Origin of the sequence: Terrabacter sp. Root85 (genome assembly GCF_001429185.1) — a bacterium.
GTDB lineage: Bacteria > Actinomycetota > Actinomycetes > Actinomycetales > Dermatophilaceae > Terrabacter.
The window spans coordinates 945,043-1,002,713 of the sequence record NZ_LMIW01000001.1; the positions used below are offsets into that span (position 1 = coordinate 945,043).

The following is a 57,671-nucleotide window of genomic DNA, read 5'->3' on the forward strand; positions in this document are numbered from 1 at the left end:
ATGTTGTTGGTGATCGTTTCGGCCACTGCCTCGGGGCTCTGCTTAATGCCCTCAGGGAGCTTGTCGATCGCACCCGAGCCGAGTTTGACGATGAGATCGATGAGGCCGGTGTCTTCGAAGTTCGAGACGGTCTCCGATGCGCTGGCTTGGATATAGGTGTCGAGCAGGAATCGCATGCCGGCTTCGTATTGCTTGAAGTCGACGTCCTCCCCGGCACCCAACTTCACCTCTGCCCGCACATCTACGTAGTGGGCGATCTCTTTCTTGATCGCTTCCGACTCTGCCTCGCTGTATCCCGCTTCGGTCATCTCGTTGGCGAGGTTCGCGAACGAGCGCGTCACGGCGGCGACCGCCTTGTAGAGCTCGACGCGCTTGGGCTCGTTGGCCCTCAGTTGTTCGGCATTGCCTTGCTCCATTGCACAAAAGTACTGCTGATACTGCAGTGTGTTCTTGGGCGGGGCGACGGCCTCAACCAGAGCGCGGACACGTTCCAAGGCGTCGTCGAGATCCTCCCGTGCCTTCTCGATGCGATCGCTTAGCAGCCCTTCGATGTCCTTTTTCTCATAACCGTCCAGGGCGCCCGAGGTGTAGTCGGTGATGGCGTCCTCGAGTGAGTTGAAGAGGTCCTGGTAGTCGATGATGTAGCCGTAGTCCTTGTCGTCACCGTCGAGACGGTTGACTCGACAGATGGCTTGGAAGAGGCCGTGATCGCGCATCTTCTTGTCGATGTAGAGGTACGTCGCGCTTGGAGCGTCGAATCCGGTGAGCAGTTTGTCGACCACGATCAGGAGACGCATCTGGCCTGGGTTCTCGACGAACTGCTTCTTGACGGCCTTCTCGAACTCCTCGACCTTGCCAACGGCGGTGTCCTCGGGTTCATCGAAGTAGTCGGCAAGCATCTTGCGGTAGATGTCGTACTGGCGGATTTTCTCGGTCTTGCCTTCGCCGGAGTCTTCCTTGGAGATGTCGCTGGCGTTTGGGACGTAGCTGGTGACGATGGCGCACTTGCCCTTGAAGCCGGCGTTGCAGAACAGCTCGTAGAACTTGCAGGCCTGGTAGATGCTGGAGCCGACCAGCATGGCGTTGCCGTGCCCATCCATCAGGCGGGGCTTGGTCTCCATGTCGAGCAAGACGTCGTTGACGATCTGCTTGGCGCGGGGCTCACTTGAGACGACCTTCTGCATAGTGCCCCAGCGCTTCTTCAGCTCCGCCCTTGAGAGGTCGGTCATGCCCTTGGTCTTGACCTCGAACCATTTGTCCACCTGTGCCGGTGACGTCAAGTTCTGGTCGATGTTGCGGGCCTCGTAGCGCAGGTCCAGGACGACGCCATCGTCGACAGCCTCGTCGAACTTGTAGGTGTGAATGAAGGAACCGAAGGTCTCGATGCTGGTGGCCTTGTCGGCCTTCAGGAGCGGGGTGCCAGTGAAGCCAAAGAACATGGCCTCCGGCAGGAGCTGCTTCATGGCCGTGTGCATCTTCCCGGACTGGGTGCGGTGGGCCTCGTCGACGAAGACGAAGATGTTGCCCTTGGCATTGAAGTCCTTGGGGATCTTGGCGTTCAGCTCGGCGATAAAATCCTCGCCAGCTGTGTCGAGCGCCTGGTCGTCGTCGCCTCCTCGGAACTTGTGTACCAGGGAGCAGATGAGCCACTCCTGGGTCTGGTTCAGGGTGCCCAGGAGGTCGGCCCCACTCGACGTTCGGTAGATCTGCTCGTTAACGCCGTTGAAGACCTTCTCAATCTGATCGTCAAGCTCGGTGCGGTCGGTGATCAGCAGAACCCTCGCATCGTCCTGGTGTTCACGAATCCACTTGGCAAGCCAGACCATCGTCAGGCTCTTGCCCGATCCCTGGGTGTGCCAGATGATGCCGCCTTCGCGTTTGGCGATGCGGTCCTGTGTGGCCTTGATGCCGAAGTATTGATTGTGCCGCGGACCCTTCTTGACGCCCGCGTCGAAGACGATGAAGTCGTGAATAAGTTCGAGAAAGCGGTCCTTGTTGCACAGCTGCAGCAGCGCACGGTCGAGCGGATCGGCAACCTCTGACGGCTCCTTCCACTCCAGCCAGTACTTCTCAGGCGTGTCGATGACGCCGTAGCGCAGACCCTCGACGTCGTTGCCCGCGAAGACAAACTGCACGGTGGAGAAGAACGGGCGGATGAACTCGGCCTTCTGGTTGCCGATGGTCTGCCGGATGCCCTCCGCGACATACACCTTTGATCGCTTGAGTTCGATGGTCGCCAGGGCGATGCCATTGACGTAGAGCACGACGTCAGGGCGCTTGGTGTGCTGGCCGAGCACGGTGACTTCTTCGACCACCACGTAGTGGTTAGCATCGGTGTTCGCCCAGTCAATCAGCCAGACGGTCTCGGTCTGCTCGCCGACACCGGGCTTCACATGCACGCCGTATCGGAGCAGTTGGTACACGTCCCGGTTCGCCTCATACAGATCGTGGCCAGCGCCCACCGAAGCAGCCTTGCCAACCTGATCAAGCGTGCGCGTGATCAGGTTGGAGTCGTAGCCGCGAGCCTCAAGGTTTTGGACGAGTAGCGCCGCCTCAATGTTCGAGTTGCACTCTCGGTACTCCCAATTGCCCAGGTACTCGTAACCGAGGTGATCGCGGAACAGCTTTACGACGCGTTCCTGCGCCTTGCGCTCGATTTGTCCGACGTCGCTCATGATGCGGCCTCCACGGGCAGGGGAGAGCGACCAGCCAGAAGCTGCTGCATCATGCCGGTCTTTATGGCGCGAGCCTTCATCACCCGTTTCTCCAGACCAGCGACCTCTGATTCAGCAGCCACCAAAACGGCAGCGATCTCATCCTGCTCGTCCTGCTCTGGGACTCTTACCTCGATCTTGCTGAACTCCGCGATCCATCGGCGCTTGTGGTCGACTGCCGCGAAATCGATCAGTTGCATCCGCTCGAAGATGTAGCGCAGGTTGACTCCGGGGCGAGCGGACAACATCTTCATCGCAGACGACTTTGCTTTGAAAGGGAAGTCGACAAATTTGGACGCGGTTGTGAAATCATCGAAGATGATGACGGGCAAGTTCCGAAAGATGCCGTGCCTCTCGGCGGTGTGGCCAAGCAAGAACGTTTTGCCTGCAGTGAGAACTGGCGTTCCGGTTCCGTTGTAGTCAGTACTCGAAACCAGGTAGCGCCCGGGTTGTTCATAGGCGAGAAGCTCCCCTAGTCTGCGCGACTGCCATTCAGCGGTATGTCCCGGCAACCGGGTGCGGCCGGTCAAGAGCTGCTGCATCATGCCCTGCCTGATCGCCTGCTTCTTATCGATGAGAGCGTCGAGTGTGTCGATCAGATCATCGGCGTCCGTAAGGGCTGCTGCGATACGCCTCTGATCAGAGAGCTCCGTCGGCACGAGCATCGGAATCGATCGCAGTTGTCCACCGTTCAAGGACGGCAGGGCGCCGACCGCGACTAGGTCGGACATGGTGAATGCGGTCAGGAGATGGTGCGCGAACCGGACGTCGAGCTGCCGCTCATCGACAATGAAGGCTGCCATGTTGTTGTCGATGCAACTGTCCTGTGCGAGGATTCGCTTCCGCTCTTTGAACACCGCTGCACCCACTTTGGCGAACACAATTGCGCGTGCGGGAATACGAACAGCCCCGAGGGCCTTCCGTTGCGACTCAGTGATGTAGTTGTTTGCGCGGGTCATGAACAGTTCATTGCCACTGCTGTTCATGTCGGAAACCTTGAAAAAGGGAAGGTCTCCAGACTTGCCACCCTGATGTCGTAGAGGGAATCCGCTACCTCCCCGGAAGGTTCCCAAGTCGCCCGCCGAGTGGACTTCACTCGCCGACGTCATGACTTAATCCCCATCGCGGCCAGATGGCGTTCGACTTTTTCTTCGAGCCTCCCCAACTCATCGTCGAGGTCGCCGACCGTGGCGGCGTACCGTTCGCCAAGCTGATGAACGCGCGCGACAAGTGTCAGCGTCAGTGCTTCGACTTCAGCGCGCACGCGACTGACGATTGTCGCCTGCCACTTGTCATCAAGAACGAGGCTCTTCACGTCGTCCTCGGTTAGGTCGGCGTACTTCATGAGTGTGGCCCTGTCGACTTCGGCCTGTAGTTCCTTGGCCGCCTTCTTCGCGGCCGCTTCGGCGTCGTAAAGCTTGATCAGGTGCTCCAGCGCCTTGACCTCTTCCGGGTCTGCCTTCTCGCGCTTGGCGACGCGGAGGCGCACGATCGCCAGCGCCTTCGAGATCTTGTCGTCGTCCATCGCTTCAGCGAGGAGGCCCTCTTCGTCCGCGTGCTCTTCGATGTACTCCTCGACAGCACGGTTGGCTTCCTCGGCGGCTGCCGTGAGCTCGTCGATCTTGGCCTGCTCGTCAGCGAAGTAGCGCGCCACGACGAGGGCGGAAGGGATCAGGTCCATCTTGTACTTGGCGGCACTGCGGCCTGAGCCGATAACCAGGTCGGGCGCCTCGGAGAGCTTGCGTTCCTTGTCCTCGATGGTCTTTCGAGGCTTCGCCGCTTCGATCCATCCCTCATTCATGATGAGGAAGACATCGTCATGCATCGTGTCGTGCCAGTAGGTCAGGAGTTGCTCATAGATGTCGTACTCGTCGAGGAGCGGCACGGGCTTGAATCGTGCGAGCAGGTCGTCGCCGACGGTAGCGATAAGATCGTTCGGCCGGGTCTCGGCATTGATCGACGCCAAAGTGTCGCGGTATGTAGCGAACCAGTCGGTCGTGAGCACCTTTGCCTCGTTGGCAAACTTCTGGAACTCGGTCGAGTCAAGGATGGCCTGCTGGACCTCGCTGACGTCGATAGTGAGGTCGCTGTAGCTTGGACGGTTCGGCTTGAAGAGCTGGCCGCGGAGCTGCGGGAAGGCGTCCCAGTAGGGGGCAAGTGCGTCGAGGTCAGCGTTCGGGATGCCACCCTGCAGGTGGGCGCGCAGATCCTGGAGGTCTTCGGGCTCTGAGGAGTCGATGTAGCGCGGGATGTTGAGATTATAGGCGTTCTTGCTGTCGGCGATCTCCGTCATCGGGACCATGCGCGAATAGCGCTTGATCTCAACCTGCTTCTTGAAGGTGTCGACGATCTTGTGGATGTCCTGGGTGCGGAGACGGTTCTTGTTGCCGTCCTTCGTGAAACCTGTGGACGCATCGATCATGAAGACGCCCGTGCGTGCCTGGGCGTTCTCCTTATCGAGGATGACGATGCAGGCGGGGATTCCGGTGCCGTAAAACAGGTTCGCCGGCAGACCGATGACACCCTTGATGAAACCGTACTTGAGCAGCCGGGTGCGGATGGTCCCTTCGGCGCCACCACGGAACAGTACGCCGTGCGGCAGGATGATCGCGGCCTTGCCGGTACTTTTGAGCGAGGTCAGCGCGTGTAGCAGGAAGGCGTAGTCGCCGTTCTTCTCTGGGGGGCGGCCGTACTCGAACCGGTTGTAGTCGTTCTCGAGTCCGTTATTCCATGACTTCACCGAGAACGGCGGGTTCATGACAACGTAGTCGAAGGTCCGCAGGTGGTCACCCTTAATGAACTGCGGGTTCGTTATCGTGTCACCCTTCTCTATCTCCGCGATTTCGTTACCGTGCAGGATCATGTTCATCTTCGATAGAGCCCAGGTGGCGTTGTCCTTCTCCTGACCGTAGATCGTCATCCCGCGAGGAGCTTCGGCGGCAGCCTTGAGAAGCAGTGAGCCAGAGCCACATGCAGGGTCGTAGACAGTCTGGTCCTGACGCGTGGTCGGACCAATGCCGACGACCTTGGCAAGGATTCGTGAGACCTCAGCTGGGGTGTAGAACTGGCCCTTGCTCTTGCCGGACTCGGTCGCGAAGTGCCGCATCAGGTACTCGTAGGCGTCACCGAGCAGGTCGTCGCCTTCGGCACGTGAGCCACGGAAGTCGAGGTCATTGAAGATGGTGACGAGCCTGGAGAGGCGGTCCTGCATCTCCTTGCCCTTCCCGAGCTTTTCCTCGTCGTTGAAGTCGGCCTGGTCAATGACGTTGCGCAACCCGTTGGCTTCGGCGAGCTTTGCGATGATCTTGTTGAAGCGATCGCCGATCTCCTTGTCGCCCTTGGCGGCCAGCATGTCCTCGAAGGAACCGCCATCGGGCACATCGATGAGGCTGTTTGGATCCGTCTTGGCCTTATCGGAGACGTACTTCACGAACAGCAGCGTCAGGATGTAGTCCTTGTACTGGCTGGCGTCCATGCCGCCGCGGAGCTGATCACAGCTCGCCCAAAGCGACGCGTAGAGATCCGACTTCTTCAGAGGCACGGCTGGCCTTTCCATGTTTCGACTGGCCGCCAGAACATCGAACGGCGCTCAAGACTGACGCGATTTCGCCCTTCGACGCGCTCGCGTTGCAGAGATGCGCCCAATGCTGCGTTGCCTGTCGACGATGCTTCATCGGACCCAGTCCTCCTGACGCACATCCTAGGTCCACGCGTGAGGGCTGGCCCTTTCCCACGCATGGGTCGAGCGTCAAGCGCCTAATACGGCTTGTGACCCGACGCCGGACTGACATCGGCCTTGCTTCAGCACACGGCCTGCCGCCACCCTTGACGAACCGTTCACCCACGGCTTGGAGGGCCTGCCCGTGGCACGTGCGGGAGGAGCCGAGCTCGCGACGAGGCGAGGGCTACCCGTGTTCGCCAGCGCCTAGAGACTTCGACGCGCTCGACGGCGTGAGGGCAACGCGGTCGCCGTCCCACGTGACGAGATACGGGTGGGTGATTTCGCCGATGAAATGGCCGCCGGTCTCGTTGCGGAAGGCGAGGAACTTGGTCTCGCCCGTCTCGCGGTCGTCGATGAACTTGCCGACGTAGAGGGTCGGGTCGTCGATCTCCTGAGCACCGGCGAGGTCATACGGCCCCAGCACCGACTCGGCCGACGCGATCCACACGCCGCCCGTGATGCCGGCCGCCCGCGCCGCCTCGGGCATGTCGCCGACCGAGCAGTTGAAGAGGAGCACTTGCTTCCCGTCCACGACATGCGTCTGGAAGACCTCGAGCTGCCCGAAGCCGGCCCCAGGCTCAGACAACGGCGACCGCAGCTCCCACGTCTCCAGGTCAGCAGACCACGCGTGCCCCACGACCCCGCGGTCCACCCGGTCAGAGGGATCGTGGGCAGGCCCCGCAGCAGACCGAGCCGTGATCAGCATGTGCCAGCCATCACCGTCCGGATCCGCCACCACCCACGGATCGCGGAACGCCTCGTCGTGCCAGTTCCCCTCGGGCGGCGGCGCGTACTTCTCGTACCAGTGACCGTCCGCCTCGAGCACCGGCCCCGGCGCCTTGTCCCACGTGTAGAGGTCAGGCGACACGGCATACCCGATGGACTGCACGTTGGCGCCGTGCTCGTTGAGCCGAGCCCCGGTGTAGAACATGAACCACCGCCCGTCCGGGTGCCGCACGACCGACCCGGTCCACGTCGCGAGCTCGTCGAAGGCCGGCGCGTCCGAGCGCACGAGCGCGTCGACGACGCGCTCCCACGAGACCAGATCAGACGACACCGCGTGCCCGATCGAGGCCCGGTAGTGCCGGGCGTGCGGGTCGCGCAGCGCCCGCGACGCGTAGAGGAAGAAGAGGTGGTACTGCTCCCCGTCGTCGACGAGCCAGAAGTCCCACACCCACGCCTCGGGGAGACGAAACACGATTCAGCCTTTCACGCCGGATGAGGCGATGGAGTTGATGAACGATCGCTGGAAAGCCACGAACAACACGAGCACCGGCGCAGTGATCATCGTGGCGTACGCCATGATCTGACCCCACGAGGTGTTGAGCTGCTTGAAGTAGTCGATGCCGACCATGACCGGCCGCAGCTCCTCGGTCTGCACCGCCATGAGCGGCCAGAGGTACTGGTTCCACATCGGCAGGAAGGTGAGGATCGCGACCGTCGCGATCGCCGGCCCCGACAGCGGCATGACGATGCTCCGGTAGATGCGGAACCACCCCGCGCCGTCGACCTTCGCCGCCTCGTCGAGCTCCTTCGGGATGCTGTCGAAGTACTGGTAGAAGAGGAAGATCGAGAAGGCGTTGGCGATGAACGGGATGATCTGCACCTGGTAGGTGTCGAGCCAGCCCTGCGAGATGCCGTCGGGCCCGAGGAAGGGCAGCTGGTTCGACCACCACAGCAGCGGCAGCGCGAGCGTCTCGAAGGGCACGATGAGCGTCGCGAGGATGATCCCGAGCACCGCTCCCGCTCCACGGAAGCCGATGCGCGACAGGGCGAAGGCCGCCATCGAGTTGACGACGATCCCGAGCACCACGGTGACGACCGTGATGACGACCGAGTTCATCATGAACTGCGCGAAGGGCACTCGCCCGAAGACGCCGGTGTAGTTCGCCGTCGAGATGTCCCCGGTCGGCATGAAGGCCTTGAAGCTGCCGAGGTCGTCGAAGATCTGCAGGTCGGGCTTGAAGCTCGACACGACCATGAAGACCAACGGCAGACCGAAGACGAGGCACAGCACGATCCGCAGCAGGAGGCCGAGGGCGTGCCGGGCCGGGTGCGGCCGGTCGCCACCGCGGTGCTGCTCGGGGACGGCGGTCTCGGCGACGTGGGCCAGGCCCTCGGTGCCGGTGGTGACGGTGGCGCTCATCGGACGACGTCCTTGTCTCGGGTGACGTAGCGGTTGAGCAGCGTGACGGCGAGAACGAGCACGAAGAAGGCGAGCGAGATCGCCGAGGCGTAGCCGGTCTGCTGCTGCTGGAAGCCGGTGCGCACCGCCATGAGCACCAGCGTCGACGTCGAGTCGAGCGGTCCGCCCTGGGTCATGATGTTGACCTGGGTGAAGAGCGCGAACGCCGAGATCGTGATCGTGATGAGGATGAACGTGCGGGTCGCGCGCAGCCCCGGCCACGTGACGTAGCGGAACTTCTGCCACCTGTCGGCCCCGTCGAGGTCGGCCGCCTCGTAGAGGTCGGCGGGGATGGTCTGCAGCCCGGAGAGCCAGATGACCATGTGGAAGCCCATCGCCTGCCACGCCGACATGAGGATGATCGCGAGCAGCGCCGTCTTCGGGTCGCCGAGCCAGTCCGGCCCGACGATCCCGAACTTGAGCAGCACCTCGTTGATGAGCCCGTTCTTCTGGTACATGAACAGCCACAGCATCGACACGACGACCATCGAGGTGACGACCGGCAGGAAGTAGACGGTCCGGAAGAAGTTGACCCCGCGCATCTTGACGTTGACGAGCAGCGCCAGCCCGAGCGCGCACGCCGACTGCAGCGGCACGATGACCACGGCGAAGACGATCGTGTTGCGCAGCGACTTCCAGAACGTCTCGTCCTGGAAGAGGCGGACGAAGTTGTCGGTGCCGATGAACTCGGCCGGCCGTGGCGAGATGAGCCGGGCGTTGGTGAACGCCAGCCCGAACGTCAGCCCGATCGGGATGAGCAGGAAGGTGATGAGCAGGACCGCCGCCGGCAGCAGCATGAGCAGTGCCGTCGTGGTCGATGAGCGAGAGCCCTTGGCCGGCTTGCGCTCCCGAAGCGTGGTCGCCGACGCGTTCTCGGCAGCGGTGATGGTGGACATGTCAGTCACTCACTGGAAGTAGCCGTTGGACTTCTGGTTGGCGTCGATGTTCTTGACCGCCTGGTCGAGCGCCTGCTTGGGGTCGGCGCCGTTGAGGATGTCCTGCGCGGTCTTCGTGAACTCCGTCGCGATGAAGGGGTAGCCGGGCGTCACGGGACGCAGCACGGCGAACTTCTTCGCATAGTCGAGGAAGACCTCGTTCTCCCCGCCCTTCTCGTAGCCCTTGACCTGCGCGGCGGCCGCGTCCGTCGCCGGGATGTTGTTCGTGTCCCTGGCCACGCTCGCGACGTACTTGTCCTGCGCCGCGAACTTCATGTAGTCGAGCGCGCCGGCCTGGTCGGAGCAGTTCTGCGAGATGCCCCATTGCCAAGAGCCGCCACCGATCTTCGGGCCGGTGCCGAGGTCCGGCGGCGGGAGGAAGAGGGTGTCCTTGCCGAAGGCCTTGCGGGTGTCGACCGCCGTCCACGTGCCGTTGTAGAGCATCGCGGACTTGCCGTTGATGAAGTCCTTCGCCGGGTCGGCGCCGGACTTGAGCGGCACGAGACCGTCGGTGACGAGGCTGCGGAACCACGTCGCCCACTCGACGGCCTTGGGCCCGTTGAGCGACCCCTCGGCGGTCTTGTAGCCGTCGCGGTTGATGAGGTCGCCGCCGAAGCTCTGGAGCATCGGGGAGTATGCGTAGGGCCACCACTCGCCGGTGAAGCTCGTCGCGATGTCGAGCGGGTTCTGGAAGTCGCCGGACGCCTTGATCTTCTTGAGCGCCGCGTTGAACTCGTCCTTCGTCCACGGGGAGTCCGTGGTCGGGACGCGGATGCCGTACTTGTCGAGGATCGTCTTGCGCGTCACCATGACGAGCGCGACGTCGTAGTAGCCGTAGGAGTACGTCTTGTTGTCCCACTTGCCGAGCACGGTCGGCAGGTACTTCGAGAGGGTGGCGTCGAGCCCGTCGAGCGGCGCGAGGTAGCCGGCCCACGCCCAGTTCGGCACGTTGGGGCCGTCGATGTCGAGGATGCACGGGAGCTTCTTGCTGGCCGCCGCCGCGACGACGGACTGGTTGTAGCTGTCCTGCGGGAAGGCCTGGATCTTGACCTTGTACTTGCTCTGGCTCTTGTTGTAGTCGTTGACGATCGCCGTGATGGCCGCGAGCTCGGCCTTGTTGCCGGCGTTGTGCGTCCACATCGTCAGCTCGCCCCCGGCGCCGCCGGAGCTGGAGCTGCCGCCCTTGGTGCAGGCGGCCATAGAGAGGGGCAGCGCCGCGGCGAGCAGGCCGACGGCGACGCGCTTGGTGGTGGGGGTGAGCTTCATCGGTTCCTCCGTGGTGGGAAGGTCAGCGTCAGTGCTAAAACCTTTCAGCCCCGAAGGTAGCGGCTCTGTCCAACCTTCCACAAGAGGTTGCTAAAACCTTTTCACCAGCAGGTATGCCGTGTCGGCGTCCTTACCGTGGGGTACGCTGTCCGCGGGTGCCCCGGGAGGGGGCACCCGGCATACGCGATCTGGCGGTGCCGCGCCGATGCGACGAACCGACGGGGGTGGCAGGTGACCAAGCGACCGACGCTTGCCGACGTCGCCGCCCTGGCCGGGATGTCCAAGACGGCGGTCAGCCTCGTGCTCAACGACCGCCCCGGCTCACGCCTGTCCGCCGACGCCGTGGCCCGCATCCACGAGGCGGCACGAGAGCTGAACTACCGGCCCAACCCCGCCGCCCGATCCCTGCGCCTCGGCACGACCGGCACCATCGGCTTCATCTCCGACGAGGTGACGATCACCCGCTTCGCCTCCGCGATGATCCGAGGCCTGCTCGACGTCGCCGACGAGCGTGACCACGGCGTCCTCATTGCCGAGACCGGTAACCACCCCAAGCAGCTCGCCAAGGCCCTCGAGTTCATGATCGACCGCCAGGTCGACGGCATCGTGTTCGGGTCGATGGCCGCTCGCCTCCTCGACCTGCCGCCGCTGCCCGAGTCGATGCGCGTCGTCACCGCCAACAGCGCAAGCAACGCCGGCGACGGCACCTACGCGTCCGTGCTGCCCGCCGAGCACGAGGCCGGTCGGGCCATGATGCGCCTGCTCCTCGAGCACGGCCACCGCGAAGGCATCGGCATCATCGGCAGCGCCCCGAGCGCCCCTGCCAACAAACGCTCGTCGGTGACGATCGGCGCGCGCTTCGCCGGCATCGACGAGGCCCTGACCGAGGCCGGCGCGACGCCGGTCGCCGTCGTCGACGTCGGCTCCTGGGAGCCGTGGAACGGCTACGCCGGGACCAAGCAGGTGCTCGAGTCGGGCGCCCCGGTCACCGCGCTGCTCTGCCTCAACGACCGCGTGGCGTTCGGCGCCTACCAGTCGCTGGGCGAGCGCGGGCTCCGCGTGCCCGACGACGTGTCCATCGCCTCCTTCGACGACGACGAGATCGCGTCGTACCTGCGGCCCGCGCTGACGACCGCGAAGCTGCCCTACGAGGAGATGGGCCGCAAGGCGATGGAGCTCGTCCTCGGCCCCGACGAGCCGGGTGGGGAGCACCTCGTCGAGATGCCCGTTCAGGTGCGCGGCTCGATCCGCCCGCTCGACCGCTCGTCATCCTGAGCGCACGCGAACCGGGCGCGGGTCGCCTCGTGACTGGCGCGCGCTGGGCAGAGACTGGATGTTGACGGGCCGTGGGCAGGACGGCGACTGGGTGAGGACTGTGGTTGGGCCGGCGCATCAGGGGGCTTGGGGCGCCCTTGGGGCGCCGGTTCCTGGCCGGCTCCGGGCCGCTTCCGGGCCGGCTCCGCGGGCCAGAGCACTGTCAGTGGTCGCGTCTAGAGTCTTTACATGGCAGGGGAACCCACGATGCTCGAGCTCCTGAGGAGCCGGCTCACCGACCTCGAGGTGCGACAGCGCGCCACGGGTGGCGCAGCCGAGGGCGGGTTCTGGGGGCGCTTCGCTGGGCGTGTGCCGTCGCCCCCGTCCGAGCCCGCCGCGCTGACCGCCCGGGCAGTTCGTCGAGCGCGCCGAGTGGCGCCCTCGGCCCGTCCGGCTCCTTGGGTTGCAGGGCCCTGGTCAGGGCTGGCGCCTGCCCAAGCGGATTCGCTGGAGCAGCTGGACCTGCGGCACCCGACGTGGCTCGACGCCGCCGGCTACGAGCAGATGGTCGACGACCCGGCGTGGGTCGAGTCGACCTCCGCTCGCGCCGAAGCCTCGGCGAGCATCGACGAGGCCATCGTCGCCGAGGCGAGCGCCGGGCTGGGCCTGACCCGCCATGCCGAGGCTGAGCTGACCGCGGCCGCCGAGCGCGTGGCCCGGCAGCGGCGCACCCACGAAGTCACGCTCGTCACCATCGTCTCCGAGCTCGTGTCACGCGGCATAGAGGCACCGGACGGCCTGTCGCGTACCGACTGGCTGCGCAGCCACGACCCGTCACTGACCGCCGGTCAGGCCAAGGCGTTCGTCACCGTCGGCACCGCTCTGGCCGACGCCCGGTGGGCGAGGTTGCGGCTGCTCGTCGCCACCCAGCAGGTCACGGTCGGCAACGCCGCACAGATCGTCGACTTCGAGGCGCGCACGACCCCGGTCGCCGACCCCGACGACCTCGTGACTGCGCTGGCCGACCTCACCGAGCAGGCGCCGCGGCTCCGACCCGAGGAGCTCGCCCGTCTGGTCCGGCACCACTCCGAGCAGGTCCGGCCGCCCCGCGACGAGGACCGGCTCGACCGCGGCCGCCGCGAGGCCCGCGGCTTGTGGTTCACGCAGCCCAACGCCACCGGCATGGTGGGTCTGCGCGGCGTGCTCGACCCCGAGGGCGCAGCCGTGCTCAAGGCCGCGATCGACCCGCTCTCGATCCCCTGCCCCGAGAAGGACGAGCACGGCCGCACGGTCACGCCCGACGACCGCACTCCCGCGCGACGCCGGATGGACGCCCTGCTGACGATGGTGCAGCGCGGGGTCGCCTCGGCCGACGGCGTCCCGACCACCGACAAGGCCAAGGTCGTCGTCCTCATCGACCTCGAGACCCTCGTCGATGACGTCCGCGGCACGGGCACGACGCTCACCGGCGACGTTCTCTCGCCCGGAGTCGTGCGCCGGATTGCCTGCGACGCCGAGATCATCCCCATGGTGCTCGGCCGCGACAGCGAGCCGCTCGACGTGGGGCGCAGCCAGCGCCTCTTCACCCGCGGCCAGCGCCTCGCGCTCATCGCCCGCGACCAGGGCTGCAGCTTCGACGGGTGCACGGTGCCCGCCACCTGGTGCGACGCCCACCACGTCGTGCACTGGCGACACGGAGGCTGCACCTCCGTCGACAACGGGGCCCTGCTCTGCCCGAAGCACCACACGGAGGTCCACGACCGCGACCTCACCGCGACGGTGGCCGCCACCGGCGTCACCTGGCACACCTGAGGACCACGCCCCACACCCCGCCGAGCCGGCGGGGTCACCGGCACGTCCGCCACGAGCCTCGTCGCTCCCGCGACCCGCCCGCCGGGGCGGAGTTACCGGCGCGTGCCCCACGAGCCTTGTCGCTCAGGCGCTGCCGATGAACCAGGAGGTGCCCGTGCTCACGTACTCCTTGCCGCACCGGGCGCAGGCGCGGTACAGCTGGCCGTCGGTGGTGTGGGTGGTCCTCCACACGTGGTGCGTGTTGGTGCGACACCCGAGCACGCGGTGGGGCGCCGGCTCAGGCTGCGGGCCGCCGTCGGTCAGGGCCGCGTGCATCGACGATGCCGAGGCGGCGACCCCGACTGCGTAACGCCAGGCGGCGACGCGTCCGAGCTCGTGCATCTCGGCGACCAGCTCGTCGTGGTAGCGGTTGCGCTCCTCGGAGGGCAGGCCATTGGTCGCCCGCTCCATGGCCGCCACGGCAAACCGGATCGATCCCCGCTGCTGCTTCCTTCTCATGACAACCCCTCCTTGGGCATCACGGCAAAACCGGACTGCGGTCGACGCGCAGATGTCAGGGCCTGCTGCGCCTGCCTGCCACCGGACTCCGTCAGGCGGTAGTACCTGCGTGCCGGCCGTCCCTCCCTGCTGGGGTCGATGTCCTCCCAGGAGGACTCCAGCCAACCCACGCGCTCGAGGCGCGCCAGGATCGGGTGGACCGTCCCGCTCGGCAAACCCGCGACCTTGCCGATCTGCGAGCCGTACCACTCCGCCCCGAAGTCGCTCATCAGGACGCCGAGGACCAACCGAGTGGCGATGGTCATGCGCGGAGCCATAGTCGTACTCTACCTAGGGGTCGATGAGACGACAAGGCCTCTGCGGCGGCCATACCGACAGCGGTCGGCCCGACCGCGTCGGCTCTGCGGTCGAGGTCAGGAGACCGTGGGGCGCTCGAGGCTCGGTGCGTCGGTCCGCGACAGCGTGATCATCGCGAGCTCGACGAGCTTGTGCTTCTCGACCTCGTGACCGAGCGCCGCGAGCCGGTCGGCCACCTGGGACTCGGTGTCGTCACCCGTCAGGTCGACGGCCGCGACGAGGAAAACACGCCCCGGGCCGACGAACTCGAGGTGCAGGAAGGTGATCCGCTCGACCTCCGGGCTGTCGTGCAGGGCGTCGAACGCACGCGCCCACAGCTCCGGGCGCACGGCCTGCCCGACGAGGTAGTCACGGTTGCGGCTGATGAGGAAGATCGCGACGACCCCGAGCAGCAGGCCGACGAGAATCGAGCCGAGCGCGTCCCAGACGGCGTTGCCCGTGACCTGGTGCAGGAAGATCCCGAGCCCCGCGATGAGCAGGCCGATGAGCGCTGCGGCGTCCTCGGCGAAGACCGCCCGCAGCGTCGGGTTCGACGTGTTCGCGATGAACTTCAACGGCCGCAGGCCGAGGGCTCGCGCCTCGGACCGCGTCTGCCGCGTCGCCTGGACGAACGAGACGCTCTCGAGCACGAAGGCGATGGCGAGCACGGCATAGGCCCAGGTGTACGACGTCTCCGGCTCCTCGTGCCCGAGCACCGAGATGCCATGCCAGACCGACACGACCGCACCGGCGCCGAAGAGCCCGAAGGCCGCGAACATCGACCACACGTACGCCTCGCGCCCGTAGCCGAAGGGGTGCGTCGTGTCGCGCTTCTGCCCGGCGCGACGCTCCGCGATGAGCAGGAAGATCTCGTTGCCCGCGTCGGCCCACGAGTGGGCGGCCTCGGCGACCATCGACGCCGACCCGGTGATGATCGCGACGACCGACTTCGCCACGGCGATCAGGGCGTTCATCGCCAGCGCGATGATGACGGTGAGCAGACTCTCGCTCTTCTGGCCCTGCTCGCGCTCCGCCGTGTCAGCCATGCTCGTCAGTCTTCCGTTCGGGGGTCACCCGCTCAAGGGGCGCTCAGATGGGCGCTCGAGCGGACTGCCCCGACGGCATACCCGATGGGGGCGTATGCCGTTCGCTGCATTCGCAGCCAACGGCACCGCCCCGCTCGGCTCAGCTGTGGCGCACGACGTCGAAGCGAGTGCGCGCGTGACCGGCATACCCCGGTCCGGCGGTCTCGTGCGCGACGGTCACCTCGCCCGCGGCCCGCTCGACGACGACGGTCGTCGTGAGGCGCTCTGCGTCCCCCGCATCGTCAACGCCTGCGACGGTCAGCCCGTCGTCCTCGACGAGCACCGACTCCCAGCGGCCGTCGACGACCGGGTCGAAGACGTGCAGCTCGACCGAATCGGGGCGGTAGCCGTCGGTCGACATCGGCGCCTCGGCCCACATCGGGATCGCGGCGCCGGCCCGGGCGAAGAGCGGGATGCGCTCGAACGGCGTCTCGACGGTGATCCGCTGACCGCCGGGGTGCAGCTCGCCGGTGTGCCAGTCGTACCAGTCACCCCCGGGGAGGTAGACAGTGCGCGAGGTCTGCCCCTGCTCCGTCACCGGCGCGACGAGCAGGTCGCGGCCGAAGAGGTATTCGTCGTCGAGGTCGACGACGTTCGGGTCGTACTGGTGGTCGAGGACGAGCGGGCGCTGTACTGGCTCCCCCGTCTCCGTCGCCCGGACGAACGCCGAGTAGATGTACGGCAGGAGCCGGTAGCGCAGCCGGACGGCCTCGCGGGCGAGGTCGTGGATCTCGGGGCCGAACGACCAGGGGTACTGGTCGATGTTGTTCGTCTCGGAGTGGTTGCGGCAGAAGGGAGTCAGCACGCCCATCTGCATCCAGCGCAGGAAGAGCTCCGGGTTCGTGTCACCCTGGAAGCCGCCGATGTCGGCGCCGACGAAGGGCTGGCCCGAGAGGCCGAAGCCGCACGCCATCGGCATGCTGACCCATAGGTGGTCCCAACGGGCCTGGTTGTCGCCCATCCAGTTCGCGGCGTAGCGCTGGATGCCGGCGAACCCGGCCCGCGACAGGATGAAGGTCCGCGCCTCCGGTCGGGCGGCACGCAGTCCCTCGATGGTGCCCATGGCCATGAGGAGGGCGTACTGGTTGTGGAAGCGCTCGTGCTTGGCGCGCCCCTTGTCGAAGAGCATCGCCTGCGGGGCGATCCCGCCGGTCGCGGGCTCGTTCATGTCGTTCCAGATGCCCGCCAGGCCCGACTCGACGTGCGTGGCGTTGAGCGCGCCCCACCACGACCGCGCCTCAGGCGTCGCGAAGTCCGGGAAGACGGTGTTGCCCGGCCAGACCTGGCCGACGTAGGTGTCACCGCCCTCGGTGCGGCAGAAGACGTCCTGCTCGAGTCCGTCGTCGTAGACCGCGTAGCCGGGGTCGTGCTTGACCCCCGGGTCGACGATCGAGATCACCCGAAAGCCCTGGTTGGCCAGGCCCTTGAGCATGCCGGCGGGGTCGGGGTAGCGCTCCGAGTCCCACGTGAAGACGCGGTAGCCGTCCATGTAGTCGATGTCGAGCCAGATGGCGTCGCAAGGGAACTCGTCGTCGCGGTAGCGCTTGGCGATGACCTCGACGTCCTTCTGCTTGTAGGCGTGCCAGCGGCAGTGGTGGTAGCCGAGCGCCCAGATCGGAGGCAGCGACGCACGGCCGGTGAGCCACGTGTAGCGCTCGAGGATGCTCGCCATCGACGGGCCGGCGAAGACGTACTCGGTCCACTGGCCGCCGTGGAAGGTGACGCGGTACTCGTCGTCGTGGCTGAACTCGTACTCGCCGCGATAGCCGTTGTCGACGAACGAGCCGACGGCGGCACCGGTGGCGGCGTCGCGCTGGTAGAAGAAGGGGATCGTCACGTAGTAGGGGTCGAACTCGATGCTCGACATGTCCGCGCGAGGGTCGGCCGGGTCGAGCCCCGCCCGGAACTCCGCGGTCGCGTGCTCGTTGAGGACGTCGGTGTTCCACATCGTGAAGTCCCGGCCACGTCGGTTGTGGTGGCCACCCTTCTCGCCCAGGCCGTAGATCGCGTCGTCGCGACCGATCCGGCGGCGCGTCGTCCAGGCATCGTTGAGCGTCGCGTAGGTCCAGTAGCGGCCCTCCGAGTCCGGCGTCGACTCGATGACGACCGACCCGTCGGTGCGGTGCACATCGACCCGGAACGGGTCGAGCCAGAGCGTCACGACGAGGTCGTCGGTGACGAGCCGCCACGCGCCCTCCGCCTGCTCGGCCCGCCACGAGACGTCACCACCACCATCGGGCACGGCCAGCGGGTCGACGCACACGGCATACGTCGGCTTCTCGTCGAAGACGCCCCCGCGGCTCAGCTGGACGCGCACGACGTCGGGACGCACCGCGTCGATGCGCAGCTGCTCCCCGTGCAGTCGGGCGAGCAGCCCGCGGGGCGTCTCCTCGACGGAGTCGACGCGCTCGAATCGGATGAAGTGGTCGGTCCTCATGCGTCCACCCTGTCAAAGAAGAGGCGACTGCGTGGCGGGCGCCCGGAGTCAGGCGACCTGCACTCAACTGACCTGGGCCGGCCCGATGCGGGGGTGGCGGATAGCCGCGCCGGTCGCGACGGGCGAGTGGCGGGACTCGCGCAGCACCCTCAGGACGAGCGACGGGTGGACGAGCGAGGTCGGCGGGTCGTCGAGCTGGAGCACCCGGTTGAAGGCCCGCGCGACGGGCACCGAGGCGTGCGAGGCGCGGATGACGCGCTGGAGGTAGCCGTTGACCTCGGCGGTGCCGAGCGGCCGCGGCCCTTCGGTCGCGGGGTGGCCGAAGTCGCCGCCGACTGCGATCCGCCACGGAGCCTCGATGATGCGAGCAGCCTTGCGGTGGAAGCGCTTCGGCAGATCGTCCGAACGGAGGCCCACCTGCGACGTGACCTCGCCCAGCGCCGCTGCCTGGAGCGCCGAAGACGTCATGCCCTGCCCGTAGATCGGGTCGAAGCTGCTCGACGCGTCGCCGAGCATGACGAGCCCCGGGAGCAGGTCGCGGACCTTCTCGTAGTGCCGTCGCTGGCTCGACGGGAAGCGGTAGGTCGACACCTCCGAGAGTCGCTCGCACCGGGCGATGAGCTGGCCGACCACCGGGGTCGGGAGGCTCGCCGCGAACGCCGCGATGCCGTCGTCGTCCGCCGGCGGAGCGTCACCGTGGACCCCGGCGAGCGTCACCTGCCACCGGTCCCCCTCGACGGGCAGCACGGCGCCGGCGCGGAACGAGCCCGGGTTCTCGATGCACACGACGAAGTGGCCCTCGAAGTCGTCCGGCGACCGGCGCATCGTGAAGGACGCGTAGCCGATGTCGATCCCGACGTGGGTCACGCGTGGGTCGAGCACGTGCGACGCCGCGAGGTCGTGCGCGAGGCGCGAGCTGCGCCCGGAGCAGTCGACGACGAGGTCAGCCGGCCGTTCCTGCCCGTCCACGACGACACCCGTGACGCGACGCCCGGACCGGACGACGCCCTCGACGGTCACTCCGTCCTCGACGGTGACGCCGGGTAGAGCCGCCACCCGTGCGCGCACGACGTGCTCGAGCAGGGGGCGGGTCTGCGAGATGGCGGGTCGGCCCCAGTCACCGCGGGCACGGTAGGCGCCACCCTGGTGCACCCACGCGCCGGTGCCGTCGACGCGTACGGCTCCGTAGCCCTCGAGCTCGTCCTCGATGCCGGGGAACCAGTCGCGGAGCAGGTCGAGGCCCGCCGACAGGAGCAGGTGCAGGTGCCGGCCCTGCGGCACGCGGCCGCGCGGGCCGACGGCCTGGGGCAGGTGCTCGCGCTCGAGCACGACGACCGACTCGGCGTGGTCGGCGAGCGCCCGCGCCGCGAGCAGCCCTGCCATGCTGCCGCCCACGACGACGACCCGACCCGTGCGACCGGTTGCCATGCGTCACCTCACCTCGCCGACGGACCCGAACAAGGACATATACAAGGACACGACAAGGCTAGAGCCGTGGGGGTTTGATGGGGGCATGACCGAGCACACCGACCTGCCGACCGCCGCCGCCGAGCCGTGCAGCCACGTCGCGGGTGACGCCCTCAGCCCGGCCGACCCGACGCCGGGGATGAGCCGGCAGGTCGCCCTGCACACCGAGTCGATGTGGTCGGGCACCGTCGACACCGAGGCCGGCGCCGTCTCCGGGTGGCACCACCACGGCGACCACGACACGACCCTGTACGTCGTCTCGGGTCGGATGCGGCTCGAGTCCGGTCCGGGCGGCGAGGTCGTCGTCGAGGCCGGCCCCGGCGACTTCCTCCGCGTGCCGGCCGGCGCCGTGCACCGCGAGTCCAACCCGGGCGACGGCACGTCACGGGCCGTCATCGTGCGCTGCGGTTCGGGCACGCCGACGGTCAACGTCGACGGACCGGCGCCGGCACCGGCGTCCGCTCCAGCGCCCGCCACGGCCCCGACAGCGCCTGACGGCACCTGAGCGACCATGCCTGACCGACGAGAGAGCTGAGCGATGCGCGCGACGATCACGGCCAGCGGCGGAGCCGACCCCGCCGTCGCCTGGGCCCGCTACGAGCACCTCGACCTCTGGTCGACGTGGTCGCCGCAGATCCAGGAGGTCATCGCCGCGACACCGCGCATCTCCCCCGGGCTCAACGGTCTCGTCGTCGGCCCACTCGGGGTCCGCGTGCCGTTCGAGGTGCTGACCGTCGATGCCGAGGCGATGGAGTGGAGCTGGCACGTGCGCTTCGGCCCCGTGCACGCCACCCTCGAACACGTCGTCCGGCCCGCACCGGGTGGCTGCACGACGGAGCTCGTCATCGACGGGCCGGCCTTCGCCGTCGTCGGCTACCGGCCCGTCGCGGCCCTCGCCCTGCGGCGTCTCGTCCGGCGCGACCTCTAGCCCGCGCGACCTCCGGCCCGAGACATCTCTGGCCCGCGGGACCTCCGGCCCGAGACATCTCTGGCCCGCGGGACCTCTGGCCCGCGCGACCTCCGCCCCGCGGGACCCCTAGCCGGCAGGAGGCACGGCGCCGCCGGCCTGCGCCCGGGCGGCCTCGCGGAGCCGCGCGGCCTCCGCGTCCGCCGCCCGGCACGCGTCGACGATCTCGCGCAGCGCCCCGTCGACGTCGACGGCGTGCTCGAGCGCGGTGACCTCGCGCTCCGGACCGTGGATGCGTATGCCGTGTGGCACCGCCGAGCCGATGACGAGCGGCAGCGGGTCGGCCTCCGGATGGCGCAGCGACACGTCCTCCCGGTCGAGCCGCCCGACGTAGACCGGCTCGACGCCGCGGCCGTTGCGGGTGGGGCGCACGACGACGACGTTCACGTCGTCGGTCGCCGGCGCGATGCTGTCGACCTGCTTGGCGGCGGCGAGGACGACGGCGGCCAGCCCGGTGGCATACACCCCGTTGCGCTCCCAGGCCGTGCGCGCCCGCCACGACGTGCGGCCCGACGGGGCGACCTCGCGGCCCTCCTCGGCGACGATGCCGATGGTCGCGAAGCGCACGAGGACGGTGACGTAGGCGCGATCCGTTACGGGGTCGGTCCCGGCGTCGAGGCAGGTGACGTCGCTGCCCGACAGGCGCAGCGCCTCGTCGACGACGGCCACGACCGCCGCCGGGTCGTGGGACTCGAGGAGCTGCCACGCGCCCGACGCGAGCGCCACCCGTCGGTCGGCGAGGACCCGGCGCGCGACGTTGCTCGCGTCGACGAAGGCGGACGCCCGCTCCGCAGCGAGCGCCTTGAGCTCCGTGCTCTCCGAGCGCGAGAGCCCCTTGGCCGTCGCCCCGGTCGCGGCGAGAACCTGCTGCCGGACGGCTGCCACCTCAGACGCGGTCAGGGGCGCGAGTGGCGTCACGACCGGCGGCCGGATCGCGCTGAACGGCTGACGGTGGAAGGAGCACAGGTCGCGGTCGACCGCGAGCGCCTCCTCGCGGTCGGACTCGCGACGGGCCGTGAGGGCCCGCCCCGCGAGCTCGCGGACGGAGAGCACCGCCGGGCGTCCGCCGACACGTCGACCCGCAGACGTGTCCGTCGGCAGATCGCTCGCCTCGTGCCGGCCGCGCCTGAGCAGGCGCAGCCGGCCCTGCCGCCCTCCGCGTCCCCCGCGATCGGGGCTGCCGGGAGCCGCGCGCCCCGACGACGCTCCCTGGGTCGGGGTGAGCCCGGGCGTGGCTGCCTCGATGGCGGGCGTCATGACCTCGGCGAGCGCCGCGGCCACCGGACCACCGACCCGGAACTGCACGCGCAGCCCGGAGGGGTGCGCGACGAGCCGCAGGATCGGTGAGAGCCGGATGCCCGGCGTCACCCCGGCCTCCTCGGCCTCCTCGGCCTCCTCGGCGTGGACCGTCTCGGCGTCGGCGACGGCCGGCTCCCCCTGCACGAGAAGGCGCCCGGGCGCGGTGGGTGCGGAGCCGTTGAGGACCGACCCGCCGACGGGGGACGAGGCCGCGCCGACACTCGAGCCGCCACCCCAGCCGCGCGGTTCGTAGTACTCGCGGCCCGCCTTGGTCGCCGCTCCGGATGCACCCGTCGAGCTGCCGTATGCCGACGCCGCACCCTGGCGACCCCGCTCGGGAAAGAGCGCGGCGAGCGACACCGTCGACTGTGCGGCGACGGTCGCGAGGGGGAAGGACACCCCGCTCAGGCGGCCGCGCCCGGCACGCCGGGACCCGGCCCGCGGCTGCCGCGCCGTCACCGACCAGAAGGTCCAGTCGGCCGGCGGCTCGGGCCACTCGGGGTCGGGCAGCCACTCGTCAGGCGGCAGCCACGTCGCGGGCGGCGTCGGCCACCCCGGCGGCGGGTTGAAACACACGGTCACAGCACGGCCCCCCTCGGCCACCCCTCGTGGCCCTCCCCGCCGGGCATCATCGCGCATCGACGGGCCCGCGGTGGAGGGATGGTCCAGAAGTCCGCGCACCCGTCGTCGCAGCGTAGCGCCGGAGCCCCCGCCGTGGTCGGCTCGCGCAGCCCCCGTCTTCCGCCCCAGTCCACCACCCCTCAACCGTCGAGAGGCCAGAGTTCGCGGGTTCTCACCTGTCGAGAGGCCAGAGTTCGCGGGTCCTCACCCGTCGAGAGGCCAGAGTTCGCGGGTCAGGCGTGACCGGTCTCGAGCAGACCGTCGAGCGCCTCGTCGCCGAGCGCGTCGACGCACGCCCGCACGATCTCCATGACGTCGGCGTCGGGGGCCACGGCCATGAGGTCGTGCGCCGGCCCGTCGAACTGCATCGGTCGCTCCGCCGACCCGAGCAGCAGCGGAAGCGGGTCCGCGAGCGCCGGGCGCAGGGTGACCGCCTCCCGGCTCAGGCTGCCGACGTAGATCGGCTCGAGCCCCTCGCCCGTCTCGGTCGGTCGCACGATGACGAGGTGGATGTCGTCGGCCGCGACGGCGATGCTGATCGCCCGCCGTGCAGCGGCGAGGGCAAACGAGGCCAGCCCGCCGAGGTAGAGCGCGTTGCGCTCGGATCGGGTGCGGCGGCGCAGCATCCGACGTCCGCTCGACGAGACGCCCGGCCCGCGCTCGGCGACGATGTCGAGCGAGGGGTAGCGGGCCACGATCGTGACGTAGCCGCGCGAGGTCTCGGTGTCCCACCCGGCGTCGACGCACGTGCAGCCGCACGTCGCCCCGGCGAAGGCTGTGTCGAGCTCGGCGATGACGGCGCAGCGCTCGTGCCCGGCGAGGTCGTTCCACTGGTCGTCGAGCGCGGCGGCGCGGTGCTGGGCGACGACGGCGTGCGCGACGTCGAGGGTGCGGCTGAAGCCGTCCGCCTCGGTCTCGGCGATCGCCTTGGCCTTGGAGCGGGCGGCGCGCTTGAAGACCGACACCTGCGGCAGCGCGGCGTTGAAGGCCTTGCGCTCGAGGAGGCTTCGCTCCTTGGCCGACAGCGCCGCCGTCTCGGGCGGTTCGGGTCGACGACGCGGTGGGTGGTTCTCGTGGTGCAGGCCCACGAGCGCCTCCTCGATCGAGCGTAGCGCGTTGAGGTCGCCGGACTCCTGGGCCTGCCGCGACCGCACCTCGAGCTCGGCGAGGCTCAGCGTCTCGGCGGAGCCGCGATCGGACACGGCCGAGACGTCGGTGCGGGCGCCGACGCCGGTGCCGACGCGCGTGCCGGCCGTGTCGTCGAGCAGGGCGCGGAGTCCGGACGTCGAGGAACTGAGCCGCACCTCCGGTGCGACCCTGAGCAGCAGGTCCACCTCAGATGTCCAGCCGGCCTGCAGAGGTCAGCAGGCCGTCGAGCTCCCACGAGCTCTCGGCCACGGCGCGCGTCGCGACCGGCTCGACCGTCTGGCCGGGCGAGGTCGCCACCTCGAGGGCGTCGGACGAGGCGCGGGCGCGCAGCCCGGCGAGCCAGCTCCCGCGGTCGGTGCCATAGGCGCCGGAGGTGGCGGCGGTCGTGCGGGGCGGCGAGCCGAAGCGCGGCGTGCCGGCCTCGCCCATGGTGCCGGCGGCGCGCTGCTCGACGACCCAGAAGGTCCAGCCGCGCGGCGGCGTCGGCCAGCTGGGGTCCGGCATCCAGTCGTCACCCGGAGCCCACGACGACGACGGAACCGGCCATCCCGGAGGAGCATTGAAGCGCACCGACATGTCTACCCCTTTGACCAGAGCCTCGACGGGGTCGACCCTGACCTCGACCCCACAAACGCACGGTACGACCCAAAGAGGGTCAAAGTCTCCGAAATGGACAAAAAGGCGCGCGCGTCCACCCGACCGCTCTCAGGGACCGCTCGGGGACGGCTCGGGGTCGACCCCGATGGGCAGCGTCACCACCGACCGCCACGCTGGAGGCATGACGACGAGCACGCTCTCCCCGGCCCGCGCCGCCGGCTCCCCGAGAGCCCACACCGCACCGGCCGCGTATGCCGTCACGCCACCGAGGACGCACCGCACCCCTCCCCCGTCCGCCACCTCCACCACCCCCGTGACCGCGCCGGCACGCGAGCGGGTGACGACGCGTACGACCACCCTCCCGGGCTCGCGGGAGGCGACGGACCGCGTGCCGCTCCTGGCGCTGCTCGCACCGCTCCTGCTCTTCACCCACGGCATCCTCGACTGGGTCGACGGGCTCGACTCCCTCGACGGGCTCCGCGGTCTCGGTGGGCTCGGCGGGGTCGCCGCCGCCCGCGACCAGGGCGCCCTGTCGGTGGCCGCGGGCGTGCTCCTCGTCCTGTCGGTGGCGAGCTTCGCGTGGCTGACCGTGGGCCTCGGCGCCCGGCTGCGCCACCTCCCCCTCGCGGTGCCGACGGCGCTGCTCGCGGCGTTCGGGGCCGGCGCGACGGCCGCCGTCTGGATCGGTCAGGTCACGGGTCTCATCGGCCACGAGGCGCCGGCCGCGCTCTCCTCGGGCGGCGGCGTCCTGACGGCCGTGGCCCTCGCGATGGTGCTCGTGGCCCTCACCGTCGAGGGGCGCCTGCCCGTCGGCTCTCTCGCCCTCGCGGCCGTCTCGGTCGGGATCATGCTGCTGCCCTGGGGCCTGGGCCCGCTCGCCTCGCTCGTGCTCCTCATCGCCCTCGCCCCGCTCACCCGGCCGGTCGAGGCGGACTGATGGCCTGACCCGACCGGGGCCTCCCGGTGCGAGCGTCAGCCGGGAGTCAGGAGCCCGTGACGTCTCTCGACGAGCGGACTCACCGGAAGCCCCCAATGATGTGGGGACGCGCCCGACCCAGGGCGCTGTCTTTTGTTCCTCACACCACAGGAGCTCACACATGCGTCATCCCAGCCTGACCAGACGCGGCATCGTTGCAGTCGCGTCGCTCGCCCTCACCTCCACCGCCGCGATCGGTGGCGTCGCCGTCGCCTCGACCGACGCGACCACCGCCGAGCCGGTCTCGACGCCGGTCACCATCAACACCCCCGACGGTCAGCTCATGAGCTACGTCGTCAACGCGCGCATCGCCAACCCCGGCCAGACGCGTCTCGTCGAGACCGCGGTCAGGGCCTCGGGCGGCGTCGTCGTCCAGTCGTGGCCGCAGATCGGCGTCGTCATCGCGCACTCCAAGGTCTCGACCTTCCGCGCCGACGTCGTCGCGCAGGGTGGCAACGCCGTCGACTCCGTCGGCGCGACCCGCACCGTCGCCGTCTCCGAGGGCACGCCCGAGGTCGCGGGGGCGTCCTGGGGCCGCGGCGCGTCCGGCTACAAGCAGGGCGCGAAGAAGGCCGACAACGGCGACCTCGAGTCCGACGCGTCGCCGGCAGCAGCCGGCGACCCGCGCGAGGCCGACCAGTGGGACCTGCGGATGATCAAGGCCGACAAGGCCCATGCCATCACCGACGGCTCCCGCAACGTGCTCGTCGGCGTCCTCGACAGCGGCATCGACCCCGACCACCCCGACCTCGCCGCCAACATCGACGTCGCCGACTCGGTCAACTGCACCGACGCCGGTCGGCCCGACCTCTCGGCCACCGGCTGGTACCCGACGACGAGCGACCACGGCACCCACGTGGCCGGCACGATCGCCGCGGCCCGCAACGGCGTCGGCATCGTCGGCGTCGCCCCGAACGTGCGGATGGCTGCGGTCAAGGTCGTCAACGACGCCGGCTTCATCTACCCGGAGTACGCCGTGTGCGGCTTCATCTGGGCCGGACTCAAGCACATGGACGTGACGAACAACAGCTACTACGTCGACCCGTTCGAGTTCTACTGCGAGGACCAGCCCGACCAGTTCGCCGCCAAGGAGGCCGTCCGTCGCGCGGTGACGTGGTCGACGAAGCAGGGTGTCGTGCACGCGGCCGCGGCCGGCAACTCGGCACACGACCTGTCGGACAAGTCCTCGTTCAAGGACACGACGAGTCCTGACGACCAGCCGAAGGCAGGTCAGGTCGACCGCACGCTCAACAGCGGCTGTGAGGACATCCCGACCGAGCTCGACGGCGTCGTGACCGTGTCGTCGATGCAGAGCGTTCCCACGGGCAGCCAGACCAGCCGCCTGTCGAGCTTCAGCAACCGCGGCCTCGGCAAGATCGACGTCGCGGCACCCGGCTCGACGATCCTCTCGACGATCGTCACGAACAACGGCTACGGCACGAAGAGCGGCACCTCCATGGCCTCCCCGCACGTCGCCGGTGTGCTCGCGCTGATGAAGTCGGTCCACCCGGCGTGGACGCCGGCGCAGATGATCGACAAGCTGCGCGAGCAGGCCGACGACAAGGCGTGCGGCGCCGCGACCGGTGGCCCGGTCTGCGTCGGCCCGGTCGAGGACAACAGCTTCTTCGGTGAGGGCGTCGTCGACGCCCTCGACGCCGTCAGCTGACCGACCCCGCACCCGCGGATCACACTCGAGTGGCCCCGTCGTCCCGTGACGACGGGGCCACTCGAGTGTGAGGGTGGGCGTCTGGGTGGGACGACGGGGCCACTCGAGTGAGCGCACAGTCCCACTCGAGTGAGCGCGCGGTCGCAGTGGCCCCGCGACGGCTGGGGCGGGGCGCTCACTCGAGTGTTACGGAGCGCTCACTCGACGGGGTGGTGGCGGAGGGAGCGGACGGTGCGGTTGAGGAGGACCAGCGCTACGAGCTGGCTCACGGCCACGACGGCGACCAGCGACGGGAGCGACCGGTCGTAGAGCCAGCCGGCCACGAGCCCACCGACGATCGCGAACGCTCCCTGCACCCCCGCGAAGACGCCGTATGCCGTCGCGCGCCGCGGTGCCTCCACGACCTCCGCGACGAGCGCCTTCACCGTCGAGTCCTGCACGCCGTAGGCCAGGCCCCAGACGGCGACCCCGACGAGGGAGAGCACGACCGAGCCCGACAGCGCGAGCGGGGGGACGAGCGCGACGAGCACCGGCACGGCATACAGCACGGCGCCGCCGCGGCGGTCGTAGACGAGCCCCACCCCGAGGGCCGCGAGCGCCTCGACTCCCATCGCGCCGGCATAGACGACCGGGACCGTGGCGACGGGGACGAGCCCCTCCACGGTGAGGTGGTAGCCGATGATCCCGAAGGTGACGAGGCCACCGGTCATGAGACCGGCGGCGAGCGCATAGCCGAAGAACTCGCGCGGCAAACCCGACCCGACGGCATCGGCGACCCACCCCCGCAGCCCACCACGAACCGCGCCACCACCCGGGACCGACTGCGTTGCAAGGCTGTTCGGCGCGGTCGTGGTCTCGACGTCGTAGACCGACGGATCGGGCACGCGGGAGCGGATGACGGCGAGGAGCAGCATCGCCGCCGTGCCGGGGATCGCGAGGACGGCCATGCTCGGCCAGATCGCGCCGGTGGCCGCGATGACGCCGGCGACGACGAGCGGTCCGGCGAAGGCCCCCACCTGGTCGAGCGCCTTGTGGACGCCGAAGCCGCGGCCACGTCCGACCGCCGACGCGACGTGGGCGAGCAGCGCGGACTTCGACGGGCTGCGCACGGCCTTGCCGGAGCGCTCGAGGAGGATGAGGACGGCCGCGAGCGCGAGGCCCGCCCCGCCGACGAAGGGCGTCACGGCGAGCAACGGCACGCAGACGGCGGTGAGGCCGTAGCCGAGGATCGTCAGCCCCCAGTAGCGCCCGGTCCGGTCGGCGAGCGGCCCGAAGACGAGGCGCAGCACGAGCGCCATCGCCTCCCCCGCACCGGTGACGAGCCCGACGACGAGCGCCGTGGCGCCGAGCGAGGCGAGGAGCGGGCCGTACATCGAGCGCGCGCCCTCGTAGACCATGTCCGCGGCCAGGCTGACGAAGCCGAACCACCACACGACCCGCCACGCCGACCAGCGGCCCCGGCCGGGTCCGAGATCGGCCGCGGTGGCGGGAACGCCGCCGGGAGTGGTGGCAGCCGGGTCGGTCATGCGGGGCAACCTAGCAACCGGACCTGCAACCAGAGCGCCCTCCGGGCCTAGCCTGAACGGGTGAGCAACCCCGACCGCCACCCTGCCGAGGTCGTCTGCGGCGACGACCCGACCCCCTCGACCGCCATCGTCCTGCCCTACCGGGAGGTGCCGCTCGGCGGCCCGCGAGCGATGCCGGTCCGTCGCAGCCTCCCGCAGCGCGAGCGCTCGCTCATCGGGGCGTGGTGCTTCGTCGACCACTACGGCCCCGACGACGTCTCGCAGACCGGCGGCATGGTCGTGCCCGGCCACCCGCACACCGGCCTGCAGACGGTGTCGTGGCTCTTCACCGGCGAGGTCGAGCACCGCGACACCACCGGCGCGCACGCCTTCGTCCGACCCGGCGAGCTCAACATCATGACCGCAGGCTCGGGCATCGCGCACTCGGAGTACTCCACCCCCGAGACGACGGTGCTCCACGGCGCACAGCTGTGGGTCGCGCTCCCGGAGTCCGACCGCAGCACGCAGCCGGGCTTCGAGCACTACGCGCCGCCGGTCACGGAGGTCGACGGCGCGCGGGTCCTCGTCTTCCTCGGCACCCTCCTCGGCCAGACCTCACCGGTCACGATGTTCTCCGACCTCGTCGGCGCCGAGGTGACGCTCGCCGCTGGCACCTCTCTCGACATCGACGTCGATCCCGAGCACGAACACGGACTGCTCTGCGACACAGGCATGCTCACGGTCGGCGACGTCACCGCCAAGCCCGGCGAGATCGCCTTCATGGGCACCGGCACCAGCCGCATCACCGTCGAGGCCGGCCCCGACGGGCCCGCGCGCCTCCTCGTCCTCGGCGGCGCACCCTTCGGCGAGCAGATCGTCATGTGGTGGAACTTCATCGGCCGCAGCCACGACGACGTCGTCGGCTTCCGCGAGGACTGGCAGCGCGAGCGGTCGCCGCGCGAGGAGGGGTCGTATGCCGCCGCGGCACCCGGCGCGCGCTACGGCACCTTCCCCGACGCCTGGGACCACACCCTCCCCGCCCCCGGCCTGCCCAACCTGCGCCTGCGCTCCCGCGGCTGAGCGCGAGGGAACGTCCAGCCTTTGACGTCCAGCCTTTGACGTCCAGCCTTTGACGTCCAGGGTTTGACGTCCAGGGTTTGACGTCGAATGTTTGGGGTCGGGCCATCGGCAGGACAAGGATGGGCCCATGCGCGCGACGACGATCCATGCCCCCGGTGACATCCGCCTGACCGACGTCCCCGACCCGACGATCGAGGCGCCGACCGACGCCATCGTCCGGGTCGTGGCCGGGTGCATCTGCGGCTCGGACCTCTGGCCCTACCGCGGCGCCAACCCGATCACGGCCGGCTCCACGATCGGCCACGAGGCCGTCGGCATCGTCGAGGAGATCGGCGCCGACGTCCGGCAGATCAGGAAGGGCGACTTCGTCGTCATCCCCTTCGTCCACTGCGACAACACGTGCCCGCACTGCCTCGCCGGCATGACGTCGGTGTGCGACCACCAGGGCTGGACCGAGAGCGGCCAGGCAGAGCTCGTCCGCGTCAACCAGGCAGACGGCAGCCTCGTCGCCACCGATGGGATGCCCGACGACGCGATGCTCCCCTCGCTGCTCACGCTCTCCGACGTCATGGCCACCGGCTGGCACGCCGCCGTGTCCTCGCGCGTGCAGCCCGGCGGCACCGCCGTCGTCATCGGTGACGGGGCCGTCGGCCTCTGCGGCGTCATCGCCGCCAAGGAGCTCGGCGCCGAGCGCATCGTCGCGATGTCGCGCCACGAGCCGCGCCAGGCGCTGGCCCGCGAGTTCGGCGCCACCCACGTCATCGCCGAGCGCGACGACGCCGGTGTCGAGGCCGTCATGGAGCTGACCGGCGGCATCGGCACAGACTCGGTGCTCGAGTGCGTCGGCACCGACCAGTCGATGAAGACCGCCTTCCGCATCGGCCGCCCCGGCTCGACCGTCGGCTTCGTCGGCGCCCCGCACGGCGTCGAGCTGCCCGTCCGGCAGATGTTCGTCCGCAACGTCGGTCTCGCCGGTGGCATGGCTCCCGTGCGCACCTACCTGCCCGACCTGCTGGGGCGCATCCTCGACGGCCGCATCGACCCGGGCCGGGTCTTCGACCTGACGCTCCCCCTCGACGAGGTCGCCGAGGGCTACCGCGCCATGGACGAGCGGCGTGCGATCAAGGTCCTGCTGCGCCCCTGAACCAGCCTCACCAACCCTGGACAGTGACCGACCGGCGACACCGAACGGGTATGCCGTGAGAGCACCAAGCCGTTGACGCTCGCGCTCCGAAGACCGCACGTGACCCGCGAACCCGAGCACACGGCATACCCAGCTGCGGACCAGGAGCGAGACGTGACGCACGCCCGGCTCATCGACACCGCGGCCCCGAGCGCGCCCCGCGGCATCGTCCTCGTGCTCCACGGCGGCGCGGCGCGGCGCACACCGATGCGCGTCAGCCCGACCCAGCTGTCGGTGCTGCGGATGGTGCCGATCGCGGGCCGCATCGCGCGCGCCGCGAAGGGCGAGCTCGCCGTGCTGCGCCTGCTCAACTCGACTCGCGGCTGGGACGCCCACCACACCCCGGTCGACGACGTGCGCTGGGCCCTCGGCGAGGTCGCCGACCGCTTCGGTCCCGACCTGCCCGTCTGCCTCGTCGGTCACTCGCTCGGCGGTCGCGCCGCGCTGCTCGCGGCCGGCGAAGACCCCGTCGTCAGCGCCGTCGCGCTCAACCCGTGGGTCTACCCGACCGAGGGGCACCTCGACCTGACCGGGCGACGCGTCCTCGTCGTCCACGGAGACGACGACCGCATCGCCCGACCGACGAGCTCCGCGGCGGTGGCCCGCGACCTCGCCCGCACCGCCGAGGTCGGCTACGTCACCGTCGAGGGGGGCAAGCACGCGATGCTCCGGCGCCACGGCGTCTTCGACGGCCTGGCCGCCGACTTCGCGGTCGCGACCCTTCTCGGCCGCCGACCCGAGGGCGTCGTCGGCCGGGTCCTCGCCGGTGAGGCCTGGGTCGACGTCTGAGCCGAGGTCTGACCGGACGTCGGCTCCAACGCCAGGGCCTTCGAGCGTCAGGGCCTTCGAACGCCAGGGCCTTCGCACGTCAGGGCCCCAGACACACGGAGGACGGCCTTCAGCACGTCTTGCGGCGAGATCGTCGGTCCAATTCAGCTTTTGTAGTTTTGTGACCGTTTGGTCACTAAACGTGTACTTACTTTGCAGTCGTCCGTTTCGCCCAATACAGTCGAGTCACCCCCTCCAACGACCGGTCCGGAACTGAAGTGAGGACCAGGATTGGCCCCGAGATTTGCGTCAGTCGATGACTACATCGCCTCCTACCCCGAGGAGACGCGAACTCAGCTTGCGGGGGTCCGCCGCACGATCCGCGAGGTAGCCCCTCACGCGGGCGAGAAGATCAGCTACGGCATGGCGACGTTCACCGTCGACGGCAAGCCCCTCATCTACTACGCCGGCTGGAAGAACCACGTCGGCCTCTACCCCGTCCCGACGGGTGACGCGCAGTTCGAGGAAGCGATCAGCCCCTACCGGCGCGCCAAGGACACCGTGCGTTTCCCGATCAGCCGACCGGTCCCGCTCGAGCTCGTCTCCGAGATCACCGAGCTCTGCCTCAAGCGCCGCGCGGCCGTCTCCGAGGGCCACGACGCCTGACACGCTGCCCGCCGCGGATCAGCCGGGGCCGGGTGCCTCGATGACCGCAAGGACGTTGCGGGCCGGGTCGGTGAACCACGCGATGAGCGGTCCTCCCTTGCGGAAGACCCCCTTGGCATCGGTCTCCATCGGCGTCCCCGCATACGTCTCGAAGACGACGCCCTTCGCGCTCAGCTCGTCGACCGCGGCCTCGATGTCGTCGACCGGGAAGTTGAGGATCGTGAACGACGCCGGCTCGTGGTTCGGCTTCGGGTAGACGAGCGTGGGACGCTCGCCACCCTCGCCGGCGAGGTGGAGCGTCAGCATGCCGTTCTCCTCGGTGACGCGCAGGCCGAGGGTGTCGGCGTAGAACGCCCGGGCGGCGGCGACGTCGTCGACGGAGAAGCCGCTGAAGGCGTGGGAGTCCTGGAGCACGGTGTGTCCTTCCGTGAGGGGGTTAGTGGTCGGGCGGCGCGCGCCCGGTCCCTCCAGTGAAGACCCGTGGGGCGCGCCACGGCGCGCCTCCATCGAAGAAACTTCGGTGGAACCCCAATCCAGTGGTCCTGCCTGCGGCGAACCCCCGCCCGGAGACGGTCGACGACGACCCCCCGTCTGAAGCAGAGCAGGATGGACGGTTTGTCTCCTCGTCAAGGAGGAACACAGATGCGCACCACCACCACTCGGATCGCCGGCGCCAGCCTCGCTGCTGCCGCCGCCATGGCCCTCAGCGTCGGCCCGGCCTTCGCCGCGGACGCCTGGGTCAGCGCCAACCTCAAGCCCGTCGCCGGCAACGGTGTCGACGGCAGCGGTACCGCCATGGTCGAGGTCACGGGCAACACGATCACCGTGACGATGGCCGCCAACGGCCTGCTCCCCGACAACCCGCACGCCGCGCACATCCACTTCGGCGCCGAGGCCCGTCACGAGTGCCCGGTCCTGTCCGACGACAAGAACGGCGACGGCCACCTCAACACGACCGAGGGCGGACCGGCCTACGGCGACATCGTCGTGTCGCTGACCAAGACCGGTGACACGAGCCCGAAGTCGGGCCTCGCGATCGACCGCTTCAGCACGGCGCCCGGCGGCAAGATCGCCTACCAGCGCGGCAGCATCAAGGTCTCGAGCGGCGTCGCGAAGGCGATCTCGGCCGGCCAGTCCGTCGTCGTCATCCACGGCGTCGACTACAACAAGGACGGCAAGTACTCCGGTGCCACGAAGAGCGACCTCATGCCGTCGCTCCCGACCGAGGCCACCGACCCGGCCCTGTGTGGCGCGCTGCGCGTCGCCCCGGCCGGCGGGATGCACACCGGCGGCGGCCAGGCCGCTGACGGCCTCAAGAGCGGTGGCCAGAACGAGGCCCTCATGCTCGTCGGTGCTGGCGCCCTGCTCGCCGCGGCCGGGACCGGCGCCTTCGCCGCCCGTCGCACCCGCTCGCGCGCCTGAGCGACCGACACCGAGCGGCCGACATCGAGCGGCCGACATCGAGCGGCCGACACCGAGCGGCCGAGTTCGAGCGGCCGACACCGACACGACCGACACCGACACGACCGACCGGGAGTGACCCGACCATGAGCGCACCGACCGGCTCCACGCCCGAGCCGACGTCGCCCACCGGCGACCGCAGCACCCGCCGCATCGGCGCGGGCGTGACGGCGGCGCTGGCGGTCACGGCAGTGCTCGTCGTCATCGGGATCGTCGCGCTCGTGGTCGGCCTCAGAGGGAGCCCGGGGACCCCCGGCCCGCCGCAGCCCGCGGCGGGCGGGGTCGCCACGGCCAGCGCCCCCGCGGCGTCCGGCCCGTCCTCGTCCAGCCCGTCGGCGTCCCCCGGTCAGGGTGGGACACCGACGGCGGGCAGGACGGCCGGCGCCGCGCCGGGCACCGTCGGCATCGGTGACTTCCTCGAGGCGTCCGAGCCGACGTCGATCGAGATCCCGTCGATCGGGGTGCGCTCCTCGCACTTCGTCCGGCTCGGCATCCAGGCCGATGGCACGATCTCCGTGCCGGGCACGGCCCAGGAGGTCGGGATCTACGACGCCGGCCCCACGCCCGGCCAGCTCGGCCCGTCGGTCCTCGCCGCGCACGTCGACACCCCCTCGGGCGTCCCGGGCATCTTCTACGAGCTGGGCAAGGTCAGGGCCGGTGACGTCGTCAAGGTGTCGCGCCGGGACGGGTCGCACCTGACCTTCACCGTCGACAAGGTCGCGGCCTACAAGAAGTCCCAGTTCCCGACCGAGCTCGTCTACAAGGGCGACTTCACCCAGGCCGAGATCCGCCTCGTGACGTGTGGCGGGCCGACCGACAGCCGCAACGAGTACCGCGACAACGTCGTGGTCTTCGGCCACCTCTCGCGCGCCGCCTGACGACCGCTCCGGGACCGCGCCCGGCCCGACCCGCACTCGAGCCTCGCTCGAGCCACACTCGAGCCACTTCAGCCCGGCGCATGCCGCGGGGTCCCCCCGAGGGACCCCGCGGCATACCCGTGGGGGGCTTGTCGAGGACCCCCTCCGGATGTGATCCACGTCTCACCCAGCTGAAGGTAAAGCGTTGGTATAGACGGGCACTTCGGACATTCAGGGGCGATCGGCGCGCGTCGTCGTTACCGTGGCGTGACATTTGCTAGTCGCCTCGTCTAGTCTTCCGGGAGTTCGGCCACCTGGCCGGGCTCTCGTGAGGTGGACCGCCTAGTCCTGTCACCGCCTGACGAGAGAGATCGAACCTTGTGACAGGAGCGGAGGAACCACACGTTTCTCCGGACGTCCTACGCAACGACTTCGGACGTCCTTGGGGTGAAGACCCACCCGCCACGCGAGCTTCGCGGGGCGGGGGTGGCCCGGGCACCTTTCCGCCCGAACCCGACAGCTAACTTCGTAGGCGCGGAGAGGTAACACGCGTGAACACTGAGAACATCCGCGGTCGCCATCGTGCGCCAGGCCGCCACAACCCCCTCAACGAACTCAAGCTCCTCGCCCGTGAGTCGGCTCAGCCGGCCATGAAGGCGGGCGCCGTCGTCGCCGCCACCGGTGGCCTGGTCGCCACCTTCGCCAACCCGGCGAGCGCCGACACCCTGTCGCCCAACTCGGGCGACGTCGCGGCTGCTGCCGGTGTCGACGCCGCGGCTCCCGCCGCTGTCGGCCCGGCCACGGCTGCCACCCCGGCCGCGTCGACCGCGCTGTCGAAGATCGGCTTCGCCCCGGCCGCGCAGAAGGCCGTCGCCCACCGCGTCGCGCCGGCCAAGCCGCAGGTCATCGAGGACGTCCAGGTCAAGTCCGAGCGGGCTGCCGCCAAGGCCGCCGCCCAGGCCGCCGCCCAGCGCAAGACCGCCTCCCAGCGCGCCTCCCGCGACCTGACCCGCGCCACGCTGACGACGAGCACGTCGTCGGCGAAGGCGAGCGTCAACTCCACGACACCGAGCGCCTCGTCCGGCGTGCGCGCCTCCTCCAACTGGGCCACCGCGGGCCAGTGCACCTGGGGCGCCCTCAACAAGTGGTACCAGTCCGAGGGCTACTACCCCGGCGGCTGGACCGGCAACGCCATGGCGTGGGCCTCGGGCGCAGCGTCCGCGGGCTACACCGTGACGGGCACGCCGCGCACGCGGTCGATCCTCGTCATGCAGCCCGGCGTCCACGGCTCCTCGAGCGTCGGCCACGTCGCCTGGGTGACCGCGGTCAACGGCAACGAGGTGACGATCATCGAGATGAACGCCCTCGCCGGTGCGTACAACTACAACACGCGCACGCTGACCGACGGTCCCGGCATGAAGTACATCTACGCGCCGTGACCCACCGGGTCGTCATCTCGACGACCTCCGCGACGACCAGCGCGGAGTTCTCAACGAGCTGAGCGCGTACGAAGGGGAGGATGCCTGCGCATCCTCCCCTTCGGCATACCCACCCGAACCCCTGCGGCCCGCGTGGGATCCCCCACACGCGCAACCCTGGACACACGGGAATGATCGACCGCCTGCCCTCCTTGTCGCCTAGGTAGTTGAAGGCTCCATCGATCGACGGTGGGGGCCGCCAACCGCCACCGACAGTCCCCTAGACGTGAGGAGCAGGCCTGTGTCCACGGCCTTCGAGAGCATCCGCATCGGCCGCTGGGACCTTCCCCAGCGCTTCGTCATGGCCCCGCTGACCCGCAACCGCGCGGGCGAGGGCCAGGCACCGACCGAGCTCAACGCCGAGTACTACGGCCAGCGCGCGAGCGCCGGCCTCATCATCACCGAGGGCACCCAGCCGAGCGCCGTCGGGCAGGGCTACCTCGACACCCCCGGCATGCACTCCGACGAGCAGGTCGCCGGCTGGCGCCTCGTCGCCGATGCCGTGCACGAGGGCGACGGCCGCGTCGTCGTCCAGCTCATGCACGCCGGCCGCATCGCCCACCCCGACAACAAGGGCGGCCTCGAGAGCCTGGCGCCGAGCGCCATCGCCGCGCCCGGCGAGATCGTGACCCCGAAGGGCCAGCAGGCGTATGCCGTCCCGCGGGCCCTGGAGACCGACGAGATCCCCGCGCTCGTGGCGGAGTTCGTCCACGCAGCGCGCCAGGCCGTCGCGGCCGGGCTCGACGGCGTCGAGGTGCACGCCGCGAACGGCTACCTGCCGCACCAGTTCCTCGCGCCGTCGAGCAACGAGCGCACCGACTCCTACGGCGGCTCGCCCGAGAACCGCGCCCGCCTGACCGTCGAGATCACGAAGGCCGTGGCCGAGGCGATCGGCGCCGACCGCGTCGGCATCCGCATCTCGCCCGCGCACAACATCCAGGGCGTCCTCGAGGAGGACGAGGCCGAGACGGCCGCGACCTACGAGTCGCTCGTGGAGGGCATCGCCCCGCTCGGGCTCGCCTACCTCAGCATCCTCGGCGACCCGGAGTCCGACCTCGTCCGCGATCTGCGCAAGCGTTTCGACGGCCCGGTCATCCTCAACACCGGCTTCGGCAAGGTCACCGAGCTGGCCGACGTCGAGGACATCCTCGAGCGCGACCTCGGTGACCTCGTCGCCGTAGGGCGCGAGTTCCTCGCCAACCCGGACCTCGTCCGTCGCTGGCGCGAGGGCGCCCCACTCAACGAGCCGAACTCCGCCACCTTCTACGGCGGCGGGGCCGAGGGCTACACGGACTACCCCGCCCTCCCCTGACACCCCACCGTCGAGTGAGCGCCCGGTAACAGTCGAGTGAGCGCCCCGTCACAGACCACCTGTGGCGGGGCGCTCACTCGACTGGGACGAAGCGCTCACTCGACTGGGCCAGGTCGGATGGGCATCGGCGTAGGCCGGTCAGGTGGGCGCCGGCGCTGGCCCGTCAGGTGGGCTCGGGCGGGTTCTCGGCGGCGCCCCCGGACGGGAGCGGGTCGCCGAGGGGTCGCTGGACCCACGCGACGTCGTGCGAGGCGCCGAACTTCCAGCCGATGTCGCGGTAGGTGCCGACCGGCTCGAAGCCCATCGCCGCGTGCAGCCGCCCGCTCGCCTCGTTGGGCTGGGTCATCCCGGCCGCCGCCATCCGGTAGCCGCGGGCCGTGAGCCGCTCGAGCAGAGCCTCGTAGAGCCGCCGCCCACCGCCACGACCCCGCCGATCGCCCGCGAGGTAGACCGACACCTCGCACGACCACCGGTACGCCGCCCGCTCCTTGAACGGTCCGGCATACGCGTAGCCGACGACCTCGCCCGCGTCCTCGAGCACGAGGAAGGCGTGCCGCGCCTGCGCCTTGGCGATCCGGCGCTCCATCTCGGCGACGTCGGGCCGCTCCGTCTCGAAGGTGACCGTCGTGCCGGTGACGTAGGGGGCGTAGATCGCAGCGCACGCGGCGGCGTCGCCGGGCGTGGCATCACGCACCGCCGGCGCATCGGTCGCACCGGTCGCATCGGGCGCATCGGTCGTACCGGTCGTAGCGGTCGCCGCGATCCGGTCGAGAACGTCGGGCACGTCGGGCACGTCGGGAACGTCGGACATGCGCCGATGCTAGGCCGAGCCCTCGGCACCGGGCCTGCCCGGTGGGTCGTCCTCCGGCTCCTCCGGCTCGCCCTCGGGAGGCGGCTGCTGCGTCCTCGACGAGTCCAACGCCTCGAAGAGGGTGCGAGGGGCGCGGGCCCCGCCCGGCACCCCGCCGGCGCCGACAGCGGCCGAGGCGCGCGGCATACCCGCCGCGAAGCGAGCGACGATGAGCGCGACGAAGGTGACGAGGTAGACCTGGCCGATGACGGCCTCACTCGCCGCGGCCATCCGGCCGAGATCCGTCACTGCTGCGACGTCACCGAAACCGACCGTCGAGATCGTCACGAGGCTGAAGTACATGTACGTCGTCGTCGGCACGTCCTCACCGAAGAAGGGGGTCGACGTGAACGCATCGAGGGTCTGGAAGAGGAAGGCATAGGTCACGGCGATCTGGAGGTAGGCAGCGACCGAGCCCATGATGGTCTGGACGGTGACCACCGTGTGCTGCAGCACCCGTCGGGCGATGAGCACCGGCGTCAGCGCGGCGGCGAGCAGCCACACCGTCTCGGGGGGCACCGTCTGGGTGCCGTCGGCGCGACGGTAGGTCAACGTCGCGACGCTGAGGATGAGGACCGCGGCGACGAGGACGTTGACGGCCCGACGCCAGCGACGTCGCAACCCTGACGCACGGGCGGCCGCGACGAGCGCCAGGCCACTGATCGCGTGCGCGAAGAGCTGGGCGACGACCGAGCCACGGGTGTCGACGAGTCCTTGGACGGCGATCGTGGCCAGCACGAGGACGAGGACGAGTCCGTACCGATCGAGGAGGGGGCGGCGGACGAGGACTTTTCGGCGCTCCGCGCGGCTCGTCGGGCCGGAAAGGTTGGGCCGGTCTGGCCGGTCTGGACGGTCGGGACGGTCGGGCGCACTCGTCGGGGCGGTCCTCGGCGCCTTCGCGTCGTCGTCCGCCCCGCGTTCGGGCCCGCGCTTCTGCCCACGCTCCTGCCCGTGATCGGGCCCGCTGCTGGACTCGGCCATGCCGCCCTCCTCGAGGGTCGCGGGGGGATGGGCTCCCGAGTCCGAGGATAGGGCGGTGGGGCCACCCGCGCCCGTAGGTCGTCAGAGACCGCGCCGACCGAGGGCGTACGCCATGGTCGAGCACCTGCTCGGCGGTCTCCTCCGGCGTCAGCGCGGACGTGTCGAACCCACCAGCCGATCTCACCGAAGTCCCACCGCATCAGGGCCACGAGCGCCTCCCGCCCGTCGGAGTCGAACTGGTCCTCGGGGTCGCGCAGCCCGTTGCGCCGGCACGGGTCGTATGCCGCCGCGAGCGTGGTCGGGCAGACACGGTGACGTACGCTCGAGGTGGGTCGACGAACCCGGGCTGCCGAGCAGCCAGGCCACGAGAGGAGACGGACATGAGCGTCCTGCGCCATCGCACGTCCGCCGACGTGGCCGTGCTCCCCGCCCTCGCCGCGAGCTTCGCCGCGGCGGTCGTCGTCCTCCTCGGCACCCTTCTCGGCACCGTCTCGGGTGCGGGAGCCGGTCAGGTGCTCCTCACCGCGGCGACTGTCGGCGTCCTGACGGTCGTGCTCGCCACGACCGCGGTGCGCACGGTGCGTCCGGTGCCGGTGCGCGTCCACGCGTCGGGGGTCCCCGGCGCCGTGCCCGCGTCGACGGCGTACTGGTGCGCCCTCGACGCGCCGCGCTGCCCCCAGCGTCCTCGGGCCCCGGGTCGGCACTGACCCCGTTCGTCGCACCTGCGACGTCCGGGACTCTGCCCACCCATCCCGGCCCCGCGCGGGCCCGAGCCGAGGAGCTCACCCATGCCTGACCTGCTGTCCCCCTTCACCCATGCCGTCGCCGCGGTGCTCGCGGCCACCCACGACGTTGCCGGCGCGCTCGGCCTGAGCCCGGGCTCCGCGGGCGCCTGGCTGCTCGCCGTCGCGCTGCTCGTCGTCGCCGTCCGCACGGTGCTGCTGCCCGTGACCATCCACGGGGTGCGCAGCTCGCACGCCCGCGCCCACGCCGCGCCCCAGCTGCGTGAGCTCCGCCAGAGGTATGCCGGCAGCCGCGACCTCGAGCAGCTGACCGCGATGCGCGCCGAGCAGAAGGCGATCCACGCCGAGCACGGCGTCTCGGGGTGGAGCCTCGCGCCGGCGCTGCTCCAGCTGCCGCTCTTCTACGCGCTCTACCGCGTCGTCTCCGACCTCACGGCCGGCCACTCGGTCGGGGCGCTCGACGCCGGGCTCGTCGCCTCGGCGTCGGCCGCGTCTCTCGCCGGGCTGCACCTGACGAGCCACCTCGGCACGACGCTGGGGTCGAACCCCCCGGCCGGGCTCGTCCTCGTCGCGGTCGCGCTCGGGGCAGCCGCGCTCAGCCTGCTCGCGCAGCGCTGGTTCGTGCTGCCGATGACCGACGTCACCGACCTGCCCGAGGGGATGGCGACGGTCCAGCGGCTCATGCCGTGGCTCGGCGCGGTCGGCGTCCTCGCAGCGGCGCTCGTCGTGCCGGCGGGCCTCATCGCGTACTGGTTCGTCAACAACGCCTGGACCTTCGCACAGCAGGGCATCATCTGGCGCTTCGCCCCGACGCCGGGCTCACCGGCCGCGAGGCGACGTGACGCCAGGGTGCTGGAGGGCGCCGCATCCCGACGACCCGGTGACGGCGTACCCCGTCTGCGGTGAGGGCGCGACCCCTCGCCGAGGTCGGGGGTGGCGTCTAGCGTGGTCGGCGTGAGCGCGACGCCGAGCGGGACCAGCCACGTGAGTGGGACGAGCGAGTCGACGAGGGTGGGCGGGCCCCACCTCGTCGACGACCTCCTGCGCTACCTGCAGGAGGGGCGTGACGGGCTGCTCAAGGCGCTCGACGGGCTGGGCGACTACGACGTGCGGCGCCCGATCACGCCGAGCGGCACCAACCTGCTCGGGCTCGTCAAGCACGTCGCCGGCGTCCAGCTCGCCTACCTCGGCGACTCGGTCGGGCGGCCGTCGGGCGAGCGGCTGCCGTGGGTCGAGGACGGCTCGATCTGGGACTCGGCCGACATGTGGGCGACGGCCGAGGAGTCGCGTGCCGACCTCGTCCGGCTCTACGAGCGGGCCGCGGTGCACTGCGACGCCACCGTGCGCGAGCTCGGGCTCGACGCCCCGGCGAGCGTCGCGTGGTGGCCGGAGGAGGGCCGGTCGACGACGCTCGGGTCGCTGCTCGTGCGCTGCGTCGCCGAGGTGTCGCAGCACGCCGGGCACGCCGACATCCTCCGGGAGACGATCGACGGGCGGGGCGGACGCGACCACGACGACCTGGGCGGCGAGGCGTGGTGGACCGACCACCTGGCGCGCATCCAGGCCGCCGCCGACGCGCACCGCACGCCGCCGACCGGTGACGGGGCCGGTGACGCGGCCGCTGACGCAGCCGCTGACGCAGCCGACGGCGGGGCCGGCTCATGAGCGACCGCCGGCCCAACATCGTCTTCATGCTGAGCGACGACCACGCCGCGCACGCCATCGGCACCTACGGCTCGGTCGTCAACCGCACGCCGCACATCGATGCGGTCGCGGCGGCCGGCGTGCGTCTCGACAACCTCTTCGCGACGAACTCGCTGTGCGCGCCGAGCCGGGCCTCGATCCTCACCGGCACCTACAGCCACGTCAACGGCGTGACGACCCTCGACACGTTCATCGACGCGTCGCAGCCGACCTTCGTCACGGCGCTGCGCGAGGCCGGCTACCGCACGGCGTTCGTCGGCAAGTGGCACATGGGGCAGGGCTCGAGCGGTGGCGTCGACCACGACCCGAAGGGCTTCGACCGGTGGGACGCCCTCATCGACCAGGGCGAGTACCACGACCCGCGCTTCCTCTCCGCCGACGGGCTGCGCGTCGAGCCGGGCTACGCGACCGACCTCATCACCGACCTCGCCATCGACTGGGTCGAGTCCCTGGACGAGGGCGACCACGACGGGGACGGGGACGGCGACGGGGAGAGGCCGCCGTGGTGCGTGCTCGTGTGGCACAAGGCGCCGCACCGACCGTGGGAGCCCGACGCCGCACACGCGGGGATGTATGCCGAGGGCGGGCCCGCCGGGGGCACACCCATCCCGGTGCCGGCGACGTTCACCGACGACCTGGCGGGACGGTCCGACACGGCCCGTCGGGCGGCCATGCGGATCGCCGACCACCTGACCGAGGAGGACCTCAAGCAGCCGGTGCCGCCCGGGCTGTCGGCGGACGAGGAGGCGCTGTGGAAGTACCAGCGCTACATGGAGGACTACCTCGCGTGCGTCGCGTCCGTCGACGACAACGTCGGTCGTCTGACCGCGTGGCTCACCGACCGGGGCGAGCTCGACGACACGATCGTCGTCTACTCCTCCGACCAGGGCTTCTTCCTCGGCGACCACGGGTGGTTCGACAAGCGCTTCATGTACGAGGAGTCGATCCGGATGCCGTTCGTCCTGTCCTACCCGCGCGCCGTCGCGGCCGGCCAGGCGCTCGACCGGATCGTCACGAACGTGGACATCGCGGCGACCCTGCTCGACGCGGCCGGCGTCGACGTGCCCGAGCGGATGCAGGGCCACTCGTTCTGGGGCGACCTCACGGATCCGGCTGGGGCGCAGCGCGACCGGGAGCGGGAGCGCGAGGGCTTCTACTACCGCTACTGGATGCACGACGACCGGAGCCACCAGGTCGGGGCGCACTACGGCTACCGCACGCACCGCTACACCCTGATCTTCTTCTACAACGACGGGCTCGGGCTGCCGGGCTGCTCGGACCGGCGCTTCGCCCAGGAGTGGGAGCTCTACGACCTCGAGGCAGACCCCGAGGAGCTCGTCAACGTCGCAGACGACCCCTCCTATGCCGAGGTGCGCGACGAGCTCGAGGCGCGGATGTGGCTCGCGCAGCAGGAGGTCGGCGACGATCCCCACCCGGACCAGTCCGTCCCCCGCCTGATCACCGAGGCAGGCTCGGTCTCCTAGGCGATGTCCTGGCCGATGTCCTAGGCGATGGCCTGCTCGATGGCGCGGTCGAGGCGACGCAGGGCCTTGCCGCCGCGGCGCTCGATACGGTCCGCGGCGCGCTGCTCGTCGGCGTCGAGGTGGCCGAGGAGGAAGGCCGCCGCGACGCCCGCGTCCTCGTCGATGGCCAGGTGCCGCAGCGTCGCCCGGGTGACGACGGCGTCGTGGTGGTCGCCGAGGAGGCCCTGCACGTCGGCCGCCCGCTCGGCCACCAGGCCGACCGTGGACCCGGTCACCGGCGCCACGGCCTCGGCGGCGTAGCGCAGCCGCTTGGCGGCCTTGCGCACGTCGTGGAGGCAGGCGGACCGCAGCTCGGGGTCACCCGTGGCGAGGGCGGCCTCGGCGAGGTCCGCCCGTTCGCGCACTCGCCTGCCCTCCTTGCGCAGCACGGTGCGCACGACCTTCTTCGCGCCGCGCTCGCCGTCGTCCGTGAAGGGCGGGTGCCTGACGACGCTGTCGAGCAGGGCGATCGCGGCGGCATACCGACTCGACCCGAGGGTCTCGTCGATGACCTCGGTGGCGGCGGTGGCGTCGAGGTGCAGCCGGGCCCGGAGACCGGTCACGGCCTCGTCGAGGCCGGTGAGGCCGGCGGGGCCGATGTCGTCGAGGAGCGTGTCGACGAGGTCCTGGACGACCTCGGCGTCGCGCGCCTCACCGAGGCGACCGGCCGCCCAGCGCAGCTCGTCGCGGAGCGGCTCGGTGACGGCCGGGTCGACGAGCGCGTGGAAGCTGGCGAGGGCGCTGCGGATCCGACGCATCGCGACCCGGAGGTCGTGGACCCCCTCGGGCTCCCCTGCGCGCACGGCGGCCTCGGCGGTCGCGAGGGCCTCCCGCTGCTCGCGGAGGTGCTCGCTCAGCAGGGACGCGGCGGACGGCATACGCATTGTCTACCCCTCAGCACCGTGGACGTCCCCGCTTCGCCGGATCCTGTGAAGACTCGACAGCCCCTGCCGCTCGGGTCCCAGGAAACGTACAGTCGAAAAGGTGGCACGGGTCACCGCTCCTCCCGCGATCGACACCGCCGTCGCCCCAGGCGCCAGGCTCCTCCTCGGTGTGCCCGGTCGTGCGCCCGACCCGGAGCCCGAGCCTCCCCCGCCGAGCCGGTGGACGCGCCTTCGCACCCGGCTGGCCCGGGTGCCGCGCCGCGTGTGGTGGGGCCTCGTCGCGCTCGTCGTCATCGTCGCGCTCGTCAGCACGTATGCCGTGACGCGACCTCCGGGACCGCCCGTCCTCACGCAGCGCGACGTCGACACGAGCGTCCAGCGCGGCATCGAGAAGCAGGCCGAGGCTGACGCTGCCGCGCCCGCCGACGGGTCGGTCGCGCACGCGGCGATCGCACCGTCGCTCGTGCTCATCCAGACCCGCGACACCGTGGCCGGCGAGCAGCAGGAGGGCAGCGGCGCGGGGGTCGTCGTCAACGAGGACGGCACGGTGCTCACCGCGCTGCACGTCGTCGACGGGTCGACGAACATCACCGTCACCTTCGCCGACGGCACGACCTCACCGGCGAAGGTCGCGACCGAGAAGCCGGAGAGCGACATCGCGACGCTCACGCCCTCGAAGCTCCCCGAGACCGTCGTGCCCGCCGTGCTCGGCGGCGGCGTGGCGGTCGGGGCGCCGGTCTTCGCCGTCGGCCACCCGCTCGGCCTCACCGACTCGCTGTCGGCGGGCGTCGTGTCGGCACTCGACCGGACGGTGCGCGTCGAGGGCGACCGCAAGCTCGAGCACCTCATCCAGATCGACGCGGCGGTCAACCCGGGCAACTCGGGCGGACCGCTGCTCAACAAGGCCGGGCAGGTCGTCGGGATCGTCACGGGGCTGGCGAACCCGACCGACCAGAGCCTCTTCGTCGGCATCGGCTTCGCGGTGCCGATCGCGACGGCTGGGGGTGCCGCGGGCAGCCCGCCCCGCTGAGACCGAGCCTCCGTGGGAGGCGAGCACCCGGCATACGCCATCGACGAGCGTGACCCAGCAGCGTGACCCAGCAGCGTGAACGAGCAGGAGGACGGCATGGACGGACAGGCACCCACTGGTCAACACGCTCGACACGCGCTCGAGCAGGCGCTCTACGAGGTGAAACGGACGATCGTCGGCCAGGACGTGCTCGTCGAGCGGATGCTCGTCGCCCTGCTCGCGCGGGGGCACCTGCTCGTCGAGGGCGTGCCGGGGCTGGCCAAGACGATGGCGATCAAGACGCTCGCGCAGGCCATCGGCGGGGAGTTCCAGCGCATCCAGTTCACTCCCGACCTCGTGCCGGCCGACCTCGTCGGGACGCGGATCTACAACCAGAAGGACGGCGAGTTCCAGGTCTCGCTCGGGCCCGTCTTCGCCAACCTCGTGCTCGCCGACGAGATCAACCGCGCGCCGGCGAAGGTGCAGAGCGCGCTGCTCGAGGTCATGCAGGAGCGGCAGGTGACGATCGGGCGCGAGACCTTCCCGGCGCCGGACCCGTTCCTCGTGATGGCGACGCAGAACCCCATCGAGTCCGAGGGGACGTATGCGCTGCCTGAGGCTCAGGTCGACCGCTTCATGCTCAAGGTGCTCATCGGATATCCCTCTGCCGCCGAGGAGTTCGTCGTCGTCGAGCGGCAGATCTCGGCGGCGGTCGCGACCGTCACGGTGCTCGACCCGGAGATGCTGCGCGGCTTCCAGCGCGAGGCGGACGCGGTCTACGTCGACCCCGCGGTCATCGAGTACGCCGTCCGGCTGGCCACCGCGACTCGTGAGCCGGCGAGCGTGGGCCGGGACGACCTGGCCCGCTTGCTGACGTACGGCGCGAGCCCGCGCGCGTCGATCAACCTCGTGCTGGCGGCGCGGGCGCTGGCCTTCCTCCGGGGACGGGACTACGCGCTGCCCGACGACGTGCGCGACCTCGCGCGGGACGTGCTGCGGCACCGGATCGTGCTGTCCTACGAGGCGCTGGCCGAGGACCTCTCGCCCGACGACCTGCTGACGCCGCTTCTCGCGGCCGTCCCGGTGCCGACGGCTCCGTTGCGCGAGCGGGTGGCCGGGTCGGCGTCTGTGGCAGGCGCTTTCGGGGCTGGGCCTGATGGTGGGGCCGGCGGCTCCGGTGGGGACGCGACATGGGCGCGACCACCACGCTGAGCGCCGAGAGCCTGCTGCGGCGCCTCGAGTGGAGGGTGGTGCGGCGGCTCGACGGGCGACTCCAGGGCGACTACCGGACGCTCTTCCGCGGTGCCGGTCTCGACTTCACCGACCTGCGGGAGTACGTGCCGGGCGACGACCTGCGGCACATCGAGTGGAACGTCACAGCGCGGCTCGACGAGCCCTACGTGCGCGAGTTCGTCGAGGACCGCGAGCTGACGGCGTGGCTGCTGCTCGACCACTCGGCGTCGATGGGCTTCGGGCCGGTCGACCGGCAGAAGGACCTCGTGCTCGCCGAGGTGGCGACGACCCTCGCCCACGTGCTGACCCGCGGCGGGAGCCGGGTCGGCGCCATCGTCATGGACACCGGGGTCGACCTCGTCATCCCGCCGGCGTCGGGCCGCAACCAGGTGCTGCGGATCGCGAAGACGCTGCTCGACCGCCGCGAGGCCCGCATCCCCCTCCTGGACAGTCGAGAGGCCATGAACCGGGAGGGCGGAGCGTCGAGCCTCCGTCGTGGCGTACGCCGGGTGCTGGGTCGCTCGGAGCAGGCTGGATTCCCAGCCCCGTCGGGGACGGTCACGGACCTCGGGGTGCTGCTCGCGGCGGCATACGGCATCGCGCGACGGCGGTCGCTCGTGCTCGTCGTGTCGGACTTCATCTCGGCGGACGGGTGGGAGGCGCCGCTGTCGCGGCTGGCGCGACGGCACGAGGTGGTCGCGATCCAGGTCGTCGACCCGCGCGAGAGCGAGCTGCCCGACGCGGGCGGGGTCTACGTCGAGGACGCGGAGACGGGCGAGCAGATCTTCGTCGACACGAGCGACGTCGCGTTCCGGGCCCGGCTCGCGGCGGCTGCGGAGTCGCGGCAGGCCGACCTCGAGGCGCGGGCGCGCACGGCCGGCGTCGACCTCTACCCGGTGCGGACCGACGACGACCTCGTGCGGTCGCTGCTGCGGATCTCCGAGCTGCGGCGGAGGCGACGGCGATGAGGTGGCGGCGATGAGCGAGCTGTCGCTGACGTGGCCGTGGGCGCTGGCGGGGCTGCTCGTCGTGCCGGTGCTCGTCGCCGGCTACCGGCGGGTGCTGCGCGCGCAGGAGACACGGCGGGCGGCGCTGGCAGCGGACGGGCTCGTCATGCCGGCTCCGGGCCGGTCCCGGTGGCGGCACCTGGGTCCGGCGCTGCTCATCGCGGCCCTGGCCGTCATGGTGCTGTCTCTGACCCGGCCGGTGGCGTCGGTCGCGGAGCCGCACCGCGAGGGCACGGTCGTGCTCGCGTTCGACGTGTCGAACAGCATGGCGGCGACCGACGTGAAGCCGTCGCGGCTCGAGGCGGCGAAGGCGGCGGCGCGGGCGTTCGTGGAGAAGCAGCCGGCGTCCGTGCGGATCGCCGTGGTGGCGTTCGGCGGGACGGGGCTCGTGACGCAGCGACCGACGCTGGACCGGGCGGCCGTGCTGGCGGCGGTGGCGCGGCTCAAGCCGGCCGGCGACACGTCGCTGAGCGACGGGATCCTCGGCGGGCTGAGCGCGATCGTCGGCAAGCCGGTCAAGGCGCCCGGCGATGCGGAGAAGGGCACGGACGAGGAGACGCCGATCGGCTACCACGGTGGGACGGCCATCGTGCTGCTCACCGACGGCGAGGACACCACGGACGACGGACCTTCCGGCGCGGCCGAGCTCGCGTCGGCGGCGGGGGTGCGGATCGAGCCGATCGGACTGGGGACGCCGGCGGGGACGACGATCAAGGTCGACGGCTTCAGCATCGCGACGGCGCTCGACGAGTCGTCGCTGCAGGCGGTCGCGGAGATGACCGGCGGGACGTACCGCCGGGCGTCGGATGCTGCGTCGTTGGCTTCCGTGTATGACGCGATCGAGCTGCAGTGGACGACGCGGACGGTGCCGCACGAGGTCACGTCGTGGGTGGCGGCGTTCGCTGCGCTGCTGCTGCTCGGCGGGGCGACGGTGTCGGTGCTGCGGCGGGGGCGGGTGATCTGACGTGTCGTTCGGAGTGCCGCTGCTGCTCGTGACGCTGGCCTTCGTGCCGGTGCTGCTCGGGGTCTACGTGTGGCAGCTGCGGCGTCGGCGGAGGCAGGCGGTGCGCTACTCCAACGTCGCGCTGCTGCGGGCTGCGGGGGCCGGGTCGGCGTCGTGGAAGCGACACGTGCCCATCGCCCTGGTGCTCGGGGCTCTCGGGCTGCTGGGGCTGGCGAGCGCGCGGCCGACGGTGCGGGCCGAGGTGCCGACGTCGAGCGCGACGATCATCCTGGCCCTGGATGTGTCGGGGTCGATGTGCGCGACGGACGTGTCCCCGAACCGGCTGAGCGCGGCGCAGGCGGCGGTGCGGTCGTTCGTCGAGGGGCAGGACGACGAGACGAAGGTCGGGCTCGTCGTCTTCTCGGGGTTCGCGCAGCTGGCGGTGGCGCCGACCGCGGACCGGGGCGAGCTGCTGTCGGCGATCGACGCGGTGACGACGGGGCGCGGGACGACGATCGGTGCGGCGATCCTGCGGTCGATCGACGCGATCGCCGAGCTGGACCCGAACGTGGCGCCGACGGATGCAGTGGACGAGCCGTCGACGGACGGGCCGGGCCTGGCTGACCCGACTCCTGCGCCCACGCCTACGGGTGGCGCAGGTGGGACCGGCGGTGGAGTGCCCGTGGACGTGGCGCCGGAGATCATCGTGCTGCTGACGGACGGAGCGAACACGCGCGGCGTGACGCCGGCGCAGGCCGCGGAGCAGGCCGCGGCGCGGGGAGTGCGGGTCTATCCGATCGGCTTCGGCACGACGAACCCGACGCAGATGGCGTGCACGCGCGACCAGTACGGCGGCTTCCAGCCTCGGGCGCGCGACTTCGGCGGTCCGGGCGGCGGGGCGTTGGGTGGTCGCAACTTCCTCGTGGTCGACGAAGGTGCCCTGAAGGGAGTCGCCCAGACGACGGGTGGCGAGTACTTCGCCGCGACCGACGCCGACGGCCTGACCAAGGTCCTGGCCGACCTCCCCAAGCACGTCACGGTCAGCGAGCAGGACATCGACCTCAGCGCGGCAGCCGGTCTGTTCGCGGCAGCGCTCCTCCTCGCGGGTCTGGGCATCTCGATCCGCCGCTCAACCAGCTGAGCTGCTCAGGCCGCGAGGCGAGCTGCAGACCCACCCCATCGGGGTGATGCGCGCCCGCCCCGACCAGGCCGACCATGGTGACCAGTGCTCTCGAGCGGGAGGGGTTGACGATGACAACTGCACCAGAGCAGATGCCCGAGATGTCGCCTGTCAGGAGGGGCGAACGTCATGGCTGACGGGCCACCGACGACCGGCGCGACCGGCGCGACCGGCGCGGAGGCATCGACCCAGCCCAAGCGCGCGGCGCTCGTCCTGCTCGCCCTGATCACGGTCGCAGCGGTCGCGAATCTCAACCTGTCGGTCGCCAACGTCGCGCTGCCGTCGATCGGCCGCGCCTTCAGCTCCTCCCAGACGACGCTCGACCTCATCGCCGTCGGGTACTCCCTCGGGCTCGCCGGGTCGGTGCTCTACCTCGGAGCAATCGGCGACCGCTACGGCCGCAAGCTGCTGCTCATCCTCGGCATGGCGCTCTCCGTGCCGGCCTGCCTTCTGGCGGCCTACGCCCCCTCCGACGTCCTGCTGTTCCTGGGGCGGGTGCTCGGCGGCGTGTCCGCAGGGATGGCCTACCCGACGACCCTCGCGCTGATCGCCGCGCTGTGGGCCGGCCCCGCCCGGACCCGATCGATCGCCTTGTGGTCTGCGATCGGTGGCGGCATCGCGGCTCTGGGACCGCTGGTCGCCGGCTTCCTGCTCGAGCGCTTCTGGTGGGGGTCGGTCTTCCTCGTCACGCTTCCGTTGGCCGCGATCGCGCTCGTCATGGCCGTGATGCTCGTGCCGGCTCACGTGAACGAGACCACCGATCCGGTGGACAACCTCGGCGGCGTGCTGTCCGTCGTCCTCGTCGGCGCGCTGATCCTCGCGATCAACTTCGCTCCCGTCCCCGGCAAGGGCACGCTGGCACTCGGCCTCGCGGTCGTCGCGGCCGCCGCGCTGGTCGCGTTCGTCGTGCGACAGCGGCGGGCCTCCGTGCCGCTCTATGACCTCCACATCGCTGGGCGCCGTGTCTTCTGGGTGGCGGCATGCGGGGGGATCATCGTCTTCGGCTCGCTGATGGCATCCGCCTTCGTCAGCCAGCAGTACCTCCAGAACGTCCTCGGCTACTCCACCTTCGAGGCCGGTGCGGCCTTCCTGCCGGCCGTGGTCTTCATGGTCCTCGTCGCGCCACGCTCCGCGAAGCTGATCGAGTCACGCGGATCCCGGTTCACGCTGCTCGCCGGCTACGTGTTCCTGTTCCTCGCGTTCGCCTGGATGCTCGGCTTCTGGTCCGAACGAAGCTCCTACTGGCAGATCGCCCTCGCCTACGCCTTCATCGGGATCGGCGTCGGGTTCGCCGGCACGCCGGCGTCGCACTCGCTCACCGGCTCCGTCCCGGTGCAGCGGGCCGGAATGGCTTCGGGCACCGCCGACCTGCAACGTGACCTCGGCGGTGCGATCATGCAGTCCGTCTTCGGGGCACTGCTCACCGCGGGGTATGCCGCCGCCGTCAGTGCCAGCATCGCCGCCGCCCCGAACGGCGACGAGATCACCAGCAGTGTGCAGAACGAGCTCACGAAGTCGTTTGCCGGCGCCGACGCCGTGGCCGGGCAGTATCCGCAGTACTCGGCGCAGATCATCGCCGGGGCCCGGGAGTCGTTCCTGTCGGGCGCCGACTGGGCCTATACGGCGGGCATCATCGCGATCCTCGGGGGTGCCGTCATCGTGTTCACCCTGTTCCCGAAGCACGAGGGAGAGCTGGAGCTGCTGGCGCGGTATCGCGCAGAGGACGCCCGGCCGACCAAGGAGGGAAGCCGCACATGAGTACGGATCGGCCCACCAGCGCGTCCCGGCTGGCTCCGGAGTCGCTGCGTGGCTACCAACGATCGTGGCTGAGGGCGGACATCATCGCGGGGCTCACCCTCGCGGCGGTGGCCATCCCCGAGACCATGGGCTACACCTCGATCGCCCAGGTGCCGGTGATCACCGGGCTCTACACGGTTCTCTTCCCGGCGCTCGTCTTCGCGCTGCTCGGCTCGTCCCGGCTCCTCGTCGTCGGGGCCGACTCCGCCACCGCAGCAATCCTGGCCGGCGGCCTCGCCGCCCTCGGGATCGCCGGGCTCACGCCGAACTCGCCGCAGTGGCTCGCCATGGCCTCGTTGACCGCGCTCATGTGCGGCGTCCTGCTCCTGCTCGCCCGACTGCTGCGGCTGGGGTTCCTCGGTGACTTCCTGTCCGCCTCGGTGCTGATCGGCTTCCTCACCGGCGTGGGCATCCAGGTCTTCACCGGCCAGCTGCCCGACATGCTCGGGATCCCCAAGGGAAAGGGCAACTGGTTCGAGCAGCAGTGGTCGATGCTGACCCGTCTGGGCGACACCAGCCTGCCCACCCTGGCCTTCGCCCTGGGGACGCTCGCCGTCATCCTCGGCTTCAAGCGCTTCGTGCCGAAGGTCCCGGGCGCGATCGTCGCGGTCATCCTGTCGATCATCCTGGCCTCCACCCTGCAGGTCTCGTCACACGGGGTGGCGATCGTCGGGCCGATGCAGGGCGGGTTCCCGCCGATCGGACTCCCCGGGGGAGTCGGCTGGTCCGATGTGCCGCAGCTGCTGGGCGTGGCCTTCTCCTGCTTCGTCCTCATCATCGCCCAGAGCGCCGCGACCTCGCGCAGCTTCGCCACCCGCCACGGCCAGCGGGTCGACATCAACCGGGACATCGTCGGCCTGAGCGGGGCCAACCTCGCCGCAGGCCTGAGCGGCACCTTCGTGGTCAACGGCAGCCCCACCAAGACACAGATCCTCGACGAGCAGAAGGGCAAGACCCAGGTGGCCAACGCCACCATGGCGCTGGTGGTGCTCGTCATCGTGCTGTTCTTCACCAGCGCCCTGACGAACCTGCCCAAGCCGGTGCTCGGGGCGATCGTGTTCCTCATCGGCGTCGACCTCATCGACATCGCCGGGCTGCGTCGGGTCTGGCAGGCCCGCCCCAGCGAGTTCTACATCGCGGTCCTCACGGCGGTCGTCGTGTTCGCCGTCGGCGTGGAGCAGGGCATCGTCCTGGCGGTGGTGCTCTCCATCGTGGAGATGGTGCGGCGCCAGTACCGACCGCACCGGTTCGTCATGGGCATCGACGCCGAGGGCGAGCCGACCTACGCCCGAGCGCAGCAGGGCATGCAGAGTGCGCCGGGGCTGCTCGTCTTCCGCTACGACGCCGACCTCTTCTACGCCAACGCCAACCAGTTCTCCGACGGGGTCCAGCAGCTCATCACGGCGACGCCGGACCCGGTGCGGTGGCTCGTGCTCGACTGCTCGTCGATCCCTGACATCGACTACTCGGCAGGGGCGGCGCTGCACCAGCTCGTGACGTTCGTCCACAACCGAGGAGCGACGGTGGCGCTGGCCGCCGTCGACCCGGACCTCCGCACGACCCTCGAGAAGCTCGGCGTCCTGCAGATGCTCTCCGTCGACCAGATCTACCCGACCGTCGCGGATGCCGTCGTTGCGTTCCGCTCGTCGTCGCCGAAGCCCGGCCCCGGCGCTCGACCAGCCGAGACGTAGGAGTTGTCATGACCGTTACAGGGACCCCATCGCACCTGAGCGCCGCCGAGCGACGGGCCCTCGGCAGGCAGGCGCGGCACCGCGTGCCGCTCGAGGCGCAGGCCGGCTGGCAACCACCGCCGGGACGACCCGACCCGGTGGGCCTGCTCGAGGCCCAGAACGCGACCCGAGAGCCAGACCTCGTTCCGGTCCGGCACGGCCGGATGATGGTGTCCGCGTTCACCTTCTACCGCGGCTCGGCCGCGATCATGGCCGCCGACCTGGCGACCAGGCGGACCGCGAGGCTCGATGTGCAGCTGTGTGGCGACGCCCACCTGTCGAACTTCGGGGTCTACGCATCGCCGGAACGGCAGCTGCTCTTCGACCTCAACGACTTCGACGAGACGCTGCCCGGCCCGTTCGAGTTCGACGTCTGGCGGTTGGCCGCCAGCTTCGTCATCGCGGCGCGCCACAACCAGTTCGAGCCCTCGGACGTCCGCGAGATCTGCCTGACCGTGGGCAGGTCCTACCGGGAGGCGATGGCGGAGTTCGCACAGCAGGACACGCTGGACGTCTGGTATGCCCGCCTGTCCGAAGCCGAGTTGCGGGCAGGGATGAAGCAGGCCCGCCGGAGCCTGGTGGCCCCGGACAAGGACAGCAAGGGCCACCAGCACGCCGCGGCCAAGCACGCAGGCGCGTCGATCAAGTCAGGGGAGGCCCTGCTGCGGAAGGCACACCGCCGGACCAACCTGCAGGCGCTGGCCAAGCTCACCGAGGTCGTCGACGGAAAGCAGCGCATCGTCAGCCAACCACCCGTGCTCATCCCGCGCCGCGAGCTCGAGAAGTACTACGAGCTGGACGCCGCCGACGTCGAGGACATCATCAGGCAGTTCTTCGCGCGCTACAGCGTGACGCTGAGCGACAGCCAGCGGCGCCTGCTCGACCGGTACACGATCGTCGACGTCGCCCGCAAGGTCGTCGGCGTCGGCTCCGTGGGGACCCGGGCCTTCGTGGCGCTGCTGGAGGGTCGCGACGAGAGGGACCCCCTGTTCCTCCAGGTGAAGGAGGCGACCCGGTCCGTCCTCGAGGCGCACCTGCCCAGAAGCGCGTACGCCGACTCGGGCCAGCGCGTCGTCGAGGGCCAACGCCTGCTCCAGTCGGCGTCAGACATCTTCCTCGGCTGGTCCGCGGGCATCGAGACGGACCGCTTCTACTACTGGCGCCAGCTCAGAGACATGAAGGGGGCGGCGGTCGTCGAGGCGATGATCCCGGCCGGCATGACCTTCTACGCGCAGATCTGCGGCTGGACGCTGGCCCGCGCACACGCGAGGACGGGCGACCCCGTCGCCATAGCGGCCTACCTCGGCCGCAAGCGGCGGTTCGAGAAGGCAGTCGCCGAGTTCGCGGAACACTACGCCGTCCAGAACGACCACGACTACGAGGCCTTTCTGGACGCCATCAGCTCAGGCCGGATCGAAGCGCGTGAAGGGGTCTGAGGTGATGGTCGGATCCTCGCCGCAGCACGCTGAAGACCCCGCGCCACCGGTGACGGCCATCCTGATCGCGCCCCCGCGTCGAGTGGTCGTCGTGGCGTTGCTCCGGGTCACCCTGTCGCTGGTCGTGGCCGTCGTCGTCTACTTCCGCATCCCGCTCACAGGGTCGTCGGACGCGCGGTCGATCACGATCTTCGTCTCCGGGTTGGTCGTCGTCGTCGTGACGCTCGCCTTCCAGACCCGCGGAATCGTTCGTTCGCCGTTTCCCCTGCTCCGGACGGTGGAAGCCCTCGCGACGACGGGTCCGCTGTTCCTCATCGTTTTCGCCAGCTCGCACTACGTCATCGACAACGTCGATCCCGGCAGCTACACGCAGCCGATGACACGGCTCGATGCTCTCTACTACACGGTGACGACGTTCGCGACCGTCGGTTACGGGGACATCTCACCCGTGTCGCAGACCGCGCGACTCGTGGCAACGCTGCAGATGCTGCTCGGTCTCGTCTTCCTGGGCCTCGTGGCGCGGGTCATCACCGGAGCAACGCGACTCGGGATGAAGCGGCGGCGCGAGGACCACGAGAGCTGACCGCCCGATCACGGCGGAGACCACGACCCAGTCCCCCTGCCGGGTCGATCGACCAGCGATCACCCCGTAGGAGTTGGGCTGCGATGGATGGGATCGTCCGTGGCTCCGTCGAGCCGACCGGGCCGTCAGCCGACCAGCTCGTGGAGGTGGACGCCGTGGTCCGTGGCGATCAGCTCGGCGGCCTTCTCGCCGATCATGATGGCCGCGGCGTTGGTGTTGCCGCTGACGACGTTCGGCATCACGCTCGCATCGGCGACACGCAGGGCCCCGATGCCGTGCACCCGCAGCCGCGGGTCGACGACCTCACCGATCCGGCAGGTCGACGTCGCGTGGTAGACGGTCAGCGCGTAGTGGCGGGCCAGGTCCTCCAGCAACGCGTCGCTCGGTTCGGATCCGACCTCGTGGCCGTGGGCCCGCGCCAGGTGCGGCGGGATGACCGGCTCACCGAGGCCACCGCCGGGCCACGCCTTCGCGATCTCGAGGGCCCGGCGCATCACGGCGACCATGACCAACACGTCGTGCGGGTCGCCGAAGTAGTTGAACGCGATGCGCGGTGGGACCGCTGGGTCGGCGCTGGCCAGCGTCACCGAACCCTCGGAGTGGGGTTGCACCGGATTCGGCAGCACGACCACCTGGCCGTGCGTCGGGTCGAGGAAGGACTCCGGGTCCTCGAAGAACGCGGACGGCGGGAGTCGGAAGACGCCCTCCCAGATCGCCGGTGTGTACCCGGTCGCGAGGAAGCCGATCTGCGCGTCATGGGTGTGCTCGTCGCCCAGCCCGGTCGAGAAGAACGCGACGGCGTCGTAGAGCGAGGATGACGCGATGCCGCGGCCGGTCGTGAACCACTCGCCGATGCGGCGCTCGGCTTCGGCCTTGGCAGCGGCCAGGGGCTCGGGGAGGTCGACATCGTCGGCCGGGTCGGCCGGGAGCGGACCAGCCGGCGCCCGGAGCGCGTCCGGGCCGAGGGACATGGCGACCTCGGTCATCGTCTCGCCGATGCCGTCGGCGGCGAACATCAAGGGCGTGTGGAGGTGGTCCTTGAGGTGACGCCCCACGTCCGGGAGGTCGACGAGGCAGTCCACCCCGACGGTGGCGAGCTCGTCGCGGGCCCCGACCCCCGAGAGGAGCAGGAGGTGCGGCGACCCGATGGCGCCCGCGCACAGCACCACCTCGGTGCCCGCGGCCACCTCCTCGAGGGTGCCGTCCCCGGTGCGGTAGGCGACCCCGGTGGCGCGGGCTCCCTCCCCGTCCGCCTCGATGAGGATCCGCTCGACGAGCGCGCCGGTGACCACGGTGAGGTTCTCGCGGTCCATCGCGGGTTCGAGGTAGGCGTGGAAGGTCGAGCTGCGCCGGCCGTCCTTCGTCGTCGTCTGGAAGAGCGAGGCCACCCCCTGGGGTTCGAGGCGGTCGCGACCGTTGTAGTCACCCTGCTTCAGGCCCGTGGCGCCCGCGGCCTCGACGAACTGGTTCGAGGCGCGGAGGATCGGCTGGCGTACCGACACACCCAGCGGTCCGTGGTGGCCGTGCACGTCGAGGTCGGAGTGCAGCTCGGGACTGTGCACGAAGCCCTCGGCCTTGCGGAAGTAGGGCAGGACCTCGTCGTAGGACCAGCCCTCCGCGCCGCCCGCGGCCCACGAGTCGAAGTCGCCGGGGTGCCCTCGCACGTATGCCATGTAGTTGAGGCCGGAGGAGCCGCCGAGCATCTTTCCCCGCGGCACCATCATCTGGCCGCCGACGAGGCCCTTTCCGACACCACCGGGGTCGCCGTTGTACATCCAGTCGGTCGCGGGGTCGTTCTGCAGGCTCGCGACCGCCGCCGGCACGAGCTCAGCGGGCGGGGGCGGGCCGCCGGCCTCGAGCAGGCACACCGTGACAGCCGGGTCCTCGCTCAGCCGGGCAGCGACCACGGCGCCCGCCGATCCCGCCCCCACGATCACGTAGTCGTACGTCGAGCCCATCGTTACCACCTCGTCGTGGTGCCTCGCCGAGCGGCGGGGACGGTCTCGCCACGCAACCACACTCCGGGAGGGGAGACAAGGGAGCCGGCGTCCCAGCGGCGACGTCGGTCAGCCAGTCAGTGGAGGGTCTCGTGGTGACGGCACATCTCGACGAACGTCGCGATGCGCGCGGCCCGGGTCTCCGGCTTCTTGGCGTCGCCGATGCGGTAGAGGATCGCGTAGCGGTTGGCGCCCGTGAGTGTCTCGAAGAACGCCTTGGCCTCCGGGTCGGCAGCGAGCGCGGCGGCCAGGTCGTCGGGCACGGTCGCGCTCTTCTGACCGGCATACGCTGCCGCCCACCGGCCGTCCGCCTTCGCCGCGTCGACCTTCGCCTGCCCTGCCGGGCGCATGCGGCCGGCCGTGATCAGCGCCTCAGCCTTGTCCCGGTTGATCTGCGACCACTTGCTCCGCGGTCCTCGCGGGGTGAACCTCTGCAACCAGTAGGTCTCGTCGTAGCCCCGCTTCTGCCCGTCGATCCAGCCGTGACAGAGGGCGACGTCGAGCGCCTCGACGTAGGTGACCGTCTCGGCCGCCCCCGCCTTGCCGATCTTGAGCCAGAAGCCGCGGCGGTCGAGGTGGTGCTCGTCAAACCAGGCCTCGCAGTCGGAGAGCGTGGCGAACGAGATCACCGGCTCACCGGCCAGCTCCTCCGGCGCCTGCTCGTCGGACATACGGCCATCCTGTCATCGGCCGCCGACGGGGTGGCCGGCTGCCGCTGGGCGCCAGGGCTCGTGCTGGTGCGAGAGCCAGACCTCGTCGGGGGCGAGTGCCCGGAT

Annotated in this window: 50 protein-coding genes and 1 riboswitch (2 of these 51 only partly in view); of the genes, 27 read left to right on the forward strand and 23 right to left on the reverse strand. The window is 70.3% G+C overall.

The window, feature by feature from the left end; translation table 11 throughout:
- The 7 genes from ASE25_RS04490 to ASE25_RS04520 form a co-directional block, all read right to left on the reverse strand.
- Positions 1–2,675, reverse strand: the 5' portion of a protein-coding gene (locus ASE25_RS04490) for a type I restriction endonuclease subunit R (RefSeq protein ID WP_056823091.1). 418 nt of this gene lie to the left of the window's left edge; 2,675 of the gene's 3,093 nt are visible here — the first part of the coding sequence; the start codon lies at positions 2,673–2,675; its stop codon lies off the left edge, out of view.
- Positions 2,672–3,823 (reverse strand): restriction endonuclease subunit S, encoded by a 1,152-nt coding sequence (locus ASE25_RS04495; protein WP_082622684.1) that lies wholly within the window; start codon positions 3,821–3,823, stop codon positions 2,672–2,674. The genes ASE25_RS04490 and ASE25_RS04495 overlap by 4 nt, the downstream gene beginning before the upstream one ends.
- Positions 3,820–6,255, reverse strand: coding sequence for a class I SAM-dependent DNA methyltransferase (locus tag ASE25_RS04500; protein WP_200958968.1), 2,436 nt, complete (start codon positions 6,253–6,255; stop codon positions 3,820–3,822). Before ASE25_RS04500 ends, ASE25_RS04495 begins: the two co-directional genes overlap by 4 nt.
- Positions 6,256–6,619: 364 nt before the next feature.
- Positions 6,620–7,633 carry a glycoside hydrolase family 68 protein gene (locus ASE25_RS04505; RefSeq protein WP_056823095.1) on the reverse strand — a complete coding sequence of 338 codons (1,014 nt, stop codon included), beginning with the start codon at positions 7,631–7,633 and terminating at the stop codon, positions 6,620–6,622.
- Positions 7,634–7,636: 3 nt separating this feature from the next.
- Positions 7,637–8,581: a carbohydrate ABC transporter permease gene (locus ASE25_RS04510; protein WP_157623314.1), complete on the reverse strand. Its 945-nt coding sequence runs from the start codon at positions 8,579–8,581 to the stop codon at positions 7,637–7,639.
- The gene (locus ASE25_RS04515) at positions 8,578–9,516 is read right to left on the reverse strand and encodes a carbohydrate ABC transporter permease (protein ID WP_056823898.1); all 939 of its coding nucleotides are present in this window, start codon (positions 9,514–9,516) and stop codon (positions 8,578–8,580) included. Before ASE25_RS04515 ends, ASE25_RS04510 begins: the two co-directional genes overlap by 4 nt.
- A 9-nt stretch (positions 9,517–9,525) precedes the next feature.
- Positions 9,526–10,821, reverse strand: coding sequence for a sugar ABC transporter substrate-binding protein (locus tag ASE25_RS04520; RefSeq protein ID WP_056823097.1), 1,296 nt, complete (start codon positions 10,819–10,821; stop codon positions 9,526–9,528).
- A gap of 231 nt (positions 10,822–11,052) precedes the next feature.
- Here ASE25_RS04520 and ASE25_RS04525 point away from each other — a divergent pair, with 231 nt between their 5' ends.
- Positions 11,053–12,096: a LacI family DNA-binding transcriptional regulator gene (locus ASE25_RS04525; RefSeq protein ID WP_157623315.1), complete on the forward strand. Its 1,044-nt coding sequence runs from the start codon at positions 11,053–11,055 to the stop codon at positions 12,094–12,096.
- Between the two features lie 228 nt (positions 12,097–12,324).
- Positions 12,325–13,887, forward strand: coding sequence for an HNH endonuclease signature motif containing protein (locus ASE25_RS04530; protein WP_235508535.1), 1,563 nt, complete (start codon positions 12,325–12,327; stop codon positions 13,885–13,887).
- 123 nt (positions 13,888–14,010) lie between these two features.
- On the opposite strand, the gene ASE25_RS04535 is transcribed toward ASE25_RS04530, so the two are convergent.
- The 5 genes from ASE25_RS04535 to ASE25_RS04555 all read right to left on the reverse strand — a co-directional run bounded on the left by ASE25_RS04535 (position 14,011) and on the right by ASE25_RS04555 (position 19,671).
- Positions 14,011–14,385: a hypothetical protein gene (locus ASE25_RS04535; protein ID WP_235508536.1), complete on the reverse strand. Its 375-nt coding sequence runs from the start codon at positions 14,383–14,385 to the stop codon at positions 14,011–14,013.
- A complete protein-coding gene (locus tag ASE25_RS04540) occupies positions 14,382–14,690 on the reverse strand; it encodes a PadR family transcriptional regulator (RefSeq protein ID WP_056779310.1) in 309 nt (102 codons plus the stop codon). Before ASE25_RS04540 ends, ASE25_RS04535 begins: the two co-directional genes overlap by 4 nt.
- Before the next feature lie 108 nt (positions 14,691–14,798).
- Entirely contained in the window at positions 14,799–15,767 is a 969-nt protein-coding gene (locus tag ASE25_RS04545) for a cation diffusion facilitator family transporter (RefSeq protein WP_056823102.1), read from the reverse strand.
- 139 nt (positions 15,768–15,906) lie between these two features.
- Positions 15,907–18,243 (reverse strand): TIM-barrel domain-containing protein, encoded by a 2,337-nt coding sequence (locus tag ASE25_RS04550; RefSeq protein ID WP_056823104.1) that lies wholly within the window; start codon positions 18,241–18,243, stop codon positions 15,907–15,909.
- Between the two features lie 63 nt (positions 18,244–18,306).
- Positions 18,307–19,671, reverse strand: coding sequence for an NAD(P)/FAD-dependent oxidoreductase (locus ASE25_RS04555; protein ID WP_056823106.1), 1,365 nt, complete (start codon positions 19,669–19,671; stop codon positions 18,307–18,309).
- An 85-nt stretch (positions 19,672–19,756) separates the two neighbouring features.
- Here ASE25_RS04555 and ASE25_RS04560 point away from each other — a divergent pair, with 85 nt between their 5' ends.
- Positions 19,757–20,215 carry a cupin domain-containing protein gene (locus tag ASE25_RS04560; protein ID WP_056823108.1) on the forward strand — a complete coding sequence of 153 codons (459 nt, stop codon included), beginning with the start codon at positions 19,757–19,759 and terminating at the stop codon, positions 20,213–20,215.
- 33 nt (positions 20,216–20,248) lie between these two features.
- On the forward strand, positions 20,249–20,638 hold the full coding sequence (locus ASE25_RS04565) for an SRPBCC family protein (RefSeq protein WP_056823111.1): 390 nt from the start codon (positions 20,249–20,251) through the stop codon (positions 20,636–20,638).
- Between the two features lie 108 nt (positions 20,639–20,746).
- Here the strand turns inward: ASE25_RS04565 and ASE25_RS04570 are convergent, their stop codons facing one another.
- From ASE25_RS04570 to ASE25_RS04580, 3 genes are all read right to left on the reverse strand, one after another.
- Positions 20,747–22,552: a hypothetical protein gene (locus tag ASE25_RS04570; RefSeq protein ID WP_162260578.1), complete on the reverse strand. Its 1,806-nt coding sequence runs from the start codon at positions 22,550–22,552 to the stop codon at positions 20,747–20,749.
- A 278-nt stretch (positions 22,553–22,830) separates the two neighbouring features.
- Positions 22,831–23,931, reverse strand: coding sequence for a hypothetical protein (locus tag ASE25_RS04575; protein ID WP_056823115.1), 1,101 nt, complete (start codon positions 23,929–23,931; stop codon positions 22,831–22,833).
- Position 23,932: 1 nt separating this feature from the next.
- A complete protein-coding gene (locus tag ASE25_RS04580) occupies positions 23,933–24,250 on the reverse strand; it encodes a hypothetical protein (RefSeq protein ID WP_056779327.1) in 318 nt (105 codons plus the stop codon).
- Positions 24,251–24,524: 274 nt separating this feature from the next.
- On the opposite strand from ASE25_RS04580, the gene ASE25_RS04585 reads away from it, so the two are divergent.
- Positions 24,525–25,280 carry a hypothetical protein gene (locus ASE25_RS04585; RefSeq protein ID WP_157623316.1) on the forward strand — a complete coding sequence of 252 codons (756 nt, stop codon included), beginning with the start codon at positions 24,525–24,527 and terminating at the stop codon, positions 25,278–25,280.
- Positions 25,281–25,440: 160 nt separating this feature from the next.
- On the forward strand, positions 25,441–26,985 hold the full coding sequence (locus tag ASE25_RS04590) for a S8 family serine peptidase (protein WP_056823120.1): 1,545 nt from the start codon (positions 25,441–25,443) through the stop codon (positions 26,983–26,985).
- A 197-nt stretch (positions 26,986–27,182) separates the two neighbouring features.
- Here the strand turns inward: ASE25_RS04590 and ASE25_RS04595 are convergent, their stop codons facing one another.
- Positions 27,183–28,511 (reverse strand): MFS transporter, encoded by a 1,329-nt coding sequence (locus tag ASE25_RS04595; RefSeq protein WP_056823123.1) that lies wholly within the window; start codon positions 28,509–28,511, stop codon positions 27,183–27,185.
- Between the two features lie 60 nt (positions 28,512–28,571).
- Between ASE25_RS04595 and ASE25_RS04600 the strand changes: the two genes are divergently transcribed.
- The 4 genes from ASE25_RS04600 (at position 28,572) to ASE25_RS04615 (ending at position 32,187) form a co-directional block, all read left to right on the forward strand.
- Positions 28,572–29,570 carry a pirin family protein gene (locus ASE25_RS04600; protein WP_056823125.1) on the forward strand — a complete coding sequence of 333 codons (999 nt, stop codon included), beginning with the start codon at positions 28,572–28,574 and terminating at the stop codon, positions 29,568–29,570.
- Between the two features lie 127 nt (positions 29,571–29,697).
- Complete coding sequence (locus ASE25_RS04605; protein ID WP_056823126.1) at positions 29,698–30,714, forward strand: zinc-dependent alcohol dehydrogenase family protein; 1,017 nt, start codon at positions 29,698–29,700, stop codon at positions 30,712–30,714.
- A gap of 99 nt (positions 30,715–30,813) precedes the next feature.
- Entirely contained in the window at positions 30,814–31,542 is a 729-nt protein-coding gene (locus ASE25_RS04610) for an alpha/beta hydrolase (RefSeq protein ID WP_235508537.1), read from the forward strand.
- A gap of 270 nt (positions 31,543–31,812) precedes the next feature.
- Complete coding sequence (locus ASE25_RS04615) at positions 31,813–32,187, forward strand: iron chaperone (protein WP_056823129.1); 375 nt, start codon at positions 31,813–31,815, stop codon at positions 32,185–32,187.
- Between the two features lie 18 nt (positions 32,188–32,205).
- Here the strand turns inward: ASE25_RS04615 and ASE25_RS04620 are convergent, their stop codons facing one another.
- Positions 32,206–32,601: a VOC family protein gene (locus ASE25_RS04620; RefSeq protein ID WP_056823130.1), complete on the reverse strand. Its 396-nt coding sequence runs from the start codon at positions 32,599–32,601 to the stop codon at positions 32,206–32,208.
- A 228-nt stretch (positions 32,602–32,829) separates the two neighbouring features.
- Here ASE25_RS04620 and ASE25_RS04625 point away from each other — a divergent pair, with 228 nt between their 5' ends.
- From ASE25_RS04625 to ASE25_RS04640, 4 genes are all read left to right on the forward strand, one after another.
- Complete coding sequence (locus ASE25_RS04625) at positions 32,830–33,609, forward strand: CHRD domain-containing protein (protein WP_056823132.1); 780 nt, start codon at positions 32,830–32,832, stop codon at positions 33,607–33,609.
- A gap of 125 nt (positions 33,610–33,734) precedes the next feature.
- Positions 33,735–34,526: a sortase domain-bontaining protein gene (locus ASE25_RS04630; RefSeq protein WP_056823136.1), complete on the forward strand. Its 792-nt coding sequence runs from the start codon at positions 33,735–33,737 to the stop codon at positions 34,524–34,526.
- A gap of 338 nt (positions 34,527–34,864) precedes the next feature.
- A riboswitch (cyclic di-AMP (ydaO/yuaA leader) is annotated at positions 34,865–35,052 on the forward strand.
- A gap of 4 nt (positions 35,053–35,056) precedes the next feature.
- Positions 35,057–35,944, forward strand: a complete 888-nt coding sequence (locus ASE25_RS04635; protein WP_056823138.1) for a CHAP domain-containing protein — start codon at positions 35,057–35,059, stop codon at positions 35,942–35,944.
- A gap of 280 nt (positions 35,945–36,224) precedes the next feature.
- Complete coding sequence (locus tag ASE25_RS04640) at positions 36,225–37,295, forward strand: alkene reductase (protein WP_082622687.1); 1,071 nt, start codon at positions 36,225–36,227, stop codon at positions 37,293–37,295.
- 163 nt (positions 37,296–37,458) lie between these two features.
- On the opposite strand, the gene ASE25_RS04645 is transcribed toward ASE25_RS04640, so the two are convergent.
- Positions 37,459–38,106, reverse strand: a complete 648-nt coding sequence (locus ASE25_RS04645; protein ID WP_235508538.1) for a GNAT family N-acetyltransferase — start codon at positions 38,104–38,106, stop codon at positions 37,459–37,461.
- A gap of 9 nt (positions 38,107–38,115) precedes the next feature.
- On the reverse strand, positions 38,116–39,126 hold the full coding sequence (locus ASE25_RS04650; protein ID WP_056823141.1) for a potassium channel family protein: 1,011 nt from the start codon (positions 39,124–39,126) through the stop codon (positions 38,116–38,118).
- A 380-nt stretch (positions 39,127–39,506) separates the two neighbouring features.
- Between ASE25_RS04650 and ASE25_RS04655 the strand changes: the two genes are divergently transcribed.
- The 4 genes from ASE25_RS04655 to ASE25_RS04670 all read left to right on the forward strand — a co-directional run bounded on the left by ASE25_RS04655 (position 39,507) and on the right by ASE25_RS04670 (position 43,057).
- Positions 39,507–39,833 (forward strand): hypothetical protein, encoded by a 327-nt coding sequence (locus tag ASE25_RS04655; protein WP_056823145.1) that lies wholly within the window; start codon positions 39,507–39,509, stop codon positions 39,831–39,833.
- Positions 39,834–39,914: 81 nt separating this feature from the next.
- Positions 39,915–40,775 (forward strand): membrane protein insertase YidC, encoded by an 861-nt coding sequence (gene yidC, locus ASE25_RS04660; RefSeq protein WP_056823147.1) that lies wholly within the window; start codon positions 39,915–39,917, stop codon positions 40,773–40,775.
- Positions 40,776–40,823: 48 nt separating this feature from the next.
- Positions 40,824–41,534, forward strand: a complete 711-nt coding sequence (locus ASE25_RS04665) for a DinB family protein (RefSeq protein ID WP_235508539.1) — start codon at positions 40,824–40,826, stop codon at positions 41,532–41,534.
- A complete protein-coding gene (locus ASE25_RS04670) occupies positions 41,531–43,057 on the forward strand; it encodes a sulfatase (protein ID WP_056823149.1) in 1,527 nt (508 codons plus the stop codon). Before ASE25_RS04665 ends, ASE25_RS04670 begins: the two co-directional genes overlap by 4 nt.
- 20 nt (positions 43,058–43,077) lie before the next feature.
- On the opposite strand, the gene ASE25_RS04675 is transcribed toward ASE25_RS04670, so the two are convergent.
- Positions 43,078–43,974, reverse strand: a complete 897-nt coding sequence (locus tag ASE25_RS04675; protein ID WP_056823152.1) for a CHAD domain-containing protein — start codon at positions 43,972–43,974, stop codon at positions 43,078–43,080.
- 106 nt (positions 43,975–44,080) lie between these two features.
- Between ASE25_RS04675 and ASE25_RS04680 the strand changes: the two genes are divergently transcribed.
- From ASE25_RS04680 to ASE25_RS04720, 9 genes are all read left to right on the forward strand, one after another.
- Positions 44,081–45,010: a S1C family serine protease gene (locus ASE25_RS04680; protein ID WP_235508540.1), complete on the forward strand. Its 930-nt coding sequence runs from the start codon at positions 44,081–44,083 to the stop codon at positions 45,008–45,010.
- A 75-nt stretch (positions 45,011–45,085) separates the two neighbouring features.
- The gene (locus tag ASE25_RS04685) at positions 45,086–46,201 is read left to right on the forward strand and encodes a MoxR family ATPase (protein WP_200958972.1); all 1,116 of its coding nucleotides are present in this window, start codon (positions 45,086–45,088) and stop codon (positions 46,199–46,201) included.
- Complete coding sequence (locus ASE25_RS04690; protein WP_056823154.1) at positions 46,180–47,190, forward strand: DUF58 domain-containing protein; 1,011 nt, start codon at positions 46,180–46,182, stop codon at positions 47,188–47,190. Before ASE25_RS04685 ends, ASE25_RS04690 begins: the two co-directional genes overlap by 22 nt.
- 10 nt (positions 47,191–47,200) lie before the next feature.
- Positions 47,201–48,193, forward strand: a complete 993-nt coding sequence (locus ASE25_RS04695; protein WP_056779748.1) for a VWA domain-containing protein — start codon at positions 47,201–47,203, stop codon at positions 48,191–48,193.
- Between the two features lies 1 nt (position 48,194).
- Positions 48,195–49,313 carry a VWA domain-containing protein gene (locus ASE25_RS04700; RefSeq protein ID WP_056823157.1) on the forward strand — a complete coding sequence of 373 codons (1,119 nt, stop codon included), beginning with the start codon at positions 48,195–48,197 and terminating at the stop codon, positions 49,311–49,313.
- A 168-nt stretch (positions 49,314–49,481) separates the two neighbouring features.
- Positions 49,482–51,110 carry an MFS transporter gene (locus tag ASE25_RS04705; protein ID WP_056823159.1) on the forward strand — a complete coding sequence of 543 codons (1,629 nt, stop codon included), beginning with the start codon at positions 49,482–49,484 and terminating at the stop codon, positions 51,108–51,110.
- A complete protein-coding gene (locus tag ASE25_RS04710) occupies positions 51,107–52,840 on the forward strand; it encodes a SulP family inorganic anion transporter (RefSeq protein ID WP_056823160.1) in 1,734 nt (577 codons plus the stop codon). Before ASE25_RS04705 ends, ASE25_RS04710 begins: the two co-directional genes overlap by 4 nt.
- 8 nt (positions 52,841–52,848) lie before the next feature.
- Positions 52,849–54,315, forward strand: coding sequence for a DUF2252 domain-containing protein (locus tag ASE25_RS04715; protein WP_056823163.1), 1,467 nt, complete (start codon positions 52,849–52,851; stop codon positions 54,313–54,315).
- Positions 54,316–54,364: 49 nt separating this feature from the next.
- Entirely contained in the window at positions 54,365–54,898 is a 534-nt protein-coding gene (locus tag ASE25_RS04720; protein WP_056779403.1) for a potassium channel family protein, read from the forward strand.
- Positions 54,899–55,023: 125 nt separating this feature from the next.
- On the opposite strand, the gene ASE25_RS04725 is transcribed toward ASE25_RS04720, so the two are convergent.
- From ASE25_RS04725 to ASE25_RS04735, 3 genes are all read right to left on the reverse strand, one after another.
- Positions 55,024–56,856 carry a GMC family oxidoreductase gene (locus ASE25_RS04725; RefSeq protein WP_056823167.1) on the reverse strand — a complete coding sequence of 611 codons (1,833 nt, stop codon included), beginning with the start codon at positions 56,854–56,856 and terminating at the stop codon, positions 55,024–55,026.
- A gap of 116 nt (positions 56,857–56,972) precedes the next feature.
- Positions 56,973–57,566 (reverse strand): YdeI family protein, encoded by a 594-nt coding sequence (locus ASE25_RS04730; RefSeq protein WP_056823170.1) that lies wholly within the window; start codon positions 57,564–57,566, stop codon positions 56,973–56,975.
- A 12-nt stretch (positions 57,567–57,578) separates the two neighbouring features.
- Positions 57,579–57,671, reverse strand: the 3' end of a protein-coding gene (locus ASE25_RS04735; RefSeq protein ID WP_235508541.1) for an MBL fold metallo-hydrolase. Its footprint extends 537 nt past the window's final position; the window shows 93 of its 630 coding nt (coding positions 538–630); its start codon lies off the right edge, out of view; it ends in the stop codon at positions 57,579–57,581.

Coding starts and splice junctions, on each gene's coding strand:
- ASE25_RS04495 (WP_082622684.1), bottom strand. CDS start 3,823: ATGACGTCGGCGAGTGAAGTCCACTCGGCGGGCGACTTGGGAACCTTC.
- ASE25_RS04510 (WP_157623314.1), bottom strand. CDS start 8,581: ATGAGCGCCACCGTCACCACCGGCACCGAGGGCCTGGCCCACGTCGCC.
- ASE25_RS04515 (WP_056823898.1), bottom strand. CDS start 9,516: ATGTCCACCATCACCGCTGCCGAGAACGCGTCGGCGACCACGCTTCGG.
- ASE25_RS04520 (WP_056823097.1), bottom strand. CDS start 10,821: ATGAAGCTCACCCCCACCACCAAGCGCGTCGCCGTCGGCCTGCTCGCC.
- ASE25_RS04530 (WP_235508535.1), top strand. CDS start 12,325: ATGGCAGGGGAACCCACGATGCTCGAGCTCCTGAGGAGCCGGCTCACC.
- ASE25_RS04535 (WP_235508536.1), bottom strand. CDS start 14,385: ATGAGAAGGAAGCAGCAGCGGGGATCGATCCGGTTTGCCGTGGCGGCC.
- ASE25_RS04540 (WP_056779310.1), bottom strand. CDS start 14,690: ATGACCATCGCCACTCGGTTGGTCCTCGGCGTCCTGATGAGCGACTTC.
- ASE25_RS04545 (WP_056823102.1), bottom strand. CDS start 15,767: ATGGCTGACACGGCGGAGCGCGAGCAGGGCCAGAAGAGCGAGAGTCTG.
- ASE25_RS04550 (WP_056823104.1), bottom strand. CDS start 18,243: ATGAGGACCGACCACTTCATCCGATTCGAGCGCGTCGACTCCGTCGAG.
- ASE25_RS04555 (WP_056823106.1), bottom strand. CDS start 19,671: ATGGCAACCGGTCGCACGGGTCGGGTCGTCGTCGTGGGCGGCAGCATG.
- ASE25_RS04560 (WP_056823108.1), top strand. CDS start 19,757: ATGACCGAGCACACCGACCTGCCGACCGCCGCCGCCGAGCCGTGCAGC.
- ASE25_RS04565 (WP_056823111.1), top strand. CDS start 20,249: ATGCGCGCGACGATCACGGCCAGCGGCGGAGCCGACCCCGCCGTCGCC.
- ASE25_RS04580 (WP_056779327.1), bottom strand. CDS start 24,250: ATGCCGGACCCCAGCTGGCCGACGCCGCCGCGCGGCTGGACCTTCTGG.
- ASE25_RS04585 (WP_157623316.1), top strand. CDS start 24,525: ATGACGACGAGCACGCTCTCCCCGGCCCGCGCCGCCGGCTCCCCGAGA.
- ASE25_RS04590 (WP_056823120.1), top strand. CDS start 25,441: ATGCGTCATCCCAGCCTGACCAGACGCGGCATCGTTGCAGTCGCGTCG.
- ASE25_RS04595 (WP_056823123.1), bottom strand. CDS start 28,511: ATGACCGACCCGGCTGCCACCACTCCCGGCGGCGTTCCCGCCACCGCG.
- ASE25_RS04605 (WP_056823126.1), top strand. CDS start 29,698: ATGCGCGCGACGACGATCCATGCCCCCGGTGACATCCGCCTGACCGAC.
- ASE25_RS04625 (WP_056823132.1), top strand. CDS start 32,830: ATGCGCACCACCACCACTCGGATCGCCGGCGCCAGCCTCGCTGCTGCC.
- ASE25_RS04630 (WP_056823136.1), top strand. CDS start 33,735: ATGAGCGCACCGACCGGCTCCACGCCCGAGCCGACGTCGCCCACCGGC.
- ASE25_RS04645 (WP_235508538.1), bottom strand. CDS start 38,106: ATGTCCGACGTTCCCGACGTGCCCGACGTGCCCGACGTTCTCGACCGG.
- ASE25_RS04650 (WP_056823141.1), bottom strand. CDS start 39,126: ATGGCCGAGTCCAGCAGCGGGCCCGATCACGGGCAGGAGCGTGGGCAG.
- ASE25_RS04655 (WP_056823145.1), top strand. CDS start 39,507: ATGAGCGTCCTGCGCCATCGCACGTCCGCCGACGTGGCCGTGCTCCCC.
- yidC (WP_056823147.1), top strand. CDS start 39,915: ATGCCTGACCTGCTGTCCCCCTTCACCCATGCCGTCGCCGCGGTGCTC.
- ASE25_RS04670 (WP_056823149.1), top strand. CDS start 41,531: ATGAGCGACCGCCGGCCCAACATCGTCTTCATGCTGAGCGACGACCAC.
- ASE25_RS04675 (WP_056823152.1), bottom strand. CDS start 43,974: ATGCCGTCCGCCGCGTCCCTGCTGAGCGAGCACCTCCGCGAGCAGCGG.
- ASE25_RS04690 (WP_056823154.1), top strand. CDS start 46,180: ATGGGCGCGACCACCACGCTGAGCGCCGAGAGCCTGCTGCGGCGCCTC.
- ASE25_RS04695 (WP_056779748.1), top strand. CDS start 47,201: ATGAGCGAGCTGTCGCTGACGTGGCCGTGGGCGCTGGCGGGGCTGCTC.
- ASE25_RS04705 (WP_056823159.1), top strand. CDS start 49,482: ATGGCTGACGGGCCACCGACGACCGGCGCGACCGGCGCGACCGGCGCG.
- ASE25_RS04710 (WP_056823160.1), top strand. CDS start 51,107: ATGAGTACGGATCGGCCCACCAGCGCGTCCCGGCTGGCTCCGGAGTCG.
- ASE25_RS04715 (WP_056823163.1), top strand. CDS start 52,849: ATGACCGTTACAGGGACCCCATCGCACCTGAGCGCCGCCGAGCGACGG.
- ASE25_RS04725 (WP_056823167.1), bottom strand. CDS start 56,856: ATGGGCTCGACGTACGACTACGTGATCGTGGGGGCGGGATCGGCGGGC.
- ASE25_RS04730 (WP_056823170.1), bottom strand. CDS start 57,566: ATGTCCGACGAGCAGGCGCCGGAGGAGCTGGCCGGTGAGCCGGTGATC.